This is a genomic window from Ideonella livida (genome assembly GCF_010499455.1).
GTDB lineage: Bacteria > Pseudomonadota > Gammaproteobacteria > Burkholderiales > Burkholderiaceae_C > Ideonella > Ideonella livida.
Genome location: NZ_JAAGOH010000024.1, coordinates 1 through 56,359, shown reverse-complemented (window position 1 = coordinate 56,359; position 56,359 = coordinate 1). Strand labels below are relative to the sequence as shown.

Here is a 56,359-nt window from a genome sequence, read left to right as displayed (position 1 = left end):
GCCAGGTCGGCCGAGCCCGGTGCCATCCGGCGGCAGGCCGGGCACACCGCGTCGGCCACCAGCCGGGTGCCCGGCGTGGTGGCGCCCGACCAGATGGCTGGCGCTGGCAGCCAGCGTGCCTGACGGTCTGCAGCGGCCGGTGGCAAGCCGCCCACCTGGCCCTGCCGGGGCCACAAGGACAGGCACTGGCTGCAACGCCACCAGCGGCCGGTGGCCGCCCGGGTGATGACCTGTGGCAGGGCTGGGCGCTGGCGGGAGGCCAGCAGCTCGTGGCGCACCCGCACCACGCCGCCTGGCAGCGGCTCCACCGTCATGCGCAGCTCACGCACCCTGTCCGGCGCATCGCAGCGGTAGGGCCGGCTGCGGGGCTGTCCGGTCAGGCGTGCCGCGGTCAGCAGGGCTTCCAGGAACAGGCGGGTGGCGTCGCCGCTCACAAAACGCCGCAGCGGCTGGCCCACCACCGCGGCACGCAGCAGGGGCTTGCCCCCCGCCGCCATGGCGGCGGCATCCCAGTCGGGCGAGACGTCGAGGAGGCGGTCGTCCGCGTCCAGCAGGTACCAGCTGGACAGGCCCTGGCCGGCGGGCATGTCGGTGGCGTCAGGCATCGACAAGGGCCTGCTGCGCCTGCAGGCTCTGGGTGATGGCCTCGGCGGCGGCCGGGGCCTGGAACAGGAAACCCTGTAGCAGCATCGGGCCGTGGGCCTGCAGGGCGTGGCGCTGGGCTTCGGTTTCGACCCCCTCGGCCACCAGCCGCAGCTCCAGTGCCCGCGCCAGGCCGACGATGGCGGCCACGATCTCCCGGTCGTCGCGCTGGTCCACCATGCCCTGGACAAAGCTGCGGTCGATCTTGATCTCCTGCAGCGGCAGCGTGCGCAGGTGGGCCAGCGAAGAGTAGCCGGTGCCGAAGTCGTCCAGGGACAGGCGCACCTCGATGGCGTGCAGGCGCCGCAGCAGCGGGGCCAGGTGCTCGCCGGGTTGCAGCAGCGCGCTCTCGGTCAGCTCCAGCACCAGTTGCTGGCCGGGGATCTGGTGGCGCAGCAGGCACTGCTGCAGCCGGTCGGCAAAGCTGCGGTCGCGCAGCTGTCGTGGGGAGATGTTGACCGACAGGCTGATCTGTCCCAGCCCCAGCGCGCGCCAGCGGGCCAGTTGCTCGCAGGCCTGGTCCAGCACCCAGTCGCCCAGCGCGTCGATCAGGGAAGTTTCCTCGGCGATGGGCAGGAACACCGAGGGCGGGATCCATTCGCCCTGTGGCGTGCGCCAGCGCACTAAGGCTTCCAGTCCCAGCCAGCGGCCGCTGCCGGCCTCCACCTGTGGCTGGTAGTGCAGCTGCAGTGCGCCGCTGGAAAGGGCCTGGCGCAGGCCGCTCTCCACCGCCAGGCGGGTGCGCGCGCTCTCGCCCACCTCGGCGGAGAAGAACTCGTAGCGCCCGCGTCCGCCGCGCTTGGCCCGGTACATGGCGGCATCGGCGTGGCGCATGAGCACCGCGCCGTCCTCACCGTCCTCCGGGTACATGGCGATGCCGATGCTGGCGGCGGTGCTCACCAGGCTGTCCTGCAGACTCATCTGCTCGGACAGGGCGCGGTGGATGCGTTCCACCGTCTGCAGGCAGTCAAAGCGGTTGCAGCGCTCCAGCAGCAGCACAAATTCGTCGCCGCCCAGGCGGGCCACGGTGTCGGCGGTGCGCACGTTCTCGGCGATGCGCTGGGCGGCCTGGCGCAGCAGGGTGTCGCCAGCCTCATGGCCCAGGCTGTCGTTGATGTTCTTGAAGTTGTCCAGGTCGATGAAGCACAGCGCCAGCTCGTGCTTCTGGCGCTTGGCCGCCTGCACCGCATGCTCCAGGCGATCCAGCAGCAGGGCGCGGTTGGGCAGGCCGGTGAGGGTGTCGTGGGTGGCCAGCCGCTCGGCCTGGGCGCGCGAGGCCACCAGGGCCGAGATGTCGGAGAACACCCCCACGTAGTTCACCACCTCGCCGTCGTCGGCGCGCAGCGCGCTGATGCTGAGCCACTCCGGATAGATCTCGCCGTTGCGGCGGCGGTTCCAGACTTCGCCTCGCCAGGCGCCCTGGGCCCTGAGGGTCTGCCACATCTGGTCATAGAAGACTGCATCGTGGCGTCCGGAGCTCAGCAGCCGCGGCTTCTTGCCCTGGACCTCTTCCAGGCTGTAGCCGGTCACCGCGCTGAACGCCGGGTTGACGCGCAGGATGGTGCCCTGGGCGTCCGTGATCATCACGCCTTCGCGGGTGACGTCGATCACCCGGCTGGCCACCCGCAGCTCCTCCTCATGCTCGCGCCAGCGGCTCAGGTCCAGGGCCTGCACGCACAGGGCCACGGTGGCACCCTCGGCGTCGTTGACCACATGCCGGTTGGCCCACCAGAAGCGCGGCGTCTCCTGCACCACCAACCGCTCCTCACGCTCCAGCACCTGGCCGCCAGGCAACGCCAGCGCATCCAGATCGCCCTGCCGCAGGGGCTGGGACAGGCTGGGTGGCAGGGCCTGGGCGTCGGTGCGGCCGATGAGCGAGCCCGGCGCCACACCCAGGAACTCGCAGTAGCGGTCGTTGGCGAATTCGTAGCGGCCGCTGGCGTCCTTGACGGCCACCAGCGCACCGCCGTGGGTCATCAGGGCCAGCAGCCGCTGTTCCACGGCCTGCGTCTTGCGCTCCGCGCGTGCCAGGTCGGTGTTGTCCACCAGGGTCAGCACCACGCCGCGACGCTCGCCGTCCAGCACCTTATGGCCCAGGTGCAGCACGTACTCCCGGCCGTCGGTGGTGCCCGGCAGGGGCACCACCAGGGGGCTGGCCGAGCGCTGGGCCTGCTCCACCCAGGGCTGCAGGTCGGGCATGCCGGGCGGGCGGGTGACTGTGGACAAGTGCAGGCCCTCGCAGCCCGGGCTCAGCCGGAACACGCGGGCCGCCGACTGGTTGAAGCGCCGCAGGGTCAGGTCGGGGTCGATCACCAGCAGGGGCAGGTCCACGCTGTTCTGGATGCTCTGCAGCTCCTCGGAGAGCTGCTGGTAGCGCCGCCACTGGTGGTTGAGCTCGGCGTTGACCGTGGCCAGTTCCTGGTTGGTGGCCTGCAACTCCTCATTGGCGGCCTCCATCTCCTCGTTGCTGGCCTGCAGCTCCTCGTTGGTCGCCTGGGATTCCTCGTTGAGCGCCTGCATCTCCTCGTTGCTGGCCTCCAACTGCTCGACCAGCGTCTTGAGTCGTTCGCGGGCATCCTGGAGGTCGCGGTCCTCTGCGCCCGTCATGCTGCTGCGGGCAGGGCTGCGCTGGCGCCCCGTCAGGGGCAGGAAGGCCAGCAGGGCCAGGCGCTGCCCCTGCTGGCCCGTCCAGGGGTGCATCTCCAGGCGCCAGCGTCGCGGCGACCGGCCGCGGCCCAGGCTGATCTCCACCTGCTGGGCGTGCACCCCGTCGGGCAGCAGGGCGCAGAGCAGGCGCAGCTCCGACTCCACCTCGGGCCGGGCCAGGGACAGGATGTCCCAGGTTTGGGCCCCCGGACGCAGGGCCAGGAAGGGCTCCACATCGCCATGGACCTGCAGCACCTGCAGCTGCTCGTCCAACAGCACGCAGGCCGGCAGGTAGTGGCCCGCGGCCAGGCGCAGCAGCTGCGTGGCGGAGTCGGGGGCCGGCGCGCGCCGCGAGGGCGCCGGTGCCGCGGGCAGGCGGTAGCCGCCGGCGTCCCGCAGGGGCTGGGCCGGGCCGGTACGCACGAACAGCCGGTGCTCCTTGTGCAGCGGATGGAACTGCTGCTCATGGTGCAGCACCGACTCGCTGCGGCCCAGCATCAGCAGGCCGTCGGGCCGCAGGGCGTAGTGGAAGGCCGAGAGGATGCGTGCCTGTGTCTCGGGCTTGAGGTAGATGAGCACGTTGCGGCAGCTCACCAGGTCCAGCCGGGGGAAGGGCGGATCGCGTGTCAGGTCATGCCGTGAGAACACCACCCGCTCCCGCAGCCGCCGCGAGAACTCGTACTGCCCACCGACGGCGGTGAAGTAGCGCTGCACCAGCGCCGGCGGCAGGTCCACCAGGGCGGCGGGGGCGAACAGGCCCCGGCGGGCCAGGACCAGCGCGTCTTGGTCCAGGTCGGTGGCAAACACCTGCAGCCCCCGGTCGCCCGGGGGCTCACCCAGGGCCTCGACCGCGGCCATGACCAGGGAGTAGGCCTCCTCACCTGTGGCGCAGCCGGCCACCCAGAAACGCAGGGGGTCGGCCAGCAGGTCGCGGTGGGCAAAGCGTTCGCGCAGCGTCGCCACCAGGGCGTCGAAGGCCGGGGCGTCGCGCCAGAAGCTGGTGACGGAAATCAGGGTGTCGCGTGCCAGCTGCTCCAGCTCGCCCGGGTCGTCGTGGCAGACCTGCAGGTAGGCGCTGAGCGTGCCAGCGTGCCGGACCTGCATGCGCCGCGACAGGCGCCGCAGCAGCGTGCCCTCCTTGTACTCGCCGAAGTCGATGCCGCAACGCCGGCGCATGCGGGCGATCAGCTCGGCGAGCTCCCCCTCGGCCAGGGGCGGCAGGGTGGTGGCTGCCAGGGTGGACAAGCCGCCGCGGGCGTCGGACAGCCAGTCCCGCAGGGTCGCGCCCATCTCCTGTGGCGCCAGCACCTCCTCGGCCCCCACCGCCCGGATGGCGGCGTCGGGCATGCCGGTGTAGCGCGCGGTGTCGGGCCGCTGCACCAGCGCCCGACCCCCGGCCGCCCGCAGCTGGCGCAGCCCCAGCGCGCCATCGCTGCCCGTGCCCGACAGGATGATGCCCACCGACAGCTCGGGCTGGTGTTCGGACAGCGAAGCCAGGAACAGGTTGATGGAGGGACGCGGCAGGGACTGCGGGTCCGGCACGCTCAGCCGGAACGCCTGGCCGTCGAATTCGGCATGCGCATTGGGCGGGGTGATGAACACCAGGCCGGCCTCCGGCCGGTCGCCGTCGTGCAGTTCGCGGACCTGCAGCGGGGTGCAGGGCGCGAGGATCTCGGCCAGCATGGAGCGGTGGCTGGGGGCCAGGTGCTGCAACACCACGTAGCAGGCCGGGACGTCTGGCGGCAGGCTGGGCAGCAGCAGCCGCAGGCTTTCCAGCCCGCCGGCCGAGGCGCCGATAGCCACGATGTTCAGGGGCGTGGGAGCCGCCGTATCTTCAGGGCGGGAGGGCGCCGCGGCCCGTCGCGAGGGGGAGGTCTTGGGCATGGGTCCGGACGGCGGACTCGCTTGCCGAACAGGCCAAGCAGGCCGGGTCAAATTCAGGTCAACCGTGACAGCATGTCACATTGACGCAGCGGCGGCCAGCCCGACAGTCCGGTTGGTGATGCCGCCGCTGCAGATCTTCACGGTTTGGCCTTGCCCCCCTTGCGGGCGGGGCCTGCGGGGCGTGGGCCACCAGAGCCCCCTGAGCCCCCTGAGCGTCCGGTGCCGCCCCCGGCCGCTCGGGGGGCGGCACCGCCTTGTCCGCGGGCTGGACCGCGGGCCGGGCCGCCAGACGAAGGGCGCGCGCCCGGGCGGCCCGCCGGTGCGGCCGGCGCAGGTCGCCGCGGGACCGGTGCCGGTGCCGCCGCCCGCCGTGCCGGGGCGGGTGGGGCGACGGCCGGCCGGGCGGCCGGACGGACCGGCTGGACCGCGGGGCGCGTCTGATCGGCCAACAGCATCACCGCCGTCACCAGGTCTTCCACCGCCTCTTCCGCGGAGTCCGGCTCGCCCACCTCCTGGATCACCGCCAGCAGGTCGTCGGCGTCCTCCAGGTCGTCCGGGTCAAAGGCGCGGTAGATGAGCGCCAGGCCCTCCAGCGCCTCATCCTCGGCCTCGTCCATCAGTGTGGGGAACAGGTCCAGCGCCATGGCAAAGCCGGCGCACCAGGGCAGCACCAGGGCCAGGGCGTCGTCGTCGTCCACCTCCTCGCTGTCCTGGAAGATCCAGGGGTCAAACCACTGGCGCGTGGCGATGGCCGCATCCAACTGGGCGTACCGGCGGCGGACCTGCTGGCGCAGGGGCTCCAGCGCAAAGCCCGCCGGCAGCGGGCGGCCCTCGGTGTCGATCACATGGGCCAGCCACATGGCCTCGGGCACCGTGTGGGGCTGCAGCAGCACGCCGCAGAGGTAGCCGTCGAGCAGGCTGGGGTCCAGGGATTCGAGCGGCGCCGGCACGGCGGCCAACAGGCGGTCCAGTTCAGCCAGATCGCGGGCCGACCAGTCCTCGGGCAGGGGGGATGCAGGGGCAGACATGGCCGCATTGTGCGCCCCGCAGGCCCGCAGGGCGCGACGCGGGCGTCCTGGTTTGAATCAGGGGAAAAGCGCCAGTGAATGGTGGTTTATCCCCAATTCTGCTGAGTTACGGCGTGTACCTTTGGGCGTATAGTGCTTGACAAGGGTGCTGGTTATGCACCAAGAGAGTGAAAACGCAGCGGCACGGTGCCGTGGCGGCGCCTCTTGGTCTTGTGGTGCGGCACCCACCGGCCCAACGACGTCCTCCTGGAGGACTTCTCCCGATCAGGCCCGCAAGGGCCGGGTCGGTTTTTTTTTGTGCGCCGCGCTGCGGTCCTCGTCCGGCTGCGGTGTCAGGTGCCAAAGCCGGCGCTGAACTGCCGCCGCAGCCAGGCGGTCAGGGCCTGCACAGCCAGCGGCACCTGGCTGGTGTGCGGCCGCAGCACCCACAGCTGGGTGCCGAAGGTGCCCACCGAGCGCCAGTCCGGCAACACCGCCACCAGCTCGCCCCGGCCCAGCCAGGGCTGCAGGCTGAAATCGGGCAGCAGGGCCAGACCCAGACCGGCCAGGGCCATCTCGCGCAGTGCCTCGCTGTTGTTGGCCGCAAAAGGGCCGTGCACCGGCACGCTCAGGCGGGCGCCGCCGGTGGCGGGCTCGAAGCTCCACAGCGCCTGCTCGCCGGGCCGGGGATAGAACAGGCAATCCAGGGTGCTCAGGTCTTCCGGGCGACGCGGCAAGCCCTGGCGCGCCAGGTAGCCGGGACTGGCCACCACCCAGGAGCGGGTGTCGCACAGCGGCACGCCTACGTGGGTGTCCGGCGGGTGGCTGGTGTGGCGCAGTGCCAGGTCAAAGCCTTCCTTGGCCAGCGAGACCAGGCGGTCCGAGAGGTCCAGCTCCAGCCGCACCTGAGGGTGCTGGCGCAGGAAGTCGGGCAGGCGCGGCAGCAGTTGTTGGCGGGCCAGCGCCACCGGCGCGGTCAGGCGCACCAGGCCGCGGGGGGCGGCGGCCAGGTTGCGCACCCCGGCCAGGGCGTCGTCAATGGTCTCGAAGGCGGCCCGGCTGCGCTCCACCAGCTGCAGGCCGGCCTCGGTCAGCCGCACGCTGCGGGTGGTGCGCTGCACCAGGGGCACGCCGGCGGCGCGTTCCAGCTCGGCCACCCGCTGGCTCATCGCCGCCTTGGAGCAGGCCAGGCGCTGGGCTGCGGCGGTGAAGCTGCCGGTGTCGGCCAGCACGGTGAGGGCGTGGACATGGGCCCACAGCGGCGTGGCGCGGTGGTCGGTGGGGTCTTGCATGGGGTCGACATCATGGACGATATTGAGCTGGATTGTTCGTCAGCGTGAACAATGATTCCAGTTCCGCACCCTAGGCAGCCCCAGGGCCGCTGCCTAGACTGCCGGCCCAAGGTGATGCGCACCGCCAGACGGTCCGCCACCCTGTCGTCCTCTTTCCCACGCCTTCGGAGCGCTTCACCATGGCCCTCGCCCCCGTGTCCTTCACCTCCTCGGCCGACGTTGGCCACTACATTGCCGGCCAGGTCGTGGCGGGTGCCAGCGGCCGCTCGCAGGCGGTCTACAACCCGGCCACCGGCGCCGTGGCGCGCCAGGTGGCGCTGGCCTCGGTGGACGAGGTGAACGCTGCTGTGGCCGCCGCGCAGGCCGCTTTTCCGGCCTGGGCCGAGACCCCGCCGCTGCGCCGCGCCCGCATCCTGACCGCCTTCCTGAACCTGCTCAACCAGCACAAGGACACCCTGGCGGCCATGATCACCGCCGAGCACGGCAAGGTGTTCACCGACGCCCAGGGCGAAGTGACCCGCGGCATCGAGATCGTCGAGTTTGCCTGCGGTGCGCCGCAGCTGCTCAAGACCGACTTCACCGACCAGATCGGCACCGGCATCGACAACTGGACGCTGCGCCAGCCCCTGGGCGTGGTGGCCGGCATCACCCCGTTCAATTTCCCGTGCATGGTCCCGATGTGGATGTTCCCGGTGGCGCTGGCCACGGGCAACACCTTCATCCTCAAGCCCAGCGAGCGTGACCCCTCGCCCAGCCTGTTCATTGCCGACCTGCTCAAGCAGGCCGGCCTGCCCGACGGCGTGTTCAACGTGGTGCAGGGCGACAAGCTGGCGGTGGACACCCTGTTGGCCCACCCCGACGTGAAGGCGGTGAGCTTTGTGGGCTCCACCCCGATTGCCCAATACATCTACGAGACCGGTGCCCACCACGGCAAGCGGGTGCAGGCCCTGGGCGGCGCCAAGAACCACATGGTGGTGATGCCCGACGCCAACGTCGAGCAGGTGGTGGACGCGCTGATCGGCGCGGCCTACGGTTCAGCCGGCGAGCGCTGCATGGCCATCTCGGTGGCGGTGCTGGTGGGCGACATCGCCGACACGGTGGTGGCCAAGGTGGCCGAGCGCGCGCGCACTCTCAAGATCAAGAACGGGCTGGAGTTGGATGCCGAAATGGGCCCCATCGTCACCGCGCAAGCGCGTGACCGCATCGAGGGCTACGTGACCCTGGGCGTGGAAGAGGGCGCCACGCTGGTGGTGGACGGCCGGGGCCATACCGTGGCGGGCCACGAAGGCGGCTTCTTCACCGGCGGCACGCTGTTCGACCATGTCACGCCGCAGATGCGCATCTACAAGGAGGAAATCTTCGGCCCGGTGCTGGCCTGCGTGCGCGTCAAGGACTTTGCCGAGGCGCTGGCGCTGATCAACGCCCACGAGTTCGGCAACGGCGTGGCCTGCTTCACCAGCGATGGCAATGTGGCGCGTGAGTTCAGCCGCCGCGTGCAGGTGGGCATGGTGGGCATCAACGTGCCCATCCCCGTGCCCATGGCCTGGCACGGTTTTGGTGGCTGGAAGAAGAGCCTGTTCGGCGACATGCACGCTTATGGCGAAGAAGGCGTGCGCTTCTACACCAAGCAGAAGTCCATCATGCAGCGCTGGCCGGCCAGCATCGGCAAGGGCGCCGAATTCGTGATGCCCACGGCCAAGTGAGGCCGACGGGGGCGCAGGCCTTGCGCTCCTGTCTGGGGCGTGACGCCTGCACGGTGGCCGCGGGCTGCCGCTGCAACCGGTAATGCACCCGTAACCCGCGACGGGAAAGGCCTGCCGATAATGGCCTTTCCCGGCGGCGTCATCTGGCGCAGGACCGGACCCCACCAAGACACCACCGGAGACCTGCATGCCCCGCGCTACCAAGATCGTTGCCACCCTCGGACCGGCCTCCAGCGACGCCGACACCCTGGAGCGGCTGCTGCGCGCTGGCGTGGACGTGGTACGGCTGAACTTCAGCCACGGCAAGGCCCAGGACCACATTGACCGGGCCAACCTGGTGCGCGAATGCGCCCGCCGCGTGGGCAAGCCCGTGGCCCTGATGGCCGACCTGCAGGGGCCCAAGATCCGCGTGGGCAAGTTCGCCCAGGGCAAGATCATGCTGGAGACGGGCCAGCCCTTCGTGCTGGACGCCGGCCGCACCGAGCTGGGTGACGAGCTGGGCGTGGGCCTGGACTACAAGGAGCTGCCGCGCGATGTGAAGCCCGGCGACACCCTGTTGCTCAACGATGGCCTGATCGTGCTGACCGTGGACACCGTCAAGGGCGACCAGGTCCACACCCTGGTCAAGATTGGCGGCGAGCTGTCCAACAACAAGGGCATCAACAAGCAGGGCGGCGGCCTGACCGCCCCGGCCCTGACCGCCAAGGACATGGAGGACATCAAGACCGCCATGTCCTTCCAGTGCGACTACCTGGCGGTGAGCTTTCCCAAGAACGCCACCGACATGGAGATGGCCCGCCAGCTGGCCAATGTGGCCGGTGAGCCGTGGCGCCACAAGCCGGCCATGATCGCCAAGATCGAGCGCACCGAGGCCATTCCGCAGCTGGAGGCCATCCTCAAGGCCTCCGACGGCATCATGGTGGCCCGCGGTGACTTGGCCGTGGAGGTGGGCAACGCCGCCGTGCCTGCGCTGCAAAAGCGCATGATCCGCATGGCCCGCGAGATGGACAAGATCGCCATCACCGCCACACAGATGATGGAGAGCATGATCGTCAACCCGGTGCCCACCCGCGCCGAGGTGAGCGACGTGGCCAATGCCGTGCTCGACGGCACCGATGCTGTCATGCTCAGTGCCGAGACCGCCGCCGGCAAGTACCCGGTGGAGACGGTGGAGCACATGCACCTGATCGCCCTGGAGGCCGAGCGCGCGCATGAGGTGCGCCTGGACGCCGACTTCACCAACAAGACCTTCGGCCGCATCGACCAAGCCATCGCCATGGGTGCGCTGTTCACCGCCCACCACCTGGGCTGCAAGGCCATCATCGCCCTGACCGAATCGGGCTCCACCGCCCTGTGGATGAGCCGCTACAACATCCGCGTGCCCATCTACGGCCTGACCCACAAGGCGGGCTCGCAGGCGCGCATGGCGCTGTACCGCAACGTGCGCCCGGTCCTCATGCCCATGAGCGATGACCGCGACCAGGCCCTGGTCCAGGCCGAGCGCCTGCTGGTCAACAACGGCCTGCTCAAGCCGGGCGACACCTACGCCATCACCTGCGGCGAGCCCATGGGCTACCCCGGCGGCACCAACATGCTCAAGGTCTGCCGCGTGGCCTGAGCGCCCGACCGGCCCGGCGGTCCCCGCTTGAGGGGTGCCCGGGTGCAGGGGCGGTCGCTAGAATTCCCGAGGTTACGGTGCGGTTACAGCGCCGACGGCTTCCGGGGGCTTCAGGGCCTTGCGGCGGCGTGCCAGGTTCACTCACCCAACGGGAAATTCCATGCCCCTCGTTTCCATGCGCCAGCTGCTGGACCATGCCGCCGAATGCGGCTATGGCATTCCGGCCTTCAACGTCAACAACCTGGAGCAGGTCCAGGCTGTGATGGCCGCCGCCGACGAAGTCGGCGCGCCGGTCATCCTGCAGGCCAGCGCCGGTGCCCGCAAGTACGCCGGCGAGCCCTTCATCAAGCACCTGATCCAGGCCGCCGCCGAGATGTATCCCCACATCCCGCTGGTGATGCACCAGGACCACGGCACCAGCCCCAAGGTCTGCGCCGGCGCCATCGACCTGGGCTTCGGCTCGGTGATGATGGACGGCTCGCTGCGTGAGGACGGCAAGACCCCGGCCGACTTCGCCTACAACGTCGACGTCACCCGTCAGGTGGTGGCCATGGCCCACAAGGTGGGCGTCACCGTCGAGGGTGAACTCGGCTGCCTGGGCAACCTGGAAACCGGCGACGCCGGCGAGGAAGACGGCATCGGTGCCGAAGGCAAGCTGGACCACAGCCAGATGCTGACCGATCCGGAGGAGGCCGCCCGCTTTGTGCAGGAGACCCAGCTGGACGCCCTGGCCATCGCCATCGGCACCAGCCACGGCGCCTACAAGTTCAGCCGCCCGCCCACCGGTGACATCCTGGCCATCTCGCGCGTCAAGGAGATCCACGCCCGCATCCCCAACACCCACCTGGTGATGCACGGCTCGTCCTCTGTGCCGCAGGAGCTGCTGGCCATCATCAACCAGTACGGCGGCAAGATGAAGGAAACCTACGGCGTGCCCATCGCCGAGATCCAGGAAGCCATCAAGTACGGCGTGCGCAAGATCAACATCGACACCGACATCCGCCTGGCGATGACCGGTGCGGTGCGCAAGTTCCTGGCCGAGAACCCCGACAAGTTCGACGCCCGCGAGTGGCTCAAGCCCGCCCGCGAAGCCGCCAAGGCCGTGTGCAAGCAGCGCTACCTGGAATTCGGCTGTGAAGGCCAGGCCGCCAAGATCCAGGGCCGCACCCTGGTGGACATGGCCGCGGCCTACGCCGCCGGCCAGCTGGCCCAGCAGGTCCTCTGACCCCGGGCCACGGGGCCGGCGTTCAAGCCGCCCCGTCTTCGGGCTTGCCGCCGGTGGCGGCGGCCCGCTGCGCGCGGCGCTTGGCCTCGGCGCGCTCCTTGCGCAGCGCCTCCCGCCGGATCTCCCGCTCGCGCTGCAGCGCCTCCAGCTCCTGGAGCCGCGCAGCCCGCTTGAGGGCCGGAGCCCCCACCTTGGCGGCCACCTTGGCCATCACCGCGGCCATGCCCGGCCGCGCCGCCGGCTTGGCGGCTGCCGGCGCCTTGACGGGCGCGACCTCCCCTGGCGCGGTGTCGACCGGCAGCGCGGGCAGGGTTTCGGGTTCGCCGGACGCGGCGTAGCCGTAGAGCCGGCGGCCGGGCAGGCACAGCGCCTTGATGAAGGCCACCTCCTCCGCGCTCAGCACCCCTTCCTCCTCATGGCTCACCGGCGCGGTGTCCAGCGCCGGAAAGTCCTCTGCCCGGAAGGGCAGGCCCAGATGCGCCATCAGCGCCTGCACCCCGGCGCGGGGTTGGGCGGTGAAGCGCTCGTAGTGCAGCTCCAGCACCCGGCCCGGGGCCAGCTGCTTGAGCTGCTGCATCAGCGTGACCGACTCGTTCCAGTACGAACACGCCCCCACCAGCTGGGCGATCTTCATCACCTTGCCGATGCGCAGGCTGGCCGCCACATCCAGCGGGTTGCGCACGATGTGCACGAAGCGCGCCTGCGGGAAGTCGGCCGCCAGCTGGGCGGCGCCATAGATGTTCTGCGGCGTCTTGTCGAACCAGCAGCGCGCCCCGGGCTTGCTCATCGCCACGAAGGCGGCCATGTAGCGGTGCACCAGCTCGGCTCGCGAGCGGCTGCCGGCCAGCATCTGGGCGAAAGCCTCCTCCGGCACGCCGTCGATCTGGCGGTGGCGCTTGAGGGTGTTGCTGTTGCAGAAGGCCTGGAAGCCGGGGGTGCCGAAAGGCTCTCCCGGGCGGTAGAAGTGGGTCTCCTCCGGGCAGGCCAGCAGAGGATGCTGCCGCAGGATGTTGCGCAGCATGGTGGTGCCTGAGCGCACGCAGCCCAGGATGAAGAACGGCGGCAGGAATCCCTCGGCGGCGGGGGGCGTGGTGGTCATCGTGGCTCCAGGAGAGGCCGGCAAGGGGCCGCGGGGCTGGCGCTGCGCGTCAGGGCGGCGGCCTCTTCGCCGGTGGGTTCCGAGGATTATCGGCGCGGCGCATGAAGGCTTTCGCCTTGGGCTGGGGGGGGGCGCGGCCGCCGACGGGCCCCGGCGGTCCGTGGGTCGCCGCGGTGACCCGGTGCCCGTGTCGCCGCTGGCAGAATTTGCGTCGAACGATCGTTCTATTTTGTCCTGGCCCCCGCCTCACCCGGCCGGCGGGCCGGCCGGCACCCTGACCTGTCGCCCCCCATGCACGTCCCACGTCCCGCCCCGGCCCAGCCCGCCGACTCCTCGTCCACCGCCTGTGCGGGTGCCGTGCCGGCCGGCCCGGTAGGCGCTGCCCGCACCCTGCCGGCCCTGCTGGCCCTGCGCATCGCCCTGACCCCGCAGGGCGAGGCCTACCGCGCCTACGACGCCACCGCGCAGTGCTGGACGCACCTGAACTGGCAGGCCACCGGGGCGCGTGTCATGCGTTGGCGCCGTGCCCTGGTCGCCGGTGGCCTGCCCGCCCAAGCACGGGTGGCCATCCTGCTGCCCAACGGCCTGGACGCCATGAGCATCGACCAGGCCACCCTGGCCGAAGGGGCGGTGCCGGTGCCGCTGCACGCCATCGACAACCCGGCCTCCATCGCCTACATCCTGGCCGACTGTGCCGCCTCGCTGCTGGTGGTGCGCGAGCGTGCCCAGTGGGATGCCATCTGTGCCGTGGGCACACCGCTGCCCGCGCTGCAGGCGGTGATCGTCACCGAAGGCGGCGTGGCACCTACCCTGGACCTGGGTGGCCATCCTGCCGCCGCTGTGCCTGCCCGGGCCCTGGCCGATTGGCTGCAGGCCGGCGAGCAGGCTGCGGCCCCGCTGGGGGAGGGCCCGGGGCCGGACGACCTGGCCGCCATCGTCTACACCTCCGGCACCACCGGCAAGCCCAAGGGCGTCATGCTCACGCACCGCAACGTGCTGGCCAATGTGCAGTCGGTGCTGGGGCGGGTGCAGCCCACCGAGACCGACCGTTTCCTGTCCTTCCTGCCGCTGTCGCACACCTTTGAGCGCACCGCCGGCTACTACCTGGCCATTGCCGCCGGCAGCTGCGTGGCTTATGCCCGCTCCGTGCCGCAACTGGCCGAAGACCTGGTGAGCCAGCAGCCCACGGTGTTGATCTCGGTGCCGCGCATCTACGAGCGGGTGAACGCCCGCATCACCGAGCTGCTGGCCGCCGCGCCCGCCAAGGCCCGGCTGATGGCGCTGACCCAGGCCGTGGGCTGGCGGCGCTTCCGTGCCGCACAGGGGCTGCCGCCCGATGCCGACGGCGCCCCGCGCTGGTGGGATGCCCTGGTCTGGCCCCTGCTGCAGCGCGTGGTGGCGCGTCCGGTGCTGGCCCGCTTTGGCGGCCGGGTGCGTGTGGCCGTCAGCGGCGGGGCGCCGCTGCCGCCGGCCATCGCCCGCGCCTTCATCGGCCTGGGCCTGCCGTTGCTGCAGGGCTACGGCATGACCGAAACCTCCCCCGTGGTGGCCGCCAACGGCCTCACCGACAACGACCCGGCCAGCGTCGGCCGCCCCCTGCCCGGCGTGGACGTGCGTATCGGCGAGAACCGCGAGCTGCAGGTGCGCGCCGCCTCGGTCATGCGCGGCTACTGGAACCGTGACGAAGACACCGCCCGCATCCTCAGCCCCGACGGCTGGCTGGGCACCGGCGACCAGGCCGAGATCGTCGGCGGGCGCATCCACATCCGCGGCCGCATCAAGGAAATCATCGTCACCTCCACCGGCGAGAAAGTGCCCCCCGCCGACCTGGAGCTGGCCATCACCGCCGACCCGCTGTTCGAGCAGGTTTTTGTGGTGGGGGAGAACCAGCCCTTCATTGGCGCCGTGGCCGTGGTCAACGCCGTGGAATGGGCCCGCTTGGCCACCACCCTGGGCCTGCCCGCCGCCGACCCGGCCAGCCTGCGCCACCCGCGCGTGCTGGAGGTGGCGCTGCAACGCATCGCCACCCAGGCCGCCAGCTTCCCGCGGTATGCCGTGCCGCGTGCCGTGGTGCTGAGCACCGAGCCCTGGACCATCGAGAACACGATGCTCACCCCCACACTCAAGCTCAAGCGCCTGAACCTGATGGCCCGCTTCGAGGCGGAGCTGCGGGTGATGTACGCGCCGCGCTGAAAACACGGATGACGCCAAGGTCAAGGCGCTCGCCGTTCAATCCGGACATGGCCACTGCCGCACACCGGAGCCTGCGATGTCCCACGCCACGCCCCTGACCCCCAGCGAGATCCAAACCGCGCTGGCCACCCTGCCCGGCTGGGCGCTGGCCGAGGACGGCCGTGCCCTGTGCCGCGAGTTCCGCTTTGCGGATTTCGCCGCCGCCTGGGGCTTCATGAGCGCCTGCGCGGTGGCCGCCGAGGCGCTGAACCACCATCCCGATTGGTCCAATGTCTGGAACCGGGTCAGCGTGCGGCTGAACACCCACGACGCCGGCGGTCAGGTCACCGCGCGGGATGTGGCGCTGGCGCAGCGGATGCAAGGGCTGGCGGGCGGCTGACCCGCTGACGCCTCAGCGTCCCTGCTGCTGGCGGAACTTCTCGGCCTCCCAGTTCGCCAGGGCGTGGGCTTCGGCGGGCGGCAGGCAGCGGGGTTCGGGCGTGTCGGGCAGGCGGCGCAGCACGTCGCTCCAGCAGGCCAGCATTTCCTGCGCGGCCTCGCCCAGGTCGGGGCGCACCAGCACGCCCAGACCCGGCAGGGCCACCACCGGGGGGCGGCCGCCCTGGGGGCCGGCCTGGTGGGCCGGGCCGGCCAGCCAGTGCGCCCATGCGGGCAGGGCCGCGAGGGCCGTGGTGGCGTGTGGGGGGCAGGGGGCAGTGGCCAGCTGATCCCCCAGGAAGACCACGTGGTCGGGGTAGAGCACCCCCGCCTGGGCCCGGCGCAGGTGGGCCGCATCGGCGGCTATGGCGTGGGCCCGGGCATGGGTGGGCAGCGCCCAGTCGCTGGCCTGCGCCAGGGCGGCCAGCGCTGAGGTGTCCACCGCGGGCAGCGGGCGCAGCGGGCGGCGCAGGGCGCTGACCACCCCGGTCAGGCGGCCGGCGGCCATCTCGGCGGTGTCGCCGCCCACCACCAGGCCGTGGTTGGCCAGCAGCAGCACGTCCGGGCCCTGGCCCGGCAGGGCGGCGTCCAGCCGGGCGGCCACGGCCCGGGTCAGGTCCAGTCCGGGCCGGGCATAGGGCACCCAGGTCCAGCGGAAGGCGGCCAGTGCGGCGGCCAGGCCCAGGGGTGGCCCTTGCAGGCCTTCACCTGGGGCGGGGGGCAGCACCCCCCAGGCGATGGCGTCCACCGCATGCACATGCAGCACCACGGCGTGGGGCATCAGGGCGTGCAGGGTGGTCTCGATGGAGGCCCGCAGGCCGGTGGCCGCGGCGTCGGGCCTCAGGGCCGGACCCACGGGGTCGGCCAGGCCGGCGCGCACGCCGGCGCGCACCGCTGCGCCGTCCACGGGGACGAACATCGGCCGCGTTCGGGCGTCGCGCAGCCACAGGCCGCTGCCCTTGACCCAGAGGGTGCCGTCGGGCTGCTTGAGGCTGGTGTTGCCGCCGGCGGCCTGGATGAGGGCCGGGTCGGCGCCCAGCCGGGCAGACAGCTGGGCCAGGGTGGCCAGCGCCGGGTCGGGCGCGGCGGTGGGGGCGTGGGGCATGGTCGAGGGGTGTGGACAAGAAGGGCAGAGGGCGGTGGGGCGGCTCACCAGGCTAGGCGGGGCAGGACCCAGGTGGGGGAGGGGGCGTGCGCGGCTTCGGGCTCGGCCAGCAGTTGCCGCAGCGTGGTGTGCAGGCGTGCGGGGTCGGCCCCCAGGGCGGCCCAGTGCGGGTGCAACCCTGGTGCAGACGCCGGTTTGTCCAGAGGCTTGTCCTCAGGGCTGTGCACGGTCTTGTCCCCGCCATGGATCCTGCAGGCATCCACAGCCTTGTCCACAGGATGGTCGGCCGCGTGGGCGGGCAGGCCGAAGGCGGTGGCGGGCAGGCCGGCGGCAATGAGGCAGCTGTCCAGCCCGGCGGCGGCGGCGCCGGCCACGTCATGGGCCAGGGAGTCGCCCACGGCCAGCAGGCGGGTGGCGCCCCAGGCGTGCAGCTGGGCGATGCAGGCGGCGTAAATGGGGGCGTGGGGCTTGCCCAGCCAGAGCACGCGGCGCTCGGCCTCGTCGGCCGATCCCCCGGTGGCTTGCAAGGCCGCGGCGTAGGCCTGGGCCACGGCGCCGCAGCTGGGCTGCAGGCCCCGGGCGGTGAGCCGCTGCAGGTCGGGGTTGGCGCACACCAGGGGCACGCCGCGCTGGGCGGCGGGCGTCAGCCGGGCCTGCAGCGCAGGCAGGTCCAGGTCTTCGCGCAGGCTGGCCAGCAGCAGCAGGTCCGCATCTTCGGGCTGGGCCACCAGGGTGTGGGGCAGGCCGGCCAACAGGGGCGCATCCGCCTCAGGTTCGGCCACCCACAGGCGCCGCGCGCCGGCAAAAGGCCAAACCGCGGCGGCGGCCAGCTGTTGATGGGCCAGCTCGCCGGAGCTGAGCACGCCGTCGATCTGGTCGGCGCCAAAACCAAAGGCGGCCAGTCGGCGCTGGTTGTCGGCCGCCCGCTTGCCGGAGTTGCTGAGCACCAGCACCCGCTTGCCCTGGGCGCGCAGCGTGGCCAGGGCCTGGGCGGCGCCGGGGTAGGCGTGGCGGCCGTCATGCAACACGCCAAACTGGTCGACGATGAAGCCCTCGTACTGCGGCGCCTGGGTCAACAGCTCGGAGAGGGTGTCCAAGAAACGCGGGGTGGCGGCGCGATCGGTGTGCGCTGCGGGAACGGCCAAAGGGACGGGGGGCGTGGCGGTCATGGCACAGGCAGGTGGGGGTCGGGCGGGGCGTGAGGGGTCTCAAGGGGTATCGGCTGGCCCTGCGGGCCCCACCGTGTGGCCCAGCGCCTGCCAGGCCAGGCGGGCGGCGCCGCAGGCGGCTTCGTCGTGCGGGGGCTGGCACAACGGCACGCCCAGGCGGCGCTGGCGCAGCGTGGTCCAGCCGGGGTTGCGGGCGCCGCCGCCCACGCTGAACACGCGGCGCAGCGGGCCGGCGCCCAACTCGGCCAGGCGCTGGTAGCCCAGGGCCTCCACGCCGGCCACACCTTCCAGCAGGCCCTGGAAAAAGCGCAAATCGTCGTCCGGGCGCGGCGTGGTGCGCGAGGTTTGTGCGGGGTCGTTCACCGGGAAGCGCTCGCCCACGCCGGCCAGCGGGTGGTAGTCGAGCCCGGTGGGCTCTTCGGGGCGCAGCCGTGGCGTCAGCTCGGCCATGCGGGCGGCGCTGAAGTGCTGCAGCAGGGCCGCGCCGCCGCTGTTGGAGGCGCCGCCGGCCAGCCACAGGCCGCCGGGCCCACCCAGGCGGTGGCTGTACACGCCCCAGGCCGCGGCCTGCACCGGCTGGGCGCAAAGCTGCTTGAGCACCAGGGTGCTGCCCAGGGAGGTCACGCCGTCACCCACGGCACAGGCACCGGTGGCCAGAAAGGCGGCCACGCCGTCGGTGGTGCCGGCGGCCACCAGGGTGTCGGGCGGCAGGCCCAAGGCGGCCGCCACGCCGGGGTCCAAGGGGCCCAGCGGTGTGCCGGGGGCCAGCACCAGCGGCAGCGCCGCTTGCAGGCGAGCGCCCGGCGCCGTGGTCAGGGCGGCGGCGTCCTCCTGCGCCTGCAAGGCGCTGAACCAGTCGGGCCAGGCGCAGGCCTGCAGGTCAAAGCCGAGCTTGAGCACGTTGTTTTCGTCGCTCACCGCCAAGGGCGCCGGGCCGGCCGGGCGCGGGCCGCGCAGCTGGGCAGCGATCCAGTCGGCCTGGTGCAGCAGGTGGGCGCCCTGCGGGTGCAGGCGGCACAGGCGCAGGGCGCGGGCCAGGGGCGAGGCGGCGCCACGCGCCGGGCTGTCGGCCGGGGCGCAGGCGGCCACGCGGGCGGCTTCGGCCGGGGCGCTGGCGTCGGCGTACATCCAGGCCGGGCCCAGGGCTTGGCCGTGGGCGTCGGTCATCAGCAAGGTGCCGGAGGTGCCGTCCACCGCCAGGGTGCGCACGCCACGGGCGGCGGGGCCCAGCTGGGCCACCAGCGCGGCCAAGGCCTGCCGGACCGCCTGCCACCACAGGGCGGGGTTTTGGGTGAGGGTCTCCAGGCCGTCCGGCCCGGGCTGGCGCAGCGGGGCCGGCAGGGCCACGCGCGCCTGGGCACGCAGGGCGCCGGCGGCGTCCAGCGCCACGGCGCGCACGCCGGAGGTGCCCAGGTCCAGGCCCACGGCCAGCGGGGTGAGGGAGGCGGAGGGGGTCATGGCGCGGCGGCGGCGGGGGCGCCCTGACCGTTTCCGCTGGCGTCGGCGTTTTGCGCATTCGCGCCGTAGTGGCGGAAGGCCACCAGGATGCGGTCCATCTCGTCGTCGGGCAGGATCACCGGGGTGCCGGTGGCCAGCGCCAGCAGGTACTGGCGGGCCAGCGCCTCCACCTCCAGCGCCAGGTGGAAGGCGGCCTCCAGCCGCGCTCCGGTGGCGATCAGGCCGTGGTTGGCCAGCAGGCAGGCGTGGCGGTCCTGCAAGGCGGCCAGGGCGTTGGCCGAAAGCTCGGCGGTGCCGTAGGTGGCGTAGTCGGCGCAGCGGATGTCGCGCCCGCCGGCCTGGGCCACCATGTAGTGGAAGGCGGGCAGCGGGCGGCGCTGCACGGCCAGCGCGGTGGCGTGGGTGGGGTGGGCGTGCACGATGGCCTGCACCTCGGGCCGGGCGCGCAGGATGTCGAGATGAAAGCGCCATTCCGACGAGGGCTTGAGCGGCCCGCCCCAGCGCCCGTCTTCCAGGCGCATGAAGGCCAGGTGCTCGGGCTGCAGCGCGGCGTAGTCCACCCCGCTGGGGGTGATGAGCAGGCCGGGGGTGCCAGCGCGCGTCCAGCGCAGCGAGAGGTTGCCTGAGGTGCCGGCGGACAGGCCGCTGGGCCCCAGGCGTCGGGCATGGGCGATCAGGGCCTGGCGGGCGGCGAGTTCAGCGGCGTCCAGGGTGTCGCCGGTGGCGCTGTGCAGCGCGGGGTCACGCGCGGCGGTGGCGCCCGGGGCGGGCGCGTGCGCGTGGGCAGGGCTTGTCATCGGGGTGGACATGGCCGGGCTCCTTCAGGCCGCCGAGGCCGTGGCGGGGCGGCTGGCTTCAGCACGCAGCGCCGCCAGGGCGGCGCGCTCGCCGGCCACAAAGGCGCGGTAGTCGGCCACCTGGGCGGCGGTCTGCTCGGCGCTCCAACCCAGCAGCGGGGCGATGAGGGCAGCCACCTGAGGGGCCACGGCGTCGCCACCGTCGGGCAGCTCCCAGGCCAGGTGCAGGCGGCGCACCATCACGTCTTCCAGGCTGCGGGCGCCTTCGGCGGCCACGGCGTGGCAGACCTCGGCGCCCAGCACACGCGGGGCACCGGGCAGCGGGCGGGCGAGTGCGGGCTGCTCTGCGGCGTGGGCCAGCACGGCGGCCAGTTGGTCGCCGTGGCGGCCCAGCAGCAGGCGCACGGTGGGCTCGGGCAGGTCCAGTGTGCGGGCCAGGCGCGGGGCCTCGTCACGCAGGCTCGCCCAGGCGGTGGCGCCCAGCAGGGGCAGCTGGGCGGTGGGGCAGGGGCGGGCGGCCGGTGGCGCGCCGGGGCCGGCCAGCGCGGCGTTCACCACGTCTTCGGCCATGCGGCGGTAGGTGGTGTATTTGCCGCCGACGATGGTGGTCAGCCCCACCGGCCCAGGCAGCACGGCGTGGTCACGCGAGAGGGCGCTGGTGGTGCCCTGCCCTTCCACCGGCTTGAGCAGCGGGCGCAGGCCGGCAAAGGTACCCAGCACATCGTCCAGCGTGACCTTACGCGACAGGTAGCGGTTGAGGTTGTCCAGCAGGTAGCGCACGTCGGCGGCCTCGGCCACAGGGCGGCCCTTGTCGCGGTCCCAGGGGGTGTCGGTGGTGCCCACCAGCCACTGGCCGTACCAACGCCGGGCGATGATGACCGAGTCGTCGGCCCGGGCCAGGATGCCGGCCTGCGCGTCGATGGCCTCACCGCGCAGCAGCAGGTGCACGCCCTTGGCCGGCTGCACGCGGAAGGTGCTGGCGCCGGCCAGGCGCTGCAGCTCGTCGGCCCACACGCCACCGGCGTTGATGACGGCGCGGGCCCGCAGCGTGTGGCGCTGGCCGGTGTCGGCATCACGCACCACCACGCCTTGCACGGCGCCGTCTGCGGCCTTGAGGAAATCCACCACCGGCGCGCCTGAGATGACGGCCGCGCCCAGGCCGGCGGCGGTGCGCGCCACGGCCAGCGTGTGGCGGGCTTCGTCCATCAGCGCGTCGTAGTACTGGATGCCGCCGGCGGCGCGGGTGTCGTCGATGCTGGGGAAATGGGCCTTGAGGCCGCGCCGGCTGAAGTGGCGCTGGCGTGGCACGGCGCGGTGGCGCAGGCCGAACAGGTCATAGAGCGTGACGCCGGCGCCCACGTACAGGCGCTCCCAGGCCGCGCCCAGCGGGAACACAAACGCCTCGGGCCAGGCGATGTGCGGGCAGAGGGTGTGCAGCATCAGGTCGCGCTCGGCGATGGCGTGGGCCACCAGGCGGAAGTTGAGCTGCTCCAGGTAGCGCAGGCCGCCGTGGAAGGTTTTGCCCGAGCGCGAGGAGGTGCCGGTGGCCACGTCACCCGCCTCCACCAGCACCACCTTCAGGCCACGGGCGGCGGCGTCCAGCGCGGCGCCCGCCCCGGTGACGCCGGCGCCGATGACCAGCACGTCGGCCACGCTGTCTTGGGCGCGGGCCAGGTCACGCTGGCGCTGGGCCGGGTTCAGGGCGCTGGCGGCCAGGTCCAGCGGCGGCAGGCCGGGCGCGGCCGGGGCCTGCGCGGCAGCGCGGGCGGCCTGGGCGAGCAGGGCGTGCGCCGAGGCGGCGGCAGCCGAGGCACCAGCCACAGGGCCGGCATGGGCACCGGCGGCCACACGGGGGGACAGGGGGGCGTTCATGGCGGAGGGGGGTTGGAGAGGGGGACCGGGGCGGGGCTCAAACCAGCACAGCCACGGCTCAGCAGGGGTACTGCAGCGGCTCACCCGCCAGGTGGCGGCGCAGCTCATCGGCCACCATGGCGGCGGCCACGCGCACGGTCTGCAGCGAGGCGCCGGCGATGTGCGGCGTGAGGGTGACGTTGGGCAGGCGCAGCAGGGGGTCGTCGGGCTCGCAGGGCTCCACGCCAAAGGTCTCCAGCCCGGCGCCACGCAGGTGGCCGCTGGCCAGGGCCTGGTAGAGCGCGGGGTAGTCCACCATGGGGCCGCGGGCGGTGTTGATGAAGGTGGCGCCGCGCTTCATTTGCGCAAAGGCGGCGGCGTTCAAGAATCCAGTGGTTTCGGGCGTGACACGGGCGTGCAGCGAGACGATGTCGCTCTGGCCCAGCAGCGTGGCCCAGTCCACCTGCGCCACGCCGGCGGCGCGGTCCACCTCATCGAGGCTGACGTAGGGGTCGTGCACCAGCACGCGGCAGCCCAAGGGGCGCAGCAGCTTGGTGACGCGCCGGCCGATGTGGCCGTAGCCGATCAAGCCCACGGTCTGGTTGCACAGCTCATCGCCGGTGAGGTCGGCGCGGTAGAGCTCGCCGCGCCACTCGCCCTGGGCCAGGGCCACATGGCCGGCGGTGATCAGGCGGGTCTGCGCCAGGATCATGCCGAGGGTGAACTCGGCCACCGCGCTGGCGTTGCGCCCCGGCGCGTTGACCACGGTGACACCGCGCTGGCGCGCCGCCGCCATGTCGATGTTGACCGGCCCGCCGCGGGAGACGGCGATGAACTTGAGCGCCGGGCAGCGGTCCAGCAGGCCGGCGGTGACCGGTGCCAGGTGGTTGACCAGCACCTGCGCATCGCCAATGAAGCGGGCCAGCGCGGCGGGCTCGCCCAGGTACTCGCGCAGGCCGCTGAGTTCGGGGTCGCTGGCCTGGCCGGCGTAGCCGTGGGCCATGGGCACGTCAGGCCAGTCCAGCTCCAGGGTGCGCAGGTCCAGCGCGTGGCCGGGCAGCGCGGCCTGCAGGGCCTGGGTGAAGAAATCGGCCTTCATGAAGCGGTCACCGATGACGGCGATGCGGAGTGCGGACATGGGGAGTGATCCGTGAGGAAGGGGGGGAGAAGGTTCAGGACAGCGCCGCGGCACGGGCGTCGTGGGCGTCGTGGGCTTGGCGGGCCGCCGCCAGGGCCGCCCAGCCGGGGCGGGCGGCCTCGGCCTGCTGGCGGTAGACGGGCATGAGGGCGTCGTAGAGGGCGGTGTGCTGCGGGTCGGGGGCGGTGACGCGGGCGCCCAGCTGGGCGTCCACCCAGTCCGGCAGGGCGTGGCGCAGGCTGGGGACCACGCCCACGGCCACGGCGGCGCACAGGGCAGCACCGGCCGCGCCGCATTCCTCGCGGTGCGACACCCGCACCGGCCGGCCGGTGACGCTGGCCAGCAGCTGGCGCAGGGCCGGGCTGCGGGCGGCACCACCGCTCAGGCGGATTTCCTCGGGCAGCGGGCCCAGGGCCTCGTAGCAGTGGCGGGCGGCCAGGCAAATGCCCTCGAACACCGCACGCGCTGTGCCACCCAGGCCCAGCCGGGTGGTGAAGCCGCTGAGCTGGGCGCGGGCGTGGCCGTCCACAAAGGGGCCGCGTTCGCCGTTCTCAGCCACGTAGGGGTGGAACAGGGCTTGGCCCGGTGCAGCCTCCAGCACGGCGGCGTTCAGGCGCTGCAGCAGCTCAGCGCGTGGCGGCACGGTGGCACCCATGAACTGCGCGGCCTCGGCCAGCCAGGCCAGGAGCCAGTCGATGTTGAGCGTGGCGGCCATGTGCGACATCAGCCGCACCTGCGCACCGGGCAGCGGCATGGCCATGGTGTAGCCGGCCTCGGTGCTGGGCTGGATGTCGGCGGGCTGGTCGCTCACCCAGCCGTGCATGCCGGTGCTGCCCAGGATGGAGCAGCCCACGCGGCGCAGCGCGCCGTGCTCGCCCACCGCCACGCCGCCACCGCCCAGCACGGTGGCCGGCACGTCCATGATGGCCAGGGCCACCGGGGTGCCGGCCCGCAGGCCGCAGTCGGCCGCCGCCGCCGCACTGAGCGGGGCGTGGTGGCGGGTGCCGTCCACCAGCGGGGGCAGCAGGTGGGCCCAGCGGGCCAGGCCCAGGGTGGCCAGCACCTCGGGTGCGTAGGCGCGCTGGCGCCAGTCGCCAAAGGTGAAGACGCCTTCGCAGGGGCTGGTGGCGCGCTCGCCGGTGAAGCAGAAGTACAGCCAGTCTTTGGCGTGTAGCGCGGTGGCGGCGCGTGCCAGGCGCTCGGGCTGCTGGGCCTGCAGCCACAGCAGCTGGCTGCTTTGCAGGCTGGGGTTGAGGGCGGTGCCGGTGCGGGCCACCAGCGCGGCATGGGCCGGGCTGGCGCGCAGGGCCTGCACCTGCGCGGCACTGCGGCCATCCAGCCAGAGCAGGGCGGGGCCCACGGGGCGGCCCGCGGCGTCGATCAGCCAGGTGCCGTCGCCCTGGGCGGTGGCGGCCAGGGCCAGGGTGCGGCGGGCCAGGTCGGGCACCTGCTCGCCCAGGGCGCGCAGGGTGGCGGCGGTGTCGGCCCAGGTGCGGTCCAGGTCCTGCTCGGCGGCGCCGCCGGGGCTCAGGCGCACGGTGTTGGGCGTGCTGGCCACGGCGATCTGGCGGCCCTGCAGGTCAAAGGCCACGGCCTTGATGACCGAGGTGCCGGCGTCGATGCCGATGAGGAGGTCGGGGGCCGGGGTCATGCGGGTCTCCGAAAGGGGGCGCGGCGGGCGGATGGGTGAGGTGGGCGTGTGGGCTCAGCGCAGATCGGCACCGTGCACCAGGGCCTGCTCGCTGGCGCTGTCGAACAGGTGCAGGGCCGACAGCGGCAGCGCCAGGTTCACGGGGGCGCCTTCGGCCAGGTCCACCGCGCCATCGGTCACCACCAGCAGGGTGTGGCCGCCCAACTCCACGCCCACATGGCTTTGGTCGCCCTGCCACTGGTTGAAGGACAGCTGGCCTTGGGCCGCGCTCTCGGTGCCTTGGGCGCTGTGCGTGCTCCCTAAGCGCACCTTGTGCGGCCGCACGCCCAGGTGCACGGCTTGCCCTTCATGCAGGGCCATGGCCTGTGCTTCGGGCAGGCGGGCCAGCGGGCCAAAGTGCACGCTCAAGGCGGCGGCGGTGCTGCCGTGGGCGGTGACCACGGCGCGCAGCTCGCCACCGTCCAGGTGCAGGCGGGCGGGCAGCAGGTTCATGGCGGGCTCGCCAATGAAGCCGGCCACAAAGAGGTTGGCGGGCCGCTCTTTCAGGTCTTCAGGCGAGGCGAATTGCTGCAGCACGCCGCCGCTCATCACGGCGATGCGGTCGCTCAGGGCCACGGCCTCGGTCTGGTCGTGGGTGACGAAGACCGAGGTCATGCGGTGCTCGATCAGGTACTCCTTGATGCGTCCGCGCAGCACGGCGCGCAGTTGCGGCTCCAGCTGGCTCATGGGCTCGTCGAGCAGGTAGAGCTCGGCCTGGCGCACCAGGGCGCGGGCCAGGCTGACGCGCTGCTGCTGCCCGCCGCTCAGGGTGGGCGGGTAGGCGTCGAGGATGTCGGTGATCTCCAGCAGCGCGGCCACATGGGCCACGCGGCGCTGCACCTCGGCGGCGGGGGTTTTGCCGCGCAGCAGAGAGAAGGCGATGTTGTCGCGCACCGTCAGCGGCGGGTAGAGCGCATAGCCTTCAAAGGCCATGGCCACGTTGCGCTCGGCGGGCTTGAGGTCATTGAGCACGCGCTCGCCCAGGCGGATGCTGCCTTCGCTGACCGACTCGAAGCCGGCCACCATGCGCAGCGTGCTGGTCTTGCCGCAGCCCGAGGAGCCCAGCAGCGAGATGATCTCGCCGTCGTGGATGCTCATGTTGAGGGACTTGACGGCGCGGTTGTCGGGTTTGCCCTTCTCGCGGTAGATCTTGCTGACCTGTTCCAGGGTGAGCGCAGCCATGGGGTGTTCCGTGGGGTGGGGTGAGTCGGGGGATGGAGCTCAAAGCCGCGCGCCGGTGGCGCGGTCAAAGAACAGGCTGCGGCCGGGCGCCAGGCGGGCAAAGCCGGGCACGCGCTCGCGGGTGGCGGCCAGCTCGGGGTCTTCGGGGCGGCTGGCCAGGATCTCCACACTGCCGGCTTTGAGCAGGGTGACGGTGCGCACGTTGATGGGCATCACCGCCTCCAGCGCCACCGGCAGCGCGCCGGCCTCGGGCGCGGTGCTGAAGATCACGTCTTCCGGGCGCACGCCCAGCACGCAGGGCTGGCCGGCCAGGTCGGTGCGGCTGTCGGGCAGCAGCAGCGGCTGGCCGGCAATCTCCACCGCCATGCCGCCAGCCACACGCTGCGGCGTGACCTCAAACAGGTTGATCGGCGGGTCGCCAAACAGGCGCGCCACTTGGCGGGTGCGCGGGTTGCGGTAGATGCCAGCGGGGGTGTCGATCTGCTGGAAACGGCCGCCTTCGAGCACGCCGATGCGGTCGCCCAGGGCCAGGGCTTCGCGGTAATCCTGCGTGACGTAGAGCACGGTGGCGCCGGAGGCCTTGAACAGCTTGGGGAACTCCAGCCGCATTTCAAAGCGCAGCTTGGCGTCCACGTTGCGCAGCGGGTCGTCCAGCAGCAGCACCGGCGGCTTGTGCACCAGGCTGCGGGCCAGCGAGGTGCGCTGCTTTTGGCCGTTGGAGAGCTGGCGCGGCAGGTGGGTGAGCACGTGCTCGATCTTGAGCAGGCGGGCGGTTTCCTGCACGCGCTGGCGCAGCGTGTCTTCGTCCAGGCCCCGGGCGCGCAGCGGGCTGGCGATGTTCTCGAAGGCGCTGAGGTGCGGGTAGAGCGCGAAATTCTGGAAGGCCATGGCCACGCCGCGCGATTCGGGGCCCTGCTCGGACAGGTCGCGCCCGTCCAGGCGCAGCGTGCCGGCATCGGGCGCCATCAGCCCGGCAATGTGGCGCAGCAGCGTGGTCTTGCCGCTGCCCGAGCCGCCGAACACCACCAGGCATTCGCCGCGGCGCACATCGAGGTCCAGGCCGTCGAGGACCTGCTTCTTGCCAAAGGCCTTGCTCAGGCCGGAAATCTGGAGGTAGGACATGGGGGTTCCTGGCGAATTCACGTTCATCCCTTGACGGCACCCATGCTCAGGCCCTCGACGAGGTAGCGCTGGGCGAACAGGGCGATGGTGGCGGTGGGCAGCACGCTGAGCATCAGCGCCGCAGCAATCTGGCCGTACTGGATGCCCGAGGCGGTGATGAAGGCCAGCGCCCCCACGGTGACGGGCTGCACGCTGGAGCTGCCCAGGATCAGCGCGAAGACGAAGTTGTTCCACGCGAAGATGAAGGCCAGCAGACCGGCGGCGGCGATGCCCGGGCGGGCCAGCGGGATGGCGATCTTCAAGAAGGCCTTGAGCCAGCTGTGGCCGTCCAGGCGGTAGGCGTGCTCGATGTCGGGGCTCAGGTCTTCGAAGTAGCCGCGCACGATCCACAGGATCAGCGGCAGCGTGATCAGCTGGTAGACCCAGATCAGACCGAGGTAGGTGTCATACAGGCCGATCTCCTGGAAATACAGCTGCAGCGGCAGCAGCACCAAGATGGGCGGGGCGAAGCGAAAGCTCAGCAGCGTGAAGGCGATGTCTTCGCCCAGGCGGAACTTGAAGCGGGCGAAGGCATAGGCCGCCGGCACGCCCAGCAGCAGCGACAGCAGCACCGAGGCGCTGGACAGCAGCAGGCTGTTGCCGAGGTTGACCATGTAGTCGCTGGTGAGCGTGCCCACATCGGTCTTCAGCTCACCGCGGATCAGCGAGGTGTAGTTGTCCAGCGTGGGGCTGAAGGCCAGCGTGGGCGTGCTACGCAGGATGTCGGCATTGGTCATGAAGCTCATCAACAGCACCCACACAAAGGGGAACAGGAAGAAGAGCCCGACGACGGTGAGGGCCACGGCGCGGCCGGTGCGCGCAAGCGTTGCGGTGTTCATGGAAGCGCTCCGGTGAGGGTGGGGTCAGGCCTGGCCACGGGCACGCTGGCGCAGCTTGAGCCAGTGCTTGATGAAGACCGTGGACAGGGCGTAGGTGATGGCCCAGAGCACCAGCACCAGGGCGGCGGACTTGCCGATGTTCGAGAAGCTGAAGGCCTCCAGATAGGCCTGGACCTGGAAGACGGTGAGCGAGTCGCCCGGGCCGCCCTGGGTCATCGAATAGATGATGTCGAACTGCTGGATCGAGTCGAGCATGCGGAACATGCCGGCCGTGAGGATGTAGGGCGCCAGCATGGGCAGGGTGATGCGGAAGAACACGAAGCTGGCGGGCACGCCGTCCAGCTCGGCGGCTTCAAAGGGCTGGCGCGGCAGGGCGCGCAGGCCGGCCAGCAGCAGCACGGTGATGAAGGGGGTGTAGACCCAGGTGTCCACCAGCACCACGGTGAACATGGCGGTCTCGGGGCGGCTGCTCCAGCCAAAGTCCTCCACGCCCACCTGACGCAGCAGGAAATTCAGCACGCCGAAGCCCGGGTTGGTCATCAGCTTCCACATCAGGCTGGCGATGGCCGGCGCCACCATCAGCGGCAGGATGAGCAGCACGCTCATCAGGTTGTTGACCCGGTTGCGCTCCTTGAGCAGCAGGGCGATGCCCAGGCCCAGCAGCAGCTGCACGCCCACCGTGGCCACGGTGTAGGTCAGCGACACACGCACCGTGTTCCAGAAGGCCGGATCGGTGAACAGGCTGATGTAGTTGTCGAACCAGACGTAGGCGCGGGCGTCGGGGAACGACAGGTTGTAGCGCTGGAAGGAGTAGCCGACGGCGGTGAAGAACGGCACCAGGATGCCGATGCAGACCAGCAGCGCCGGCAGGCTGAGCAGGTAGGGCAGCAGGGCCTGCAGACGCAGCGGACGGCGGCGCGGCTCAGGGGTGGGAATGGAGAGCGTGGGCATGGCGGCAACCCCTTCGGGTCTGGGCGGGCCGGCGGCGCCGGGCGGTGGGCGCAGGCGGGCCCGGCCACCCGCGCGTGGCGGCGGGTGGCGGGTCTTCAACAGGAGGCGGAGTGGGGTGCGGCGCACCCCGGCGGCGCGGGCCGGCAGGCACCGCACGGGCCCCGGCAAGGGCCCGTCGGGCCGCCGCGGCCTGGTTCAGGCCATCAGGCCAGGCCCACGTCCTTGAGCTTGCGTGTCAGGGACTCGGCCAGCTTGTCCAGGCCCTCGTCCACCGGGATCTGGCCGCCGTACATCTGCTGCAGCATGGCCGCCCAGTCGGTGGTGAACTCGGGGAACAGCTGCTGCGGCGTGAAGTGGATCTTGGCGTTGGTGATCGAGTCTTGGTACTGCTTCAGGTAGCCGGGATAGCTCTTTTCCAGGCGCTGCTGGAACTCGGGGTTGGCCCACACCGACTTACGGATCGGGTTGACCAGGTCGCCCTTGGTGGCGCCGAAGGTGGTGTTGTCGGTGCCGGTGGCCCACTGCATGAAGAACCAGGCGGCTTCTTGCTGCTTGGAGAAGGCGCTCATCGCCAGCGACCAGATCCAGATGTTGGGCGTGGGGGCCTTGGCCTCGGGGTTGGGCGTGAAGCCGCTGAAGGCCAGGTTGCCCGCTTCCTTGTTGCCGCCACCGTTCATGAAGTAGCCCAGGATGTCGGCGTCAAAAATCATGGCCGACTGGCCGGCGCCCAGGTCGTTGCCGACCTCGTACCAGGTGTAGTTGGTCCAGTTCTTCGGGCCGCCGTTCTTGAGCATGTCCACCCACATCTTGTGGAAGGCCTTGCTCTGCGGGCTGTTCATGGCCGGGGTGAGCTTGCCGCCGGCGCTGGTGAAGTCCTTGCCGCCGTAGTTCACATAACCCGACAGGAAGCCGGCGTGGATGGTGGCCCAGGAGCGGCTGCCGCGCACGCCGATGCCGTACATCTTGCCGGCCTTGCTGATGGCCTTGGCCTTGTCGATCAGGTCCGGCAGATTGGTGGGCGCCTTCATGCCCATGCCGTCCAGCGCCTTCTTGTTGTAGGTCAGCGAGTTCAGCTCAAAGCCCCAGGGCAGCGCCCACTGCTTGGCCCCGGCGGCCCCCAGTTGCGAGCCGGCCTTGCCGTCCCAGGCGGTGGAGGTGCGCAGGCCTTCGTAGATGTCGTCCCAGGCGTAGGCCGACGAGGTCAGCTCCGGGTTCTTCAAGAAGGTGTTCAGGTCCACGATCTGGCGCGCCGGGCCGTACTTCCAGGTCTGGTAGGCGCCGGTCATGAAGGCGTCGTACTGGCTGCTCTTGCTGGCCAGGGCGGCGGTCACCTTGTCAAAGTACACGTCCTCCGGAAAGATGTCGTAGGTGACGTTGATGCCGGTCAGCGCCTTGAAGTTCTCGATGTTCTTGAGCATCGCATCCACGTAGGGATGCTTGTTGAGCAACAGCTTGATGGTCTTGCCGCTGTGCTTCTTGAAGTTCACCCCGCCTTGGGCCAGGGCGTCGGTGGCCACGGCGTTCAGCGCCAGGCCCGCCGCGGTGGTGGAGAACCCCATCACGCTGGCGCGGGTCAGGAATTCGCGCCGGCCCAGTCGGTTCTCATGGCAGGCCCGTGCCAGGGCCTTCAGTGCGTCGGACATTCTTTTGTCTCCTCGGTAGCGTTTCAATGACGTCTCAAACCGGCGTGCCGGCAGGGGGGAGCCCTGCCTTCAGCGCGCCGACACCTCCGGGCGAAGCACCTGCCGCGCAGTGGCCTCATCCACGATCAGAGCGGTGAGCACACCGCTACGCAGCACGGCGCGGATGGCGCCGGCCTTGTACGTTCCACCTGCCACGGCCAGCACTTCGCGGCCCCGCAGGTCTTCGAGCGACGCCCCCACGGCGCGTCCGTTCATCTCGCTGTCCACCATCCGCCCTTCGGCGGTGACGAATCGGCCCGCCACCTCGCCCACGGCGCCGGCGTCGATCAGCGCCTGGCGCTCGGCCGCCGTCACCGAATGGGTGCGCTGCAGGTGGGCGTTGGGCCCCAGGTCGCCCACGCCCACCACACACAGCTGGCAGTCGCGGATCAGGCCAAACACCTGCTGCACCCCGCGCTGGGCGCGCAGCACCTCGGCATCGGCCTGGCTGTCGGCGATGAAGGGCACGGGCAGGAAGAAGCACTCACCGCCGGTGCGCTCGGCCAGCCGGGCGATCACGTCAAAGGGGTTGGCGGCGGACGAACGCGTCAGGCTGCCCAGCAGCGAGACAAAGCGCATGTCCGGCAGGCTCAGCTTGGGCAGGCGATCCACCAGCGCGGCCAGCGTGCGGCCGTGGCCCACACCCACCGCGCGCAGCTGCCCGGCCTCCAGCTCGCGCACCAGGTAACGGGCGCCGGCCACCGCCAGCGCCGCCATTTCGCTGCCCGGCTCGTCGCCGTCGTCCTCATCGCGGGTGTTGGGCACCACCACCGCACGCTTGAGGCCAAAGGTCTTCATCAGCTCGTCTTCCAGCGCCATGCACTCGGCCGGCACGCCCTCCACCCAGAACTTCACCAGCCCGTTCTGCATGGCCGCGGCCACCAGACGCTGCGCCTTGATGCGCGACACACCCAGGCGCTCGGCAATCTGCTCTTGGGTGTAGCCACCCACGTAGGCCAGCCAGGCGGCGCGGATGGAGAGGCTGTGTTCGGAGTCCATGGCAGGGTCTCGGAAGGTCTGGGAAGCGCGTGAAGCGGGTGGGATCGGAAGGTCTGCAGCGTCTTTTGAACAATTGATCAGCTGCTGCAATGTTGTTCATTGTGTGGAGCCCACGCAACCCGGGTCAAGCGCGGCGTAGAGGGGGTTTTCCCACCCGTTACACACGCTCAAAGGCTTGTTTTGGCTTGAGAAATTGCTCAAGTGATATGCAATTTCAGGAGGCGCATACCGGCTTGCGAAAACGCACACCACGCGGCGGATCGCGGCCTCTCCTGGCAGATCACGCCAGACACCGCACGACGGAGGCCACCCAGGCGCGCCGCCGGGGCGGCCTCCGCGGGTTCAAGCCAGCGCCAGCGCGACCCACGGCGGTCCAGGGCGGACCGGGGTCGTCAAGGCCCCCAGGCGGGGGCCAGCCCAGCCGCAGGGCGCGGCCGGGTGGGAAGGGTCAGGTGAAGGCGCTCAGCGCTGCACGCGCTGGGCCATGGCCTGTTGCACCAACTCGGGCGTCACCTGGTGCATCTCGTCAATGCGCACGTCGGCCAGGGCGAGCACGTCTTCGCTCAGGGGGAACTCGGGGCCGGGGGCGGCGATGATGGCCATGCCGGCGGCGCGCAGCGAGCGGATGCCGTTGCCGCTGTCTTCCACGCCCACGGCATGCTCGGGGGCCACGCCGATCTTGGCGAGCACGTCGAGGTAGATGTCGGGCGCGGGTTTGCCGTGCACCACGTCGTCGCCGTAGGTGGCGGCCAGGAAGACCTGGTCCAGGCCGGTGGCCTGCATCACGTAGGTGGCCAGCTCGTTGGGCGAGCCGGAGGCCAGGGCCACCTTGTAGTGCTGGGCCACGCGCTTGACGGCGGCCACAGCGCCTTCGCGCTCGGGCAGGTGGGCTTGGTACTTGCGCAGCAGGCGGGCCTTGATTTCGGTGGCGATGGCCGCGTCGTCCATGCCCAGGCGTTCTTGCAGTTGCAGGCGCTCCACCATGATGCGGCTCCACATTCGGGTGTTGCAGCCCATGGTGGATTCTTGGTCTTCGGCGGACCAGACCAGGCCGTGGTCGGCGGCAAACTCCTCGCGCACCTGGCGCCAGAGCACCTCGGAGTCGATGAGGATGCCGTCCATGTCGAAGACGACGGCGTCGATGCGGGGGGCGGATGAGGTCATCTCAAGGGGCTCCTGGGGGTGGGGCGGCGTGCCGGGCCGGTCAGACCACCGATTGCAGCAGACGCTCCAGGGCCTGCTCAAACTGCGCCAGGCCTTCGGCCTGCAGGCGTTCGCCGGCGGCGCTCAGGTCCACGCCGGCGGCTGCGGCGGCGGCCAGGGTGGCGCGGGCCTGGGGCAGCGCGGTGTCCAGCGTGCGGGCGGCTTGGCCGTGGTCGGCAAAGGCGGCCAGGGTGGCGTCGGGCACGGTGTTGACGGTGTCCGGGCCGATCAGGCCTTCTACGTAGCGGGTGTCGCGCCAGGCGGGGTTCTTCACGCCGGTGCTGGCCCACAGGCACAGCGGCGGGTGGGCGCCGGCGGCGCGCAGCGCGGCAAAGGCGCTGCCGCCAAAGCGGTCCAGCCAGTCGGCGTAGGCGGCGCGGGCGTTGGCCAAGCCCAGCTCACCGCGCAGCGGGGAGCCTTCGGGCAGTTGCGCGTCCAGCAGCGTGTCCACCCGGCTGACGAAGAGGCTGGCCACGGCGCGCACGCGGTCCAGCGGCAGGCCGGCGGCGTGGCGGCGGGCCAGGCCTTCGGTACAGGCGGCCAGCACAGCGTTCATCTGCGCGGCCGAGAAGATCAGCGTGACATTGATGTTGATGCCCTCGGCCAGCGCGGCGCTGATGGCGCCCAGGCACTCCGGCGTGGCCGGGATCTTGATCATGGCGTTGGGCCGGCCGATCTCGGCCCACAGCCGGCGGGCGGCGGCCAGGGTGCCTTCGCCATCGCGTGACAAGCGGGGCGAGACCTCAAAGCTCACGTAGCCGGCGGCGGCGGCGCTGCGCTGGTAGACGGGGCGCAGCACGTCGCAAGCGGCTTGCACGTCGGGGATGGCCAGGCGCTCAAAGCGGCGCTCCAGGTCGGGCTCTTCGTTGCGCAGCGCGGCCAGGGCGGGGGCGTAGGCCGGGTCGTTGGCCAGGGCGCTGGCGAAGATGGCGGGGTTGCTGGTCACGCCGGCCACGGCGTGCTGTTCCACCCAGGTGTGCAGCGCGCCGCTGGCCACCAGGCTGCGCGAGAGCTGGTCCAGCCAGATTTGCTGGCCGTGGCGGGCCACGGCGGCCACACGGCTGGGCTGATCGCCGTGGCCCAAACCCAGCACGCGGCGCACGGCGCGGGCCACGGCCTCGGCGGTGATGCCGAAGTGCTGGAACAGCGCGGGCGCGGGGCCCGACTCACCAAAGCTGTCCAGGCCGACCACGGCGCCGTTCAGGCCCACCACCTGGCCCCACCAGCCGGTGGCACCGGCTTCCACCGCCACGCGCGGCAGGCCCGGGGGCAGCACGGCGTCGCGCCAGGCGGCGTCTTGGCGCTGGAAGCGGAACCACGAGGGCAGCGAGACCACACGCACCGCCAGCCCTTGCGCGGCCAGCGCGGCCTGGGCGGCCACGGCCAGGCCCAGTTCAGAGCCGGTGGCCACGATCACGGCCTGCGGCGCGCCGCCCTCGGCCTCTTTGAGCACATAGCCGCCGCGGGCGATGGCGGCCACCTGGGCGGCGTCACGCGGCTGGTGCGGCAGGTTCTGGCGGCTCAGCACCAGGCAGCTGGGGTGGTCGCTGGCCTGCAGGGCCAGGGTCCAGGCGACTTGGGTTTCCACCGCGTCGGCGGGGCGCCAAACGTCCATGTTGGGGATCAGGCGCAGGGTGGCGGTTTGCTCCACCGGCTGGTGGGTGGGGCCGTCTTCGCCCAGGCCAATGCTGTCGTGGGTGAAGACCTGCACCACCGGCAGCTTCATCAGCGCGGCCATGCGCAGGGCGTTGCGGGCGTACTCGCTGAACATCAGGAAGGTGCCGCCAAAGCCTTTGAAGCCGCCGTGCAGGGCCACGCCGTTGAGGATGGCGGCCATGCCGAACTCGCGCACGCCGTAGTGCAGGTAGTTGCCGCCTTGGCCGGCGCGCAGGCGCTCGGGCGTGACGCTGACGCAGCCGGGCCAATTGGTGAGGTTGGAGCCGGTCAGGTCGGCCGAGCCGCCCAGCAGCTCGGGCAGGGCCGGCGCCAGCGAGGCGATGGCGTTCTGGCTGGCCTTGCGGCTGGCCACGGTCTCGGCTTTGTCCACCACACGGGCCAGCGCGGCGGCGGCGGTGGCGGCAAAGCCTTCGGGCAGGGCGCCGGCCCAGCGGCGCTGCAGCTCGGCGGCCAGCGCGGGGTGGGCGGCGGCGTAGGCGTCCAGGCGGCGCTGCCAGTCGGCGCGGCGGGCGGCGCCGGCTTCGCGGGCGTTCCAGGCGGCGTAGACGGTGTCGGGCACCTCAAAGGGGCCGTGCGGCCAGCCCAGCGCGGCCTTGGTGGCGGCAATTTCGGCAGCGCCCAGCGGGGCGCCGTGGCTGTCGTGCGTGCCAGCCTTGTGGGGCGAGCCAAAACCGATGGTGGTGCGGCAGCAGATGAGCACCGGGCGCTCGGTTTGGGCGGTGGCCTGGGCAATGGCCGCGTCCAGCGCAGCGGGGTCGTGGCCGTTCACGCCCCGGATGACCCGCCAGCCATAGGCCTCGAAGCGGGCGGGCACGTCTTCACTGAACCAGCCGTCGGTGTGGCCGTCGATGGAGATGCCGTTGTCGTCCCAGAAGGCCACCAGCTTGCCCAGGCCCCAGGTGGCGGCCAGGGCGCAGGCTTCGTGGCTCACGCCTTCCATCAGGCAGCCGTCCCCCAGAAAGGCCCAGGTGCGGTGGTCCACCACGGCATGGCCGGGGCGGTTGAACTCGGCGGCCAGCAGCTTTTCAGCCAGCGCCATGCCCACGGCGTTGGCAATGCCCTGGCCCAGCGGGCCGGTGGTGGTTTCCACGCCGGGGGCGTAGCCCACCTCGGGGTGGCCAGGGGTTTTGCTGTGCAGCTGGCGGAAGGCCTTCAGGTCGTCGATGGACAGCGCGTAGCCGGTGAGGTGCAGCAGGCCGTACAGCAGCATGGAGCCGTGGCCGTTGCTCAGCACAAAGCGGTCGCGGCCCGGCCACTGTGGCTGGGCCGGGTCGTGGCGCAGGTGGTGGCGCCACAGGGCCTCGGCGATGTCGGCCATGCCCATGGGCATGCCGGGGTGGCCGGAGTTGGCTTGCTGAACGGCGTCCATGGCCAGGGCGCGCAGGGCGTGGGCCAGGGTGGTGCGACTGGGGGTGGACGGGGTGGAGAGGGTGCTTGTCATGGGGCGGTGCGTTCGGACGTGGGGGCGCCGGCCGCGTGCGCCAGGGCAAGGCGGCAGCCGGATGGGGAGCAAGAAGAAGACGGAGGCGGCGAGGCCGGCACGCAGGCCGCACGCCACCCGCCGCAGGGCGTCAGGCCGGCAGGCGCTCGCGCAGGGCGCGGGCCAGGGCTTGCAGGATCAGCGCGCAGGAGGTGGCGCCGGCGTCCAGCACGCCGATGCTGCGGGCGCCCAGGCGGGCGGAGCGGCCAATGCGGGCCTGCAGGGCGCGGGTGCTTTCTTTGCCGGCCTCGGCCGCGTCGGCCATGGCCTGCAGCGCGGCCGAGAAGCCGGCGCCGCCGGCTTGGGCCTCACGGTAGGCGGCCAGCGCGGGCACCAGGGTGTCGATCAGGGTCTTGTCGCCCACCTGGGCGTTGCCCATGCCTTGCACGTTGGCCACGGCGGCGGCCAGGGCGTCACCAAACAGGGCGGCGTCCAGCGCGGGCTGGCCTTCCAGGGTGTTCACAAAGCCCAGGAAGAAGCGGCCGTAGAGCGGGCCCATGGAGCCGCCGATGTCGTCCATCAGCGCCTGCGAGAGCTGCTCGAAGGCGGCGGGCAGCACGGCGGCGCCCGCGCCCAGGCCGTCCAGCCGGGTGCCGCAGCCGGTGAAGCCCTTGGCCATGTTGATGCCGTGGTCGCCATCGCCGATCAGGCCGTCGATGTCGCTGAGGTACTGGCGGTTTTCAACGATGGTGGTGATGAGGGCGCGCACCACGTCCCCCGAGGTGGCCAGGTCCACCGTGGGGCCGCTGACGGCACGCGGGGCCACGGCGGCGCGGGCGGCGGGGCCCGCGGCGGTGGTGGCCGCTGCGGCTGTGGCGTTGCGGCTGAAGTCGCGGGCGGTGCGTTCACCGCCACCCACCTGACCCACGGTCAAGCCCACCGTCATCCCCACAGAACGGCAAGGCGCCTTCAGCAGCGCCTCCAGCTCGTCATCCAGCTGCATCAGCGTGAGCGTGACGCCCATCATCTCCAGGCTGGTGAACAGGTTGCCCACGAAGTTGACGGCCACCGTCAGGCCCTGGGCCTGCAGGCGCTTGGCCACCTCGCCATAGAGGATGTACTGCTCCATCACCGGGGTGGCGCCCAGGCCGCTGATGAGCACGGCCACGCGCCGGTCGGCCACACCTTCGCCGATGAAAGGCAAATCGGGCAGCAACACCTTCAGCATCATCTCGGCCATCTCGGCGGCGGTGGCGGTGGGGCGCACGTCAATGCCGGGCTCGCCGTGGTGGCCAATGCCCACTTCCATGGTGCCGTGGGCGATGTGGAAGTTGGCGTGGCCCACCGCCGGGATCACGCAGGACGACAGGCCCACGCCGATGCTGCGGGTGCGGGCGATGGCCTTCTGGGCGGTGGCAATCACCTCGTCCAGGCTGGCGCCGGTGTCGGCCTTGGCGCTGCCCACCTTCCACATCAGGATCTCGCCGGCCACGCCACGGCGGCGGGCTTCGTCGCCCTTGGGGGCCGAGGGCACGTCGTCGTTGGCCACCACGGTCTTGACGGCGATGCCCTCGCGGGCGGCCATCTCGGCGGCCATCTTCACGTTCATGTTGTCGCCGGCGTAGTTGCCATACAGGCAGGCCACGCCCGCGCCGCCGTCGGCCGCGCGCATCGCGTCCAAAAAGCTCTTGGCGGTGGGCGAGGAGAAGATTTCACCAATGGCCACCGCGTCGCACAGGCCGTCGCCCACATAGCCCAAAAACGCCGGCTCGTGGCCCGAGCCGCCGCCGGTGACGATGCCCACCTTGCCGCGCTCGGGTGCCTGCACCCGCTGCACCACCCGGGGGTTGTGGGCGCTGGCGCGCAGGGTGTCGCTGTGGGCGGCCAGCCAGCCGGTGAGCATGTCCTCGACCACGAGGTCGGGCTGGTTGATGACGCGGTTCATGGTCATGTCAGGTGTCTCCGTGGGGTGCCGGGCCGGGCCCCTTGCATGGAATGGAGCGTTCGGCCATGGTTGAGCATTCGCTCATGCTTTGCGCAACTGTAATGGGCTTCGCGCCCTGCGGCAAGACGGGGCGGGAGAGCCCCCGCCCGCCCCCGGCCCCCGGGTTCAGAGGCCCGGCTTGCGCGCGGCCTCGGCCGCCTCCGCCAACTGCCGGGTGAAGGCGCCGGTGGGGCCCTCCTGCCAGGCCTGGCGCACGGGCAGGGTGGCGGCCACAAAGGGGTCGGGCTTGACGTAGTTGAGCTTCATGCCGGCCGCCCGCAGGCGCTGGAACATGCGCTCCTCACCCTTGAGCATCAGGTCGCGCTGGTAGCGCGTGGCCTCGGCGGCGGCCTCCTGCAGCACCTGGCGGTCGGCCGGGCTCAGGCGCTCCCAGGTGCGGCCGCTGATCAGCAGGGGCGTGGTCTCGTACTTGTGGTTGGTCAGGCTCAGGTAGGTCTGCACCTCGTAGAGCCTGGCGCTGTAGATGTTGATGAGCGGGTTCTCCTGCCCGTCCACCTGTCCGGCCTTGAGGGCGGCCGGCAGTTCGGAGAACTTCACCGTCTGCGGCGCGGCGCCCAGGGCCTTCATCAGCGCCTCGGTGGTGGGGTCGCTGGGGATGCGCATGCGCAGGCCCTTGAGGTCGGCCGGCGACTGGATGGGCAGCTTGGAGTTGCTCATGTGCCGGAAGCCGTTGTCCCACAGGCCCAGCACCACCAGGCCCTGGGCGGCCGAGAGCCGGCCCAGCTCCTTGCCCACCGGGCCGGAGAGCACGCGCCACACCTGGTACTGCGACTCGAACAGGTAAGGCAGGCCCAGGGCGGCGTATTCGGGCACATGCTTGGCCACCGGGCCCTGGGAGTTGGCGGTGATGTCGATGCGGCCCTCGCGCACCGCCTCCAGCACGGCCGTGTCGTCGCCGCTCTGGTTGGCCGGGCTCACCGTCACCTGCAGGCGCCCGCCGCTGCCCTTGGTCACCAGCTCGGCAAAGCGCTCGGCCGCCTGGTGGCGCGGGTTCTCCTTGGCCGCGCCGTGGGCCAGGGTCAGGGTGAGGGCGGGCGCGGCCCGGGCTGGCAGGGCCAGGCCCGCGGCCGCGGGCAACAGCGCGCCCAGGCCGGCGGCCAGCAGGCGGCGGCGCCGGGCGGTGGTGGGCTGGGCGGCGCGGGGGAGGGAGGTCAAGGTCATGGGCGGTCTCCTGGAAGTGAAGGCGTGGCGGTCTGTGCCGCTTGGCGCCGGGGACACCCGCCACGGCGGGTGCGTGGCAGGGGTGAGCATTTGATTGTGGCGTTGACAAGCGCTCATCCTGCATGCGGTAATTCGCCCCGTGTATGAGCGGATGCTCAGTGTGTGAGCAAATCCGTACCGATGGAACGCCAGGAGACGCACATGAAGATCGCCGTGGGCTGCGACGAAGCCGCATACGACATGAAGGAGGCCATCAAGGCCGAGCTGACCCGTCAGGGTCATGAGGTGGTGGACTTCGGCACGCACGACGGCGCGCCGGTGCTCTACCCGGACATCGGTGTGGCCCTGGCCGAAGGCGTGGCCGCCGGCCAGGCTGAGCGCGGTCTGCTGTTCTGCGGCACCGGCATCGGCATGGCCATCTCGGCCAACAAGGTGCCGGGCATCCGCGCCGCCCAGGCGCACGACACCTACTCGGCCGAGCGCGCCAGCAAGAGCAACGACGCGCAGATCATCACCGTGGGCGCCCGTGTGGTGGGGCTGGAGCTGGCCAAGGCCATCGTGCAGTCCTTCATCAGCAGCCAGTTCGAGCCGCGCTCGCTGCCCAAGATCGAGGCGCTGTCGGCCCACGAGCGGCGCCTGCGCCAGGGCTGAGCCCGACCGGTGGACCCCGCGGCCAGGCGGGTGCCACCGCCCGGCCGCGGTGGGCTCCGACACAATCGCGGCATGAGCACTGCCCCCGTCCCTGCCGCCAGCGGCCCCATGAGCACCGAGGAGCTGACCCGCATCGCCACGCTGTACTACGTGGACGGCCAGACCCAGGAGGAGCTCTCGCGCCGCTTCGGCATCAGCCGGGCCACGGTGGGGCGCATGCTCAAGCGTGCCCAGGACCTGGGCATCGTCGAGATCCGCGTGCAGCACCACCCCACCCTCACGGTGGACCTGGAGCGCGAGCTGGTGCGCCGCTTTGGCATCACCCGCGCCCTGCTGAGCGTGGACCACGCCGACGCCGACAAGCAGCGCGCCCTGCTGGCCGGCCTGGTGGCCACCTGGCTGGACCGCAACCTGAGCGACGAGGCCATCGTGGCCGTGGGCATGGGCCGCAACGTCAGCGCGGTCAGTGAGCACGCCATGCCCGCCGCCCGCCGCCGGCCCACCTTTGTCTGCGCCATTGGCGGCAGCTACCGCGGCGGCGAGACCATGAACCCCGACCACATCTGCCGCCGGCTGGCCGCGCGCTTTGGCGGCGAGAGCGAAACCCTTTACGCCCCGGCCATGGTGGACGACCCGGCCGTGCGCGCCGCGCTGCTGGACAACGACACCGTGCGCCAGAGCCTGGACAAGGCCCGCCGCGCCGACGTGGCCCTGGTGGGCATCGGCGACATGAGCGAGCACAGCAATATGGTGCGCATGGGCTGGTTCAGCGCCCAGGAGATCGGCGAGGCCAAGCGCCAGGGCTCGGTGGGCGACATGATGGGCTACGACTTCATCGACATCCACGGCCAGCCGGCCATGACCCCCATCCAGGGCCGGGTGGTGGGCCTGAACGCCACCGACCTGCGCCGCATCCCCAACGTGATCGCCATCGCCGCGGAGAACAGCAAGGTCACCGCCATCCTGGGGGCCCTGCGCACCGGCACCATCGACACCCTGGCCACCACCGCCAACAACGCCATGGCGGTGCTGCACCTGGACGACGCCACCCGGCCGGCGGCCGGACGCTGAACGGCCCCCGGCGACGCCGCGGGCGGTGGGTCGTCCCCTTGGGGGACTCGACAGCCACCACGAAACAGGAAAAATAGGCTTTTTGCTGGCGGGGAGCCGGCACCGGTGCAGTTTGGCCAGGCGGGTCCCGTGCCCGTCGCCCGGCGGGCGACGTCTCGAACCCATGTCCTGAGCGCCCCCCCGATGTCCTCCTGCCCCCGTGCCTCGATCCTGGCCCGCCACGCCGTCACCGTGCGGGGCCAGGGCCCCCGTACCCTCGTCCTGGCCCACGGCTTTGGCTGCGACCAGTCGGCCTGGAGCCGCCTGATCCCGCACTTCGAGGCCGACTGGCGGGTGGTCAGTTTTGACCACATTGGCGCCGGCGACAGCGACCTCCTGGCCTACGACCCCGACCGCCACGGCAGCCTCTACGGCCATGCCCAGGACATGCTGGACATTGCCCAGGCGCTGGCGCTGGAGGGCGCCGTGCTGGTGGGCCACTCCGCCAGCGCCATGGCCGGCCTGCTGGCCACGCTCCAGGCGCCCGGGCGCTTCTCCCATCTGGCCATGATCGGCCCCTCGCCGCGCTACCTCAACGAGCCGGCGCTGGACGGCCGGCCCGCCTATGTGGGCGGCTTCGAGCGCCCCGACCTCGACGAGATGTTCGACCTCATGGAGATCAACTTCGAGGCCTTTGCCCAGGCCATGGTCCCGCTGGCCCTGCACCAACCCCAGCGGCCCGATCTGGCCCAGGAGCTGGGGCTGAGCTTTGGCCGCATGGACCCGCGTATCGGCCGGCGCTGGGCGCGGGCCATCTTCCTGTCCGACCACCGTGACGCACTGCCCCGCGTGGCGGTGCCCACCCTGGTGCTGCAGTGCCGCGACGATGCCCTCGCGCCCCAACCGGTGGCGGAGATGATGGTGGCCCGCATGCCCGGCAGCACGCTGCACATGCTGCCGGCCAGCGGCCACTTTCCCCACCTCAGCCATGCCGACGAGGTGGCCGCGGCGCTGCGCGACTGGCTGAGCCGTCAGGGTTGCTGAGGCATGACCGCCCCGACGGCCGCGCCCCTTCTGCCTGCCGAGCTGCTGGCCCTGCCGGGGGCCGTGGCCGCCTTTGACGACGGCGGGCGGCTGCACTGGGGCAATCCTGCGCTGTGGCGCCTGCTTGATGAGCCGGCGCCGGCCGGGTCCGGCCCTTTGCCCCGTGCCCGGCTGGCCGAGCTTTTCACGCCCGCCGCGCGGCTGGTCTACCAGACCGGCGTGCTGCCGGTGCTGCTGGCCACCGGCCGGGTGGACGAGGCCTACCTGACCCTGCGCGGTGCGCCGGGCGCGCAGGTGCCGGTGGTGGCCAATTTCTGCCGCTGGCGCCCCGCGGGCGCGGCCGATCCGGGCACCCTGAACCTGGTGGTGCTGGTCCAGCTGCGCGACCGCAAGCGCCTGGACGCCGCCTTGCTGCGTGCCCGGCGCACCAGCGAGCAGGTGCCTGGCGTGCTCTGCCAGCTGCTGCTGCCTGCCGATGGCCGGCCGCGGGTGCCCTGGAGCAACGAAGCCCTGGCCCTGCTGCTGGACGTGTCGCTGGAGGCGATGCAGCAGGACGCCCGGCTCCTGCTGCACCGTGTGCTGGCCGCCGACCGGCCTGCCCTGCAGGCCAGCCTGCGGCAGTCGGCGGCCGACATGGCCCCCTGGCACCACACCTTCCGGGTGCGGGTGCGGGGTCGGGTGCATTGGCTGCAGGGACGGGCCACGCCCCAGGCCTTGGCCGAGGGGGGCATGGTCTGGCACGCCTACCTGGAGGACGTGACCGAGCACCGCCAGTTGCAGCAGCGCCTGCTGGACCAGGAGGTTGCTGCCCGGGCCGCGCAGGCCAAGACCTTGTTCCTGGCGCGCGTCAGCCACGAGCTGCGCACCCCGCTCAACGCTGTGCTGGGCTTCACCCGGCTGCTGGAGGCCGACCCCACGCTGGCCCTCAGCCCCATCCAGCGGCGCCACCTGAACCAGATTGCCCATGCCGGCCATGCCCTGCTGGCCCTGGTCAACGACCTGCTGGACCTGCACCGCCTGGACAGCGGTGGCGAGGTGCTGGCGCCCCAGGTCTGCGGGCTGGAGGCCCTGGTGGCCGATGCCTGCCAGCTGGTGGAGCCCCTGCTGCGGGGCGCCCACCTCACGCTGCACCAGAGCGTGCCCATGGGCCTGCAGGTCTGGGCCGACCCGCGCCGCCTGAGCCAGTGCCTGCTCAACCTGCTGTCCAACGCCATCAAATACAACCGGGCCGGCGGGCTGGTGCAGGTGCAGGCCTTGAGTCAGGCTGGCGAGGTGGGGTTGGCGGTGCGCGACACCGGGCACGGCCTGAGCGAGGCCCAGCGCGAGCACCTGTTCGAGGCCTTCAACCGCCTGGGCGCCGAGCAGCAGGGGCAGGAGGGCACCGGCCTGGGCCTGGTGATCACCCGCAGCCTGATGCAGCGCATGGGGGGGCGCATCGAGGTGCAGAGCCAGCTGGGGCTGGGCAGCTGCGTGACCCTGTGGCTGCCGGCTGCGCCCCCGCCCCCGCCGCAGGGCGGTGCGGCGCCCGGGTCGCCGGTGTTCGAGGGCCCCGGCCAGGCGCGGGTCGTGGGGCAGGCGGCGGGACAGGACGCCCCGGCAGCCGCACCGCTGCCGTCCTTGCCCTTGGTGCTGTATGTGGACGACGGCCCGCTCAACCTGGTGCTGATCCAGGCCGTGGCCGCACAGGCCAGTGCCTGGCGGCTGGCCTGCGCCGCCGATGGGGCCGAGGCCCTGGCCCTGGCGGCCCAGGAGCCGCCGCACCTGCTGCTGCTGGACCTGAGCCTGCCCGACATGGACGGCGCCACCCTGCTGCGCCAGCTGCGGGCCCTGCCGGGCCTGGCGCAGGTGCCGGCGGTGGCGGTCTCCGCCCACGACCGGACCCATGCCCAGGCCCTGGGGCTGGCACAGCCCTTTGACCATTACTGGACCAAGCCGCTGGACCTGGCGCGGGTGCGTCAGGCGCTGGACGGCTGGCAGGCCGGGGCCGGCCTGCCGGACGAGCTGGGCTGGAGCCCGCCGCCGCGGGCCTGAGCGGCAGCGCCGCGCCACCGGCACCTGCGGTCCCGCCCGAGTGGGGCGCCACAGGGGCCGGCGCCGCAGCGCGCACGCTTCAGACCAGCCAACCCTTGATGCGGGCGGCCAGCGCGTCACGGCTGATGCCGTAGAGGTCGTGCAGCGTGGGCAGGGCGCCGGCCTTGAGGTAGGCGTCGGGCAGGCCGGCCAGCTCAAAGCGGGTGGGCATGACCCGGGCGCGCATCAGGGCGCTGCTCACCGCCTCGCCCAGGCCGCCGATGACGGTGTGGTTCTCGGCCACCACCACCAGGCGGCCTTCTCGGCGGCAGGCCTCCACGATCGTGGCCTCGTCCAGCGGCTTGAGGGTGGGCACGTGCAGCACGCCCACATCCACGGCGTCGGCCGCCAGCGCGGTGGCCACCTCCAGCGCGCGCATGGTCATCAAGCCGGTGGAGACGATGAGCACGTCGCGCCCATCGCGCAGCAGCTTGGCACGGCCCAGCTCGAACTGGTAGTTGTATTCGTCCAGCACACGTGGCACCTGGCCGCGCAGCAGGCGCATGTAGACCGGGCCGGCGTGCGCGGCGATGGCCGGCACCGCCTGCTCGATTTCCAGCGCGTCGCAGGGGTCGATGACGGTCATGCCGGGCATGGCGCGCATCAGCGCCAGGTCTTCGCAGGCCTGGTGGCTGGGGCCGTAGCCGGTGGTCAGGCCGGGCAGCGCGGCGCAGATCTTCACCGGCAGGCCTTCTTCGCTGATGGCCTGGTGGATGAAGTCGTAGGCGCGCCGGGTGGCGAACACGGCGTAGGTGGTGGCAAAGGGCACAAAGCCCTCGTGCGCCAGGCCGGCGGCCGCACCCATGAGCACCTGCTCGGCCATGCCCATCTGGAAGAAGCGCTGCGGCTGCTGCTGGGCAAAGATGTGCAGGTCGGTGTACTTGGCCAGGTCGGCGGTCAGGCCCACGATGTCGGGGCGCTGCTCGGCCAGGGCGGCCAGGGCATGGCCGAAGGGCGCGGGGGTGGTGCGCTGGCCCTCGCCGGCGATGCTGGCGATCATGGCGCTGGTTTTCAGGCGCACCTTGGGGGCGGCGGCGGGCGCGTTGGCAACGGCGGTGTTCATGCGGCAGCTCCTGGGACGGGGGCTTGGGCGGGGGTGTCCAGCGCGGCCAGGGCCAGCGCCCATTCCTCGGCTTCCACGCGGATGAAGTGCGCCTTGTCGCGCGATTCCAGGAAGGGCACGCCGCGGCCCAGCTTGGTGTCGGCAATCAAGATGCGCGGGGCGCTGCCGGGGGCGGCGCGCAGCGCGGCCAGGGCCTGGCGCACGGCGGCCAGGTCGTTGCCGTCCACGCGGCGCACGATCCAGCCGAAGGCGGCCCATTTGTCGGCCAGAGGTTCGTAGCGCATCACGCCGCTGCACGGGCCGTCGGCCTGCATGTTGTTGGCGTCCACGATGGCCAGCAGGTTCGACAGGCCGTGGTGGGCGGCGGCCTGGGCGGCCTCCCAGGTGCTGCCTTCGTCCAACTCACCGTCGCCCATCAGGTTGACGACCCAGCGGTCCGAAGCCTTTTGCTTCAATCCCAGGGCCATGCCCACGGCAATCGTCAGCCCCTGGCCCAGCGAGCCGCCCGAGATCTCCATGCCCGGCGTGTACTGCGCCATGCCGCTCATGGGCAGGCGGCTGTCGTCGCTGCCGTAGGTGTCCAGCTCGGCCTCGGGGATGACGCCGGCCTCGATCAGCGCGGCATAGAGGGCGATGGCGTAGTGGCCGCAGGACAGCAAGAAGCGGTCGCGCCCTTCCCACTTCGGTTCGGCCGGGTCGTACTGCAGAAACTCGCCGTAGAGGGCGGCCAGCACGTCGGCAATGCCCAGGGCCTGGCCTACATAGCCCTGGCCCTGCACCTCGCCCATGCGCACCGCCAAGCGGCGGATGCGCTGGGCGCGCTGCTGCAACGCGGCCAGGGTGGCGGGCGCGGCGTCGGCCTGTGGCGGACGTTCAAGAACGGCAGTCATGAGGAAAGCTCCGAGGTGGAAGAAGTCGTGGCCGCGGCCGAGCCTGGGTCCAGATGGCGGTGCACAAAGGCCAGGGCTTCAGCCAGGCGGGCCTCGATGTCGGCCAGGGGCACGCGCCAGGCCGAGCGGCTGGGCTGGGCGTCGGGGCCGCGGTGCAGGCGCATGGGGATCTCGATGCTCAGATGCAGCGAAGCGGGGGTGGCGGCCAGGGCCTGCACGATGCGGTCGCAGCCGATCTCACCCTCACCCAGGCCGGTGAAGAAGTAGCCCTGCGGGGTGCGGCGCACGTCCTTGATGTGGGTGTGCACGCACAGCGGCAGGGCGGCCAGGGCGTCGGCCACGGTGTCCACGCCGGGGCGGTGGGAGATGGTGTTGCCGGCGTCGTAGTTCAGGCCCACATGCGGGTGCCCGATGCGCTGCAGCAGGCCCGGGCCGTCGGCAGCCACGTTGAGCAGGTTGTCGCTGCCATCGCCCGGGTTCTCCAGGCCGATCACCAGGCCCAGCTCCTCGGCCAGGCGGGCCAGTTGCTGGATGTTCTGGTGAAAGCGCGCGGCGTTGCTGCGGGCGGCGGCGTTGGTGTTGATGACCTTGGCGCCGATGCGCGCCGCAAAGGCCATGCGGCCGGCGAACACGGTCAGCGCATCGGGCCGGCCCAGGTCGATGTGGCTGGACATCGCGTGGCATTGGATGCCGGCATCGGCCAGCCAGCGGGCGTATTCCACGGCCCGGGCCTCGGTGAAGGCGCTCTCGTCAAAGGGCTCGGTGTAGCCCACGATGTAGGCCGGCTCCACATGGGTGGCGCCGATGCGCGCCAGGCTCTCCAGCATGTGCGGGGCGGGGTAGCCGTCAAAGGGGGCGCCGGAGATGGAGACGGTGCGGGCAGCGGAGGACGCAGCCGCCCCCCTGCCAGCGCCAGCCGGCATGGAATGGGGTTGCATGGTGGGGCTCTTGTCGTGAGGGGGGAGGGGCGCGGGCCGGCCAGCGGCTGGCCCGCTCAGGAGCGTCAGCGGAAGATGGCCGCCGGCACGTAGGACACCAGGGCAAGCACGCCAAAGGCCACGAGGTAGAAGGGGCCCAGTTCCTTGACGGTCTGGCCGACCTTGACCTTGGCCACCGCGCTGGTGATGAACAGCGTGGTGCCCACCGGCGGGGTGTACAGGCCGATGGCCAGGTTCACCGTCATCATGATGCCCAGCTGCACCAGGTCCATGCCGATGGCGTTGGCCAGGGGCACGAACACCGGGGTCAGCAGCAGCACGGCGGCGGGCAGGTCGATGAACATGCCGCAGACCAGCATCAGCAGGTTCATCAGCAGGATGATCACCCAGGGGTTGTCCATCCACTGCTGGGCCCAGCCCACCACGCCGTCGGGCATGCGGTCAAAGGTCAGCAGCCAGCCGATGGCGGCCGAGGCCATGATCACCAGCAGCACCACGCCGGTGGCCAGGCCCGCCTCCACGATGGCGTGGTGCAGACGCTTGAGGCCCAGGTCACGGTACACCGCCGCCGAGACCACGCCGGCGTACAGGGTGGACAGCACGGCCACCTCGGTGGGGGTGGCGATGCCAAAGCGCAGGAAGACGATGATCAGCACCGGCAGCACCAGGGCGGGCGAGGCGTAGAGCAGCTGCTGGCTGAACACGCTCCACTCCAGCTTGCGGGTGTCGCGGGGGAAGTTGCGGCGCTTGCCCACCCACCAGCAGGCCACCATGAAGCCCGCACACATCAGGAAGCCCGGCAGCAGGCCGGCGACGAACAGCGAGGCCACCGAGGTGTTGGAGGACAGCGCGAACAGGATCATCGGGATCGACGGCGGGATCAGGATGTCGATGGTGGCCGCCGCCGCCAGCGTGGCCGCCGAGAAGGCCGGCGGGTAGCCCAGGCGCTTCTGCCAGGGGATCAGCAGCGAGCCGATGGCCGAGGCGTCGGCCACCGCCGAGCCCGAGACGCCGCCGAAGATGGTGGACGACAGCACGCCCACCTGGCCTGGGCCGCCGTGGAAGCGGCCGATCAGGCTGGAGAGCACGCCAATGAGCGCCTCACCGAGCTTGCCGCCCATCATGAGCGTGCCGGTGAGCATGAAGAAGGGAATGGCGATCAGCGGAAAGCTCTGCACCTGCGCCACCATCTGCTGCACCAGCAGGTCCAGCGGCACGCGGTCGGAGGTGGCGGCCGCGGCCATGGCGGCGGCCAGCAGGGCGTGGGCGATGGGCATGGCCGCCACCGCGCAGACGCCGAAGACGAGAAGGATGAGTCCGGTCATGTCAGGGGTCTCCGGGGGTCAGGCCACGTGCACGTCGGGGGCGGGGGCGTCATGCAGCACGCCGGCGCCCAGGTGGCCGCGCAGCGCCTCCCAGGCCGAGACCAGGGCCAGCACCGCCAGCATGGCCATGCCGCCCATCACGCAGCTGTAGGTCACCGAGCCGGGCACCTGCAGGATGGGCGACTTCTCGTCGGCCACGATCTCCAGCATGTCCCAGGTGGCCTTGGACAAGGTGCCGTACAGGCCGGCCACGGCCAGCCACACGGTGACCGACACCCCACGGCGCACGGCCGCCGGCACGGCCTCCATCAGGAAGCTGGTGGTGATGTGCGCGCCATGCGCGGCGCCCAGCACCACGCCGGCCATCACCAGCCAGGGAAACAGCAGCTCGGGCAGCTCGGCCGCCCACTGCAGGCTGGCGCCGGTGCTGTAGCGCAGCACCGTGTTGACGCACAGGATGACGAAGATGGCCGCGGTGGTCAGCCACATCACGGTCTGGCAGGTGAGCACGATGGCCCGTTCGAGGAACTTCATGGCAACGGTCCGGCAGCGGGCGGCGGCAGGCACGCCCGGGGTGGGGTCGCGGGGCCCGGCGCGCAGGCGCGGCGCCGGGCGTTCTGCGGCTTACTTGCCGCGGGCGGCGGCGATCACCTTCTTGACGAAAGGGCCGATGGGGCTGGCCATCCACTTGTCGTCCACCGCGGCGGTGGCCTGCTCGAAGGCCGCCTTGTCCACGGCATCCACCCGCACGCCCTTGGCCTTGAGGTCGGCCACCAGCTTGTCGTCGGCCTCCTGCGAGAGCTTGCGCTGCAGCGCGGTGGCCTCGGCGGCGGCGTCGTGCAGCACCTTGCGGTCGGCCTCCGACAGGCGCTCCCAGCTGCGCTTGCTCATCAGGAAGGGCGTCATCTCGTACTTGTGGCCGGTCAGCGAGATGAACTTGTTGACCTCATAGAGCTTGCTGGCGTGGATGTTCATCAGCGGGTTCTCCTGCCCGTCCACCACCCCCTGCTGCAGCGCCACGTACAGCTCGGCAAACTTGATCTGCTGCGCCTCGGCGCCCAGCGCCTTCATGATGTCCACCGTCACCGCGTCGGGCGGGGTGCGCATCTTCAGGCCCTGCAGGTCGGCCGGCTTGAGGATGGGCTTCTTGCTGTTGGACATGTGGCGCACGCCGTTGTCCCAGTAGCCCAGCACCACCACACCCTTGTCAAAAGACTTCTGCGCCAGCTCCTGGCCCAGCGGGCCGTCCAGCACCTTCCAGGCCTGCGGCAGGCTCGGGAACAGGAAGGGCATGCCAAAGGCCGCGTACTCCGGCACCACCGCGGCCACCGCGCCCTGCGAGTTGGCCGACAGGTCCAGCGCGCCGGTGCGCAGCGCCGTCACCATGGCCGCGTCGTCGCCCAGCTGGGCCGAGGGCGAGACCTGCACCTCGATGCGGCCGCCGGTCTTGGCCTTGACCAGCTCGGCGAACTTGACCGAGGCCTCGTGGCGCGGGTTGCCCGGCGCGGCGCCGTGGCCCAGCGAGAGCTTGACGGTCTGGGCCTGGGCGGCCAGGGGCAGGGCCAGGACGGCGGCCAGCGCCAGCGCGGCGCGGGTGAAGGTGTGGCGTTGCATGGTCAGTGTCTCCGGGGGATGCCGGGGGGCATCACAAAGTGGCTTGTGGTGTGCGGCCGGCGGTCTGCGCCGCCAGCTCGTGAGGCCCGCCAGGTGGCCACGATCGGAGGCGATCATGGCCCGGCCGCGGGCCGCGGCCGTGGTGTGGAACCCTAGTGTCCGGGGCCAATCAATGGATCAGCATGCCGCCGTTCACGTCCAGCGTGACGCCGGTGAGGTACTTGGCCAGGTCGGAGGCCAGGAACACCACGCAGCCGGCCACGTCCTTGGGCTCGCCGATGCGGTTCAGGGGGATCTGCTCCAGGATGCCCTTCATGCGGTCCTCGGGGATCAGGCCCTTGTTGATGTCGGTGGCGATCAGGCCCGGGGTGACGGCGTTGACGCGGATGCCGTCGATGCCGAACTCACGCGCCATCGCACGGCCCAGGCCCAGCATGCCGGCCTTGGCGGCCGAGTAATGCGGGCCGCCCAGGATGCCGCCGCCGCGCTGGGCAGACACCGACGAGGTGTTGATGATCGAGCCGGACTTCTGCTCGCGCATGGCCGGAATCACCGCCTGCGACATGTACAGCATGCCGCGCAGGCTCACGTCCAGCACGGCGTCGTAGTCGGCGCCGGTGATGTCCAGCGTCTTGCGCGGCTGGGTGATGCCGGCGTTGTTGAACAGGATGTCGATGCGGCCCAGCTTGGCCAGCACCTCGGCCACCGCGCGCTCGCAGGAGGCCTTGTCCACCACGTCGGCCACCACGCCCAGGTGCTGCGCGCCTAGCAGGGCGGCGGCTTCGGCGGGTTTGGCGCGCTCCAGGTCGGCGATGACCACGGTGGCGCCCTGCTCGGCCATCATCTTGGCGGTGGCAAAGCCCAGGCCGTTCAGGCCGGCGCCGCCGGTGATCAGGGCCACTTTGTTCTTCAACAGCATTGCATGTCTCCAGGGGGATCGGGAAGCGCTCCTGCGGGGACGGATGAGGGATCGAGGAGCGATGGCCGCGATTCTTTGGGGCTGGCAACATGACAACAAGCGATAGTATTTCAGGGTTACATGAAGGATTGTCATGATGCGCCGCACCCCAGGGTTCCCCCTGTTGTGGCGGACGGGCCGACTCAGGCAAGCGTCCGGCGTGATGGTCTTCACATCCTGAGGAAGCCCCCATGGCGCGTCTGCCCCCCTTGCCCACCCTGCAGGCCTTCGAGGCCGTGGCCCGGCGCCGCAGCTTTGCGCTGGCCGCTACCGAGCTGGCGCTGACCGCTTCGGCCGTCAGCCACCAGATCGCCAAGCTCGAGGACTTCCTGGGCGTCAAGCTCTTTGACCGCAGCGCCCAGGGCGTGCGCCTGAGCGCTGCCGGCGAGGGCTACCTGCGCCGGGTGGCCGGGGCGCTGGGCGCCATCGGCGCGGCCACCGACGATGTGCGCCAGGGCGTGCGCAACAGCCTCTATGTGCACGCCAGCCCCAGCTTCGCCAGCCTCTGGCTCATGCCGCGGCTGGCCAGCTTTGCCCAGGAGTGCCCGGGCATCTCGCTGTTCCTTTCGGCTTCGCCCACCCACAGCGATTTCGCCCTGGGACAGGCCGACCTGGACATCCGTTACGGCCGGCCGCAGTGGCCCGACCTGGTGGTCGAGCCTCTGTTCGAGGAGCGCATCCTGCCGGTGGCCAGCCCGGCCTTCATTGCCCGCCACGGCCTGCGCGAGCCTGCCGACCTGCTGCACACGCCCCTCATCCAGTCCACGGTCAGCATCGTGCAGTGGACCGACTGGTTGGCTGCGCGCGGCGTCACCCAGGCGCCGGAGCGCTTTGCCCTGCGCTTTGACCGTGCGCAGCTGGCGTTGGACGCTGCGGTGCAGGGGCTGGGCGTGGCGCTGGAGAGCGCCACCATCGCCGGCACCCACCTGGCCGAGGGCCGGCTGGCGCCCCTGTTCGACCCCGGCTGGGCCGTGCCGCTGCAGGCACATTTCCTGGTGTATCCGGCCCGCCATGCCAAACGGCCCGAAGTCGAGGCCTTTAACCGGTGGCTGCAGGCGCAGGCCGGCCTGGCGGCTTCGGCGGGCTGAGCGCCGACCCAGCGGCCGCCGGGCATGCCACCATGGCCACGCCGGCGCCAGCCGGTCCCTTCCATCGCCGCCCAGGAGCCCCGCCATGTCTACCACCCCCGTGTCTCTGCCGCCCGGCACCGTGCGCCTGCACCGTGTGATCCGCACCACGCCCGAGCGCATCTACCAGGCGTTCCTCAGTCCGCAGGCCATGGCCAAGTGGCTGCCGCCTCACGGCTTCACCGCCACCGTGCACGAGATGGACGCCCGCGTGGGCGGGCACTACCGCATGAGCTTCACCGACTTTGCCAGCGGCCACAGCCACAGCTTTGGCGGCGAGTACCTGGAGCTGGTGCCCGGCGAGCGGCTGCGCTACACCGCACAGTTCGACGACCCCCAGCTGCCGGGGCAGATGACCACCACCGTGCGCCTGACCGGCGTGTCCTGCGGCACCTTGATGGAGGTCGAGCAGGGCGGCATCCCCTTTGCCATCCCGGTGGAGGCCTGCCACCTCGGCTGGCAGGAGTCGGTGCAACTGCTCACCCTGCTGCTCGAGGGCTGCCAGGGCTGAGGGCCACCTGCTGCGCCCGTGGGGGAGGAGTGGTCAGATGGGTTTGACAGGCGGTAGTTGAAAATGTCAAGCGCTTACAAATAACCATCTAATTTTGTGGGTGCTCCGGCCGACATCGTCTTTTCGAGATCAGGGTTCATACTGATCGCAGAAGACGATTCAGTCTCCTGCGGGGAGGCCGCCGTGAAAGATTACCGACTGTCCATGGATGGGCTGCCGCCGGCAGAAGGCCAGCGGCTGCGCGTCTTCATGCAGTACCTGGACGTCAGCCATGGCGTCACTTGGCACTTGGCGGCGCCCGAAGAAGGGGTGGACTTGCTGCTCTGGGGCCACGAGACGCCGCCCGATCCTCAGCGCCACCCCCACCGTCTGCTGGCTTGGGTGCTGCCGCCGGAGGCCCCCCACCTCCAGCGCGACCTCGAACTCCACCGCCCCTGCCAGCTCGAAGGTTTCGTCGGCCTGCTGCGCCGCGCCGAGCTGCGCCTGGCCCTGTTGGCCGCCGGTCACGGCCGTCGCGTGGCGGCCACACCACCGCCTGCAGAAATGCAGACCGTGCCGGCGGCCGCGCGCCAATCCCTGCCGCCGCCTGCCGGGGTGACCCACCCCCCGCGGCCCGCCGGCCCGGCGCCGGCCCCGTCCGGCACCCGTTTCTACCGGCTGCGCCGCTGGCCCGATCGCGGGCTGCTGGGCGGACATCCCCTGCACCTGCGCCTGGCCGGCTACCTGGCCACCCGGCCGCTGCCCCTGGCGCAGATCAGCCGGCTCTCGGGCCTGTCGGCCGCGCAATGCCAGGACTTTCTGGACCTGCTGGAACACCACCAGCTGCTGGACGTCTGCGTGGGCGCGCCGCCCCCGCCCCCGCCCCCGCCGGCCTTGCGTGCTGCGCCCGTGACCATCGACGCCAACCCGGCGCCGCGGCGCTCGGCCGGTGTGGCCGACGGCCCCCCGGCCCGCGCCCCCGCGCCGGCGCCCGCAGGCTTCATTTCGCGCCTGCGCAGCCACCTGGGCCTGAACTGAGGAGAGTTCCTGGATGGAAGCCAAGATCGTGTTCACCGGTCCGCCTGGGGCGGGCAAGACCACGGCCATTGCCGCGATCAGCGACGAGCCGCCGGTCAACACCGACGTGGCCAATCACGATCCCCAGCTCGGCAAGGCGCAGACCACGGTGGGCCTGGACTTTGGCCTGCTGCGCCTGGGGCCGCAGGAGCAGGTCCGCCTCTTCGGCACGCCGGGGCAGGGCCGCTTCGACTTCATGTGGCGCATCCTGGCGCGTGAGGCCCTGGGCCTGGTGCTGCTGCTGGACAACAGCCGCCCGGACCCGGTGGACGACCTGGTCCAGTTCCTCGATGGCCTGGGTGAGGCGCTGGAGGGGGTGGCCTGCGCGGTGGGCGTGGGACGCACCGAGTCGCACCCGCAGCCCACGGTGGAGGCGCTGATGGATGCGCTTCAAGCCCGCGGTCAGGTGTATCCGGTGATGGCGGTGGATGTGCGGCGGCGTGAGGACGTGCTGCTGCTGCTGGACACGGTGCTGGCCCAGGCCGAGGCCGGGGTGTGGGAGGACATGGCATGAAGATCGACGACGCGCTGCAGGCGCGCTGCGCCCAGGCGGCTCAGGCCCTGCTGGGACGGCTGGAAGACGCGCGGCTGGTGGTCATTGCCACCGAGGACGGCTTTGACGTGGCCAGTGCCGGCCGCGACGGCGCTGAGCCCGCCCGCCTGGCCGCCATGACCAGTTCCATCGCCGCCATTGCCGAAGCGGCAGGCCGCGAGGTGGCGCTGGGGGAGGTCAACAGCTTTGTGGTCGAGGCCCAGGGCGGCTACCTGGTGCTGCGGCCCTGTCGCAGCGCCGGCGTACGCCTGGTCCTGGCCGCCCTCACCGGTCGCCAGGGCCTGCTGGGCCTGGTCATGCATGCCGTGGCCGAGGCGGCCCGCGGACTGGAGGCGGCATGAAGGCGCAAGTGCTCGCGCAGGTCCTGCAGGACATGGTGGGCGAGGCGCCGGGTGTGCTGGGCTGCGCCCTGGTGGAGGCTGGCAGCGGTCTGCTGTGGCAGCGGGCCGGGCAGGACTTCGGGCCGCACCTGGTCTGGGAAGCCGCGGTGGACTACTGGCGGCTGCAGGAGCGCCTGCACGGCCATTTCGAGCCCCTTGGCCCGCTGGGCGCGGCCACGCTGCACCACCGCCTGGGTGTGGTGGTGGTGCTGCCCTGCGTGCCTGAGCATCCGCTGCTGCTGGTGGCCGTGGGCCGGCACCGCGAAGTGGACTGGGCCGCGTGGCAACACCTCAACCTCCGCCTGGCCGCCCTGCTGCGCCAGGCCATGGCGCCGGCTGCCTGAGACCGGACACCTCACACCAGGACCGCCGGCGCACGAAGGGGACGCCGTGCGGTCTGCCTGTAGAAGTTCCCCCCAAAACCGCGAGAAGCAAGATGGCAACGATTCGACAAACCCTGGATGAACTGATGACCTGCGACGGCGCCATGTGCGCTGCGGTGGTCGATTCGGAGAGCGGCATGATGCTGGGCTCCACCGGCTCCGGCGTGGACCTGGAAGTGGCCGCGGCCGGCAACACCGAGGTGGTGCGCGCCAAGCTCAAGACCATGCGCCAGCTGGGCCTGAACGACGTGATCGAGGACATCCTGATCACCCTGGGCAAGCAGTACCACCTGATCCGCCCGTCCTCGCGCAAGGAAGGCACTTTCGTCTACTTCGTGCTGGACAAGGGTAAGAGCAACCTGGCCCTGGCCCGGCGCAAGCTGCAGGACGTGGACAAGAACCTGACGTTCTGAGCCGGGGCTGAACCCGCCGTGGCGGCGGCGCCGGGCCGCGCGCACACGTATAGTCCGCGGCCCCCCCAGCCGCTGCGTCCGCCGCCATGACCCACCGCCCCGACATCCAGGCCCTGCGTGGCTGGGCCGTGGCCCTGGTGGTGCTCTACCACGCCGGCGTCCCCGGCCTTTCGGCCGGCTACCTCGGGGTGGACCTGTTCTTCGCGGTCTCGGGCTACCTCATCACCGGCCTCGTGCGGGAGGCGGTGGACGCCGGCCGCTTCAGCCTGGCCGGTTTCTGGCTGCGGCGCCTCTGGCGCCTCATGCCCGCTGCCCTGGTCACCCTGGCGGCCACCACGCTGGGGGCCGCCGCCCTGCTGGATGCGCCGGAGTGGCGCGACTACCAGGCCCAGCTGGCCGGCGCCCTGGGCTGGAGCGCCAACCTGGTGCTCTGGGGGCAGGGCGGCTACTTTGCCGGGGCCGCCGCCGAGAAGCCCCTGTTGCACACCTGGTCGCTGGCCGTGGAGGAGCAGTACTACCTGCTGCTGCCCCCGCTGCTGGTGTGGGTGGTGCCCCGCCTGCGCTGGCGGGCGGTGGTGGCCGCCCTCAGCCTGGCCAGCCTCGGCCTGATGGCCTGGCTGCAGCAGCACGCGCCCGACGCCGCCTTCTACCTGCTGCCCGCCCGGGCCTGGGCGCTGGGCCTGGGGGCCTGGGTGGCGCTGGGCCCGGCCGGTGGCCCGGCGCCCACCCCCCCGCACCGCACGGCCTGGGCCCGTGGCCTGGCCATGGCCGTGCTGGTGGCCCTGCCGCTGTGGCCCTGGCCGCAGCAACTGGGGCCCCACCCGGGGCTGGCGGCGGCCGGGATGGTGGCGGCCACTGCGGTGCTGCTGCGCCTGCCGGGTCCCGTGCCTGCCGGGCGGATGCTGGGCCGTCTCCTGGTCTGGCTGGGTGACCGCTCCTACGCGCTCTATCTGGTGCACTGGCCGCTGCTGGCCCTGCTGCAGCACGCCTGGATGGGTAGCCCTGGGCCGGGCCAGCCTGGTGGCAACAATAGCCTGTCCCTGTAGCAGCAAGTCCCCTGGCCAATAGGCGCACTTTGAACGAACTGACGGTCGAATGCGGAAGTGCTTTGCCTCAAGC

45 protein-coding genes and 2 pseudogenes (1 of these 47 cut by a window edge) are annotated in these 56,359 nt (G+C 71.6%); 17 read left to right on the top strand and 30 right to left on the bottom strand.

Going from position 1 to position 56,359, the window contains the following annotated elements; all coding sequences use genetic code 11:
* The 4 genes from G3A44_RS17235 to G3A44_RS17220 form a co-directional block, all read right to left on the bottom strand.
* Positions 1–605, bottom strand: partial view of a hypothetical protein gene (locus tag G3A44_RS17235; RefSeq protein WP_163458991.1) — the 5' portion only. 34 nt of this gene lie to the left of the window's left edge; 605 of the gene's 639 nt are visible here — the first part of the coding sequence; the start codon lies at positions 603–605; its stop codon lies beyond the left edge, outside the window.
* Positions 598–5,172 carry an EAL domain-containing protein gene (locus G3A44_RS17230; RefSeq protein WP_163458990.1) on the bottom strand — a complete coding sequence of 1,525 codons (4,575 nt, stop codon included), beginning with the start codon at positions 5,170–5,172 and terminating at the stop codon, positions 598–600. The genes G3A44_RS17235 and G3A44_RS17230 overlap by 8 nt, the downstream gene beginning before the upstream one ends.
* Positions 5,173–5,309: 137 nt before the next feature.
* A complete protein-coding gene (locus G3A44_RS17225; RefSeq protein ID WP_163458989.1) occupies positions 5,310–6,200 on the bottom strand; it encodes a YecA/YgfB family protein in 891 nt (296 codons plus the stop codon).
* A 332-nt stretch (positions 6,201–6,532) separates the two neighbouring features.
* The gene (locus tag G3A44_RS17220) at positions 6,533–7,471 is read right to left on the bottom strand and encodes a LysR family transcriptional regulator (protein WP_163458988.1); all 939 of its coding nucleotides are present in this window, start codon (positions 7,469–7,471) and stop codon (positions 6,533–6,535) included.
* Positions 7,472–7,650: 179 nt separating this feature from the next.
* On the opposite strand from G3A44_RS17220, the gene G3A44_RS17215 reads away from it, so the two are divergent.
* The 3 genes from G3A44_RS17215 to fba all read left to right on the top strand — a co-directional run bounded on the left by G3A44_RS17215 (position 7,651) and on the right by fba (position 12,017).
* Positions 7,651–9,174: a CoA-acylating methylmalonate-semialdehyde dehydrogenase gene (locus G3A44_RS17215; protein WP_163458987.1), complete on the top strand. Its 1,524-nt coding sequence runs from the start codon at positions 7,651–7,653 to the stop codon at positions 9,172–9,174.
* A 187-nt stretch (positions 9,175–9,361) separates the two neighbouring features.
* Entirely contained in the window at positions 9,362–10,792 is a 1,431-nt protein-coding gene (gene pyk, locus G3A44_RS17210) for a pyruvate kinase (RefSeq protein ID WP_163458986.1), read from the top strand.
* Between the two features lie 160 nt (positions 10,793–10,952).
* A complete protein-coding gene (gene fba / locus G3A44_RS17205) occupies positions 10,953–12,017 on the top strand; it encodes a class II fructose-bisphosphate aldolase (RefSeq protein WP_163458985.1) in 1,065 nt (354 codons plus the stop codon).
* Between the two features lie 22 nt (positions 12,018–12,039).
* Here fba and G3A44_RS17200 read toward each other — a convergent pair whose 3' ends face one another.
* Entirely contained in the window at positions 12,040–13,116 is a 1,077-nt protein-coding gene (locus tag G3A44_RS17200; RefSeq protein WP_163458984.1) for a sulfotransferase family protein, read from the bottom strand.
* A 291-nt stretch (positions 13,117–13,407) separates the two neighbouring features.
* On the opposite strand from G3A44_RS17200, the gene G3A44_RS17195 reads away from it, so the two are divergent.
* Complete coding sequence (locus G3A44_RS17195) at positions 13,408–15,309, top strand: AMP-dependent synthetase/ligase (protein ID WP_163458983.1); 1,902 nt, start codon at positions 13,408–13,410, stop codon at positions 15,307–15,309.
* Between the two features lie 76 nt (positions 15,310–15,385).
* Positions 15,386–15,688 carry a 4a-hydroxytetrahydrobiopterin dehydratase gene (locus tag G3A44_RS17190; RefSeq protein ID WP_163458982.1) on the top strand — a complete coding sequence of 101 codons (303 nt, stop codon included), beginning with the start codon at positions 15,386–15,388 and terminating at the stop codon, positions 15,686–15,688.
* 12 nt (positions 15,689–15,700) lie between these two features.
* Here the strand turns inward: G3A44_RS17190 and G3A44_RS24145 are convergent, their stop codons facing one another.
* The 18 genes and pseudogenes from G3A44_RS24145 to G3A44_RS17105 form a co-directional block, all read right to left on the bottom strand.
* Positions 15,701–16,831, bottom strand: a complete 1,131-nt coding sequence (locus G3A44_RS24145) for a class II aldolase/adducin family protein (protein WP_163458981.1) — start codon at positions 16,829–16,831, stop codon at positions 15,701–15,703.
* Positions 16,832–16,875: 44 nt separating this feature from the next.
* Complete coding sequence (locus G3A44_RS17180) at positions 16,876–17,928, bottom strand: TIGR01459 family HAD-type hydrolase (protein ID WP_163458980.1); 1,053 nt, start codon at positions 17,926–17,928, stop codon at positions 16,876–16,878.
* Positions 17,929–18,039: 111 nt separating this feature from the next.
* Positions 18,040–19,458, bottom strand: coding sequence for an FGGY-family carbohydrate kinase (locus tag G3A44_RS17175; protein WP_163458979.1), 1,419 nt, complete (start codon positions 19,456–19,458; stop codon positions 18,040–18,042).
* Entirely contained in the window at positions 19,455–20,267 is an 813-nt protein-coding gene (locus G3A44_RS17170; protein WP_310734402.1) for a class II aldolase/adducin family protein, read from the bottom strand. Before G3A44_RS17170 ends, G3A44_RS17175 begins: the two co-directional genes overlap by 4 nt.
* Positions 20,268–20,279: 12 nt before the next feature.
* On the bottom strand, positions 20,280–22,127 hold the full coding sequence (locus G3A44_RS17165) for a glycerol-3-phosphate dehydrogenase/oxidase (protein WP_163458978.1): 1,848 nt from the start codon (positions 22,125–22,127) through the stop codon (positions 20,280–20,282).
* A gap of 58 nt (positions 22,128–22,185) precedes the next feature.
* On the bottom strand, positions 22,186–23,244 hold the full coding sequence (locus G3A44_RS17160; RefSeq protein ID WP_163458977.1) for a 2-hydroxyacid dehydrogenase: 1,059 nt from the start codon (positions 23,242–23,244) through the stop codon (positions 22,186–22,188).
* A gap of 34 nt (positions 23,245–23,278) precedes the next feature.
* Positions 23,279–24,895, bottom strand: a complete 1,617-nt coding sequence (locus G3A44_RS17155) for an FGGY-family carbohydrate kinase (RefSeq protein WP_163458976.1) — start codon at positions 24,893–24,895, stop codon at positions 23,279–23,281.
* Between the two features lie 54 nt (positions 24,896–24,949).
* Positions 24,950–26,116, bottom strand: coding sequence for an ABC transporter ATP-binding protein (locus tag G3A44_RS17150; protein WP_163458975.1), 1,167 nt, complete (start codon positions 26,114–26,116; stop codon positions 24,950–24,952).
* Positions 26,117–26,155: 39 nt separating this feature from the next.
* Complete coding sequence (locus G3A44_RS17145; protein WP_163458974.1) at positions 26,156–27,238, bottom strand: ABC transporter ATP-binding protein; 1,083 nt, start codon at positions 27,236–27,238, stop codon at positions 26,156–26,158.
* Between the two features lie 23 nt (positions 27,239–27,261).
* Positions 27,262–28,116: a carbohydrate ABC transporter permease gene (locus G3A44_RS17140; RefSeq protein WP_163458973.1), complete on the bottom strand. Its 855-nt coding sequence runs from the start codon at positions 28,114–28,116 to the stop codon at positions 27,262–27,264.
* Between the two features lie 24 nt (positions 28,117–28,140).
* Positions 28,141–29,067, bottom strand: coding sequence for a carbohydrate ABC transporter permease (locus G3A44_RS17135; protein ID WP_163458972.1), 927 nt, complete (start codon positions 29,065–29,067; stop codon positions 28,141–28,143).
* Between the two features lie 203 nt (positions 29,068–29,270).
* Entirely contained in the window at positions 29,271–30,710 is a 1,440-nt protein-coding gene (locus tag G3A44_RS17130; protein ID WP_163458971.1) for an extracellular solute-binding protein, read from the bottom strand.
* Between the two features lie 69 nt (positions 30,711–30,779).
* Positions 30,780–31,748 carry a sugar-binding transcriptional regulator gene (locus tag G3A44_RS17125; protein WP_163458970.1) on the bottom strand — a complete coding sequence of 323 codons (969 nt, stop codon included), beginning with the start codon at positions 31,746–31,748 and terminating at the stop codon, positions 30,780–30,782.
* Positions 31,749–32,210: 462 nt separating this feature from the next.
* Complete coding sequence (locus G3A44_RS17120; RefSeq protein WP_163458969.1) at positions 32,211–32,912, bottom strand: HAD family hydrolase; 702 nt, start codon at positions 32,910–32,912, stop codon at positions 32,211–32,213.
* Positions 32,913–32,952: 40 nt separating this feature from the next.
* Positions 32,953–34,002 (bottom strand): annotated as a pseudogene (gene tal / locus G3A44_RS23670) (transaldolase); the annotation flags it as partial.
* Positions 34,003–34,038: 36 nt separating this feature from the next.
* Positions 34,039–36,069: pseudogene (gene tkt / locus G3A44_RS17115) on the bottom strand (transketolase); the annotation flags it as partial.
* Between the two features lie 130 nt (positions 36,070–36,199).
* Entirely contained in the window at positions 36,200–37,999 is a 1,800-nt protein-coding gene (dhaL, locus tag G3A44_RS17110) for a dihydroxyacetone kinase subunit DhaL (protein ID WP_163458967.1), read from the bottom strand.
* Between the two features lie 159 nt (positions 38,000–38,158).
* Positions 38,159–39,214, bottom strand: coding sequence for a TRAP transporter substrate-binding protein (locus tag G3A44_RS17105; protein WP_163458966.1), 1,056 nt, complete (start codon positions 39,212–39,214; stop codon positions 38,159–38,161).
* Positions 39,215–39,415: 201 nt separating this feature from the next.
* On the opposite strand from G3A44_RS17105, the gene G3A44_RS17100 reads away from it, so the two are divergent.
* The 4 genes from G3A44_RS17100 (at position 39,416) to G3A44_RS24140 (ending at position 43,990) form a co-directional block, all read left to right on the top strand.
* On the top strand, positions 39,416–39,865 hold the full coding sequence (locus G3A44_RS17100) for an RpiB/LacA/LacB family sugar-phosphate isomerase (RefSeq protein ID WP_163458965.1): 450 nt from the start codon (positions 39,416–39,418) through the stop codon (positions 39,863–39,865).
* A gap of 108 nt (positions 39,866–39,973) precedes the next feature.
* Entirely contained in the window at positions 39,974–40,936 is a 963-nt protein-coding gene (locus G3A44_RS17095) for a sugar-binding transcriptional regulator (RefSeq protein ID WP_163459003.1), read from the top strand.
* A gap of 183 nt (positions 40,937–41,119) precedes the next feature.
* Positions 41,120–41,959, top strand: coding sequence for an alpha/beta fold hydrolase (locus G3A44_RS17090; protein ID WP_163458964.1), 840 nt, complete (start codon positions 41,120–41,122; stop codon positions 41,957–41,959).
* Positions 41,960–41,962: 3 nt separating this feature from the next.
* On the top strand, positions 41,963–43,990 hold the full coding sequence (locus G3A44_RS24140) for a hybrid sensor histidine kinase/response regulator (RefSeq protein ID WP_163458963.1): 2,028 nt from the start codon (positions 41,963–41,965) through the stop codon (positions 43,988–43,990).
* Positions 43,991–44,069: 79 nt separating this feature from the next.
* Here the strand turns inward: G3A44_RS24140 and G3A44_RS17080 are convergent, their stop codons facing one another.
* From G3A44_RS17080 to G3A44_RS17050, 7 genes are all read right to left on the bottom strand, one after another.
* Positions 44,070–45,092, bottom strand: a complete 1,023-nt coding sequence (locus G3A44_RS17080) for a transketolase family protein (protein WP_163458962.1) — start codon at positions 45,090–45,092, stop codon at positions 44,070–44,072.
* Positions 45,089–45,982: a transketolase gene (locus tag G3A44_RS17075; RefSeq protein ID WP_163458961.1), complete on the bottom strand. Its 894-nt coding sequence runs from the start codon at positions 45,980–45,982 to the stop codon at positions 45,089–45,091. The genes G3A44_RS17080 and G3A44_RS17075 overlap by 4 nt, the downstream gene beginning before the upstream one ends.
* Positions 45,979–46,920 (bottom strand): sugar phosphate isomerase/epimerase family protein, encoded by a 942-nt coding sequence (locus G3A44_RS17070; RefSeq protein ID WP_239061935.1) that lies wholly within the window; start codon positions 46,918–46,920, stop codon positions 45,979–45,981. Before G3A44_RS17070 ends, G3A44_RS17075 begins: the two co-directional genes overlap by 4 nt.
* Positions 46,921–46,985: 65 nt before the next feature.
* On the bottom strand, positions 46,986–48,245 hold the full coding sequence (locus G3A44_RS17065) for a TRAP transporter large permease (RefSeq protein ID WP_163458960.1): 1,260 nt from the start codon (positions 48,243–48,245) through the stop codon (positions 46,986–46,988).
* Positions 48,246–48,263: 18 nt separating this feature from the next.
* Positions 48,264–48,779, bottom strand: a complete 516-nt coding sequence (locus G3A44_RS17060; RefSeq protein ID WP_163458959.1) for a TRAP transporter small permease — start codon at positions 48,777–48,779, stop codon at positions 48,264–48,266.
* A 90-nt stretch (positions 48,780–48,869) separates the two neighbouring features.
* Positions 48,870–49,859: a TRAP transporter substrate-binding protein gene (locus tag G3A44_RS17055; protein WP_163458958.1), complete on the bottom strand. Its 990-nt coding sequence runs from the start codon at positions 49,857–49,859 to the stop codon at positions 48,870–48,872.
* A 169-nt stretch (positions 49,860–50,028) separates the two neighbouring features.
* Positions 50,029–50,778 (bottom strand): SDR family NAD(P)-dependent oxidoreductase, encoded by a 750-nt coding sequence (locus G3A44_RS17050; protein ID WP_163458957.1) that lies wholly within the window; start codon positions 50,776–50,778, stop codon positions 50,029–50,031.
* 230 nt (positions 50,779–51,008) lie between these two features.
* On the opposite strand from G3A44_RS17050, the gene G3A44_RS17045 reads away from it, so the two are divergent.
* The 8 genes from G3A44_RS17045 to G3A44_RS17010 all read left to right on the top strand — a co-directional run bounded on the left by G3A44_RS17045 (position 51,009) and on the right by G3A44_RS17010 (position 56,286).
* Positions 51,009–51,905 carry a LysR substrate-binding domain-containing protein gene (locus tag G3A44_RS17045; RefSeq protein ID WP_163458956.1) on the top strand — a complete coding sequence of 299 codons (897 nt, stop codon included), beginning with the start codon at positions 51,009–51,011 and terminating at the stop codon, positions 51,903–51,905.
* A gap of 106 nt (positions 51,906–52,011) precedes the next feature.
* On the top strand, positions 52,012–52,455 hold the full coding sequence (locus tag G3A44_RS17040) for an SRPBCC family protein (protein WP_163459001.1): 444 nt from the start codon (positions 52,012–52,014) through the stop codon (positions 52,453–52,455).
* Positions 52,456–52,638: 183 nt separating this feature from the next.
* The gene (locus tag G3A44_RS17035) at positions 52,639–53,472 is read left to right on the top strand and encodes a hypothetical protein (protein ID WP_163458955.1); all 834 of its coding nucleotides are present in this window, start codon (positions 52,639–52,641) and stop codon (positions 53,470–53,472) included.
* A gap of 13 nt (positions 53,473–53,485) precedes the next feature.
* Entirely contained in the window at positions 53,486–54,025 is a 540-nt protein-coding gene (locus tag G3A44_RS24135; protein WP_163458954.1) for a GTP-binding protein, read from the top strand.
* Complete coding sequence (locus G3A44_RS17025; protein WP_163458953.1) at positions 54,022–54,405, top strand: roadblock/LC7 domain-containing protein; 384 nt, start codon at positions 54,022–54,024, stop codon at positions 54,403–54,405. Before G3A44_RS24135 ends, G3A44_RS17025 begins: the two co-directional genes overlap by 4 nt.
* Positions 54,402–54,788 carry a hypothetical protein gene (locus tag G3A44_RS17020; RefSeq protein ID WP_163458952.1) on the top strand — a complete coding sequence of 129 codons (387 nt, stop codon included), beginning with the start codon at positions 54,402–54,404 and terminating at the stop codon, positions 54,786–54,788. Before G3A44_RS17025 ends, G3A44_RS17020 begins: the two co-directional genes overlap by 4 nt.
* Positions 54,789–54,880: 92 nt before the next feature.
* A complete protein-coding gene (locus G3A44_RS17015; protein ID WP_163458951.1) occupies positions 54,881–55,240 on the top strand; it encodes an ATP-binding protein in 360 nt (119 codons plus the stop codon).
* An 86-nt stretch (positions 55,241–55,326) separates the two neighbouring features.
* Positions 55,327–56,286, top strand: coding sequence for an acyltransferase family protein (locus G3A44_RS17010; protein WP_163458950.1), 960 nt, complete (start codon positions 55,327–55,329; stop codon positions 56,284–56,286).
* Positions 56,287–56,359 lie beyond the last annotated feature (73 nt).

Excerpts from the sequence above, each read along its gene's own strand:
- G3A44_RS17230 (WP_163458990.1), bottom strand. The coding sequence starts at position 5,172 with ATGCCCAAGACCTCCCCCTCGCGACGGGCCGCGGCGCCCTCCCGCCCT.
- G3A44_RS17225 (WP_163458989.1), bottom strand. The coding sequence starts at position 6,200 with ATGTCTGCCCCTGCATCCCCCCTGCCCGAGGACTGGTCGGCCCGCGAT.
- G3A44_RS17220 (WP_163458988.1), bottom strand. The coding sequence starts at position 7,471 with ATGCAAGACCCCACCGACCACCGCGCCACGCCGCTGTGGGCCCATGTC.
- G3A44_RS17215 (WP_163458987.1), top strand. The coding sequence starts at position 7,651 with ATGGCCCTCGCCCCCGTGTCCTTCACCTCCTCGGCCGACGTTGGCCAC.
- pyk (WP_163458986.1), top strand. The coding sequence starts at position 9,362 with ATGCCCCGCGCTACCAAGATCGTTGCCACCCTCGGACCGGCCTCCAGC.
- fba (WP_163458985.1), top strand. The coding sequence starts at position 10,953 with ATGCCCCTCGTTTCCATGCGCCAGCTGCTGGACCATGCCGCCGAATGC.
- G3A44_RS17200 (WP_163458984.1), bottom strand. The coding sequence starts at position 13,116 with ATGACCACCACGCCCCCCGCCGCCGAGGGATTCCTGCCGCCGTTCTTC.
- G3A44_RS17195 (WP_163458983.1), top strand. The coding sequence starts at position 13,408 with ATGCACGTCCCACGTCCCGCCCCGGCCCAGCCCGCCGACTCCTCGTCC.
- G3A44_RS17190 (WP_163458982.1), top strand. The coding sequence starts at position 15,386 with ATGTCCCACGCCACGCCCCTGACCCCCAGCGAGATCCAAACCGCGCTG.
- G3A44_RS24145 (WP_163458981.1), bottom strand. The coding sequence starts at position 16,831 with ATGCCCCACGCCCCCACCGCCGCGCCCGACCCGGCGCTGGCCACCCTG.
- G3A44_RS17175 (WP_163458979.1), bottom strand. The coding sequence starts at position 19,458 with ATGACCCCCTCCGCCTCCCTCACCCCGCTGGCCGTGGGCCTGGACCTG.
- G3A44_RS17170 (WP_310734402.1), bottom strand. The coding sequence starts at position 20,267 with ATGTCCACCCCGATGACAAGCCCTGCCCACGCGCACGCGCCCGCCCCG.
- G3A44_RS17165 (WP_163458978.1), bottom strand. The coding sequence starts at position 22,127 with ATGAACGCCCCCCTGTCCCCCCGTGTGGCCGCCGGTGCCCATGCCGGC.
- G3A44_RS17160 (WP_163458977.1), bottom strand. The coding sequence starts at position 23,244 with ATGTCCGCACTCCGCATCGCCGTCATCGGTGACCGCTTCATGAAGGCC.
- G3A44_RS17155 (WP_163458976.1), bottom strand. The coding sequence starts at position 24,895 with ATGACCCCGGCCCCCGACCTCCTCATCGGCATCGACGCCGGCACCTCG.
- G3A44_RS17150 (WP_163458975.1), bottom strand. The coding sequence starts at position 26,116 with ATGGCTGCGCTCACCCTGGAACAGGTCAGCAAGATCTACCGCGAGAAG.
- G3A44_RS17145 (WP_163458974.1), bottom strand. The coding sequence starts at position 27,238 with ATGTCCTACCTCCAGATTTCCGGCCTGAGCAAGGCCTTTGGCAAGAAG.
- G3A44_RS17140 (WP_163458973.1), bottom strand. The coding sequence starts at position 28,116 with ATGAACACCGCAACGCTTGCGCGCACCGGCCGCGCCGTGGCCCTCACC.
- G3A44_RS17135 (WP_163458972.1), bottom strand. The coding sequence starts at position 29,067 with ATGCCCACGCTCTCCATTCCCACCCCTGAGCCGCGCCGCCGTCCGCTG.
- G3A44_RS17130 (WP_163458971.1), bottom strand. The coding sequence starts at position 30,710 with ATGTCCGACGCACTGAAGGCCCTGGCACGGGCCTGCCATGAGAACCGA.
- G3A44_RS17125 (WP_163458970.1), bottom strand. The coding sequence starts at position 31,748 with ATGGACTCCGAACACAGCCTCTCCATCCGCGCCGCCTGGCTGGCCTAC.
- G3A44_RS17120 (WP_163458969.1), bottom strand. The coding sequence starts at position 32,912 with ATGACCTCATCCGCCCCCCGCATCGACGCCGTCGTCTTCGACATGGAC.
- dhaL (WP_163458967.1), bottom strand. The coding sequence starts at position 37,999 with ATGACCATGAACCGCGTCATCAACCAGCCCGACCTCGTGGTCGAGGAC.
- G3A44_RS17105 (WP_163458966.1), bottom strand. The coding sequence starts at position 39,214 with ATGACCTTGACCTCCCTCCCCCGCGCCGCCCAGCCCACCACCGCCCGG.
- G3A44_RS17100 (WP_163458965.1), top strand. The coding sequence starts at position 39,416 with ATGAAGATCGCCGTGGGCTGCGACGAAGCCGCATACGACATGAAGGAG.
- G3A44_RS17095 (WP_163459003.1), top strand. The coding sequence starts at position 39,974 with ATGAGCACCGAGGAGCTGACCCGCATCGCCACGCTGTACTACGTGGAC.
- G3A44_RS17090 (WP_163458964.1), top strand. The coding sequence starts at position 41,120 with ATGTCCTCCTGCCCCCGTGCCTCGATCCTGGCCCGCCACGCCGTCACC.
- G3A44_RS24140 (WP_163458963.1), top strand. The coding sequence starts at position 41,963 with ATGACCGCCCCGACGGCCGCGCCCCTTCTGCCTGCCGAGCTGCTGGCC.
- G3A44_RS17080 (WP_163458962.1), bottom strand. The coding sequence starts at position 45,092 with ATGAACACCGCCGTTGCCAACGCGCCCGCCGCCGCCCCCAAGGTGCGC.
- G3A44_RS17075 (WP_163458961.1), bottom strand. The coding sequence starts at position 45,982 with ATGACTGCCGTTCTTGAACGTCCGCCACAGGCCGACGCCGCGCCCGCC.
- G3A44_RS17070 (WP_239061935.1), bottom strand. The coding sequence starts at position 46,920 with ATGCAACCCCATTCCATGCCGGCTGGCGCTGGCAGGGGGGCGGCTGCG.
- G3A44_RS17065 (WP_163458960.1), bottom strand. The coding sequence starts at position 48,245 with ATGACCGGACTCATCCTTCTCGTCTTCGGCGTCTGCGCGGTGGCGGCC.
- G3A44_RS17060 (WP_163458959.1), bottom strand. The coding sequence starts at position 48,779 with ATGAAGTTCCTCGAACGGGCCATCGTGCTCACCTGCCAGACCGTGATG.
- G3A44_RS17055 (WP_163458958.1), bottom strand. The coding sequence starts at position 49,859 with ATGCAACGCCACACCTTCACCCGCGCCGCGCTGGCGCTGGCCGCCGTC.
- G3A44_RS17050 (WP_163458957.1), bottom strand. The coding sequence starts at position 50,778 with ATGCTGTTGAAGAACAAAGTGGCCCTGATCACCGGCGGCGCCGGCCTG.
- G3A44_RS17045 (WP_163458956.1), top strand. The coding sequence starts at position 51,009 with ATGGCGCGTCTGCCCCCCTTGCCCACCCTGCAGGCCTTCGAGGCCGTG.
- G3A44_RS24135 (WP_163458954.1), top strand. The coding sequence starts at position 53,486 with ATGGAAGCCAAGATCGTGTTCACCGGTCCGCCTGGGGCGGGCAAGACC.
- G3A44_RS17025 (WP_163458953.1), top strand. The coding sequence starts at position 54,022 with ATGAAGATCGACGACGCGCTGCAGGCGCGCTGCGCCCAGGCGGCTCAG.
- G3A44_RS17020 (WP_163458952.1), top strand. The coding sequence starts at position 54,402 with ATGAAGGCGCAAGTGCTCGCGCAGGTCCTGCAGGACATGGTGGGCGAG.
- G3A44_RS17015 (WP_163458951.1), top strand. The coding sequence starts at position 54,881 with ATGGCAACGATTCGACAAACCCTGGATGAACTGATGACCTGCGACGGC.
- G3A44_RS17010 (WP_163458950.1), top strand. The coding sequence starts at position 55,327 with ATGACCCACCGCCCCGACATCCAGGCCCTGCGTGGCTGGGCCGTGGCC.